Annotated in this window: 46 protein-coding genes (1 of these 46 cut by a window edge); 37 read left to right on the top strand and 9 right to left on the bottom strand. The window is 73.1% G+C overall.

Annotation, left to right across the window (positions count from 1 at the left end; translation table 11 throughout):
- Positions 1-814 (top strand): peptidoglycan-binding domain-containing protein (locus JNO54_RS12430; protein WP_204144175.1); only part of this gene is annotated, 814 nt, incomplete at its 5' end.
- A gap of 24 nt (positions 815-838) precedes the next feature.
- On the opposite strand, the gene JNO54_RS12425 is transcribed toward JNO54_RS12430, so the two are convergent.
- Positions 839-1,567 carry a TIGR03089 family protein gene (locus tag JNO54_RS12425; protein ID WP_204144174.1) on the bottom strand — a complete coding sequence of 243 codons (729 nt, stop codon included), beginning with the start codon at positions 1,565-1,567 and terminating at the stop codon, positions 839-841.
- 89 nt (positions 1,568-1,656) lie between these two features.
- Between JNO54_RS12425 and JNO54_RS12420 the strand changes: the two genes are divergently transcribed.
- The 6 genes from JNO54_RS12420 (at position 1,657) to JNO54_RS12395 (ending at position 9,818) form a co-directional block, all read left to right on the top strand.
- On the top strand, positions 1,657-3,774 hold the full coding sequence (locus tag JNO54_RS12420; protein WP_204144173.1) for a hypothetical protein: 2,118 nt from the start codon (positions 1,657-1,659) through the stop codon (positions 3,772-3,774).
- Positions 3,775-3,979: 205 nt separating this feature from the next.
- A complete protein-coding gene (locus JNO54_RS12415; RefSeq protein ID WP_233703241.1) occupies positions 3,980-5,068 on the top strand; it encodes a glycosyltransferase family 2 protein in 1,089 nt (362 codons plus the stop codon).
- Between the two features lie 5 nt (positions 5,069-5,073).
- Positions 5,074-7,017, top strand: coding sequence for a glycosyltransferase family 4 protein (locus JNO54_RS12410; RefSeq protein ID WP_204144172.1), 1,944 nt, complete (start codon positions 5,074-5,076; stop codon positions 7,015-7,017).
- Positions 7,014-8,006, top strand: coding sequence for a lysylphosphatidylglycerol synthase domain-containing protein (locus JNO54_RS12405; protein WP_204144171.1), 993 nt, complete (start codon positions 7,014-7,016; stop codon positions 8,004-8,006). The genes JNO54_RS12410 and JNO54_RS12405 overlap by 4 nt, the downstream gene beginning before the upstream one ends.
- A complete protein-coding gene (locus tag JNO54_RS12400) occupies positions 7,999-8,898 on the top strand; it encodes a class I SAM-dependent methyltransferase (protein ID WP_204144170.1) in 900 nt (299 codons plus the stop codon). The genes JNO54_RS12405 and JNO54_RS12400 overlap by 8 nt, the downstream gene beginning before the upstream one ends.
- A gap of 2 nt (positions 8,899-8,900) precedes the next feature.
- Complete coding sequence (locus JNO54_RS12395) at positions 8,901-9,818, top strand: DNA-3-methyladenine glycosylase family protein (RefSeq protein ID WP_204144169.1); 918 nt, start codon at positions 8,901-8,903, stop codon at positions 9,816-9,818.
- 57 nt (positions 9,819-9,875) lie between these two features.
- Here the strand turns inward: JNO54_RS12395 and JNO54_RS12390 are convergent, their stop codons facing one another.
- Positions 9,876-10,763 (bottom strand): 2-phospho-L-lactate transferase CofD family protein, encoded by an 888-nt coding sequence (locus JNO54_RS12390; protein WP_204144168.1) that lies wholly within the window; start codon positions 10,761-10,763, stop codon positions 9,876-9,878.
- 203 nt (positions 10,764-10,966) lie between these two features.
- Here JNO54_RS12390 and JNO54_RS12385 point away from each other — a divergent pair, with 203 nt between their 5' ends.
- Genes JNO54_RS12385 through JNO54_RS12375 form a run of 3 tightly spaced genes read left to right on the top strand, consistent with a single transcriptional unit; the run spans position 10,967 to position 15,751 of the window.
- Positions 10,967-11,233 (top strand): WhiB family transcriptional regulator, encoded by a 267-nt coding sequence (locus JNO54_RS12385; protein WP_204144167.1) that lies wholly within the window; start codon positions 10,967-10,969, stop codon positions 11,231-11,233.
- Between the two features lie 10 nt (positions 11,234-11,243).
- Positions 11,244-14,318 carry a glycosyltransferase gene (locus JNO54_RS12380; protein ID WP_204144166.1) on the top strand — a complete coding sequence of 1,025 codons (3,075 nt, stop codon included), beginning with the start codon at positions 11,244-11,246 and terminating at the stop codon, positions 14,316-14,318.
- Positions 14,315-15,751: a DUF5719 family protein gene (locus JNO54_RS12375; RefSeq protein ID WP_204144165.1), complete on the top strand. Its 1,437-nt coding sequence runs from the start codon at positions 14,315-14,317 to the stop codon at positions 15,749-15,751. Before JNO54_RS12380 ends, JNO54_RS12375 begins: the two co-directional genes overlap by 4 nt.
- 5 nt (positions 15,752-15,756) lie before the next feature.
- Here the strand turns inward: JNO54_RS12375 and JNO54_RS12370 are convergent, their stop codons facing one another.
- A complete protein-coding gene (locus tag JNO54_RS12370; RefSeq protein WP_204144164.1) occupies positions 15,757-16,089 on the bottom strand; it encodes a metallopeptidase family protein in 333 nt (110 codons plus the stop codon).
- A 136-nt stretch (positions 16,090-16,225) separates the two neighbouring features.
- On the opposite strand from JNO54_RS12370, the gene JNO54_RS12365 reads away from it, so the two are divergent.
- From JNO54_RS12365 to JNO54_RS12305, 13 genes are all read left to right on the top strand, one after another.
- On the top strand, positions 16,226-16,618 hold the full coding sequence (locus JNO54_RS12365; protein ID WP_307818207.1) for a DUF3499 domain-containing protein: 393 nt from the start codon (positions 16,226-16,228) through the stop codon (positions 16,616-16,618).
- 43 nt (positions 16,619-16,661) lie between these two features.
- Complete coding sequence (locus tag JNO54_RS12360) at positions 16,662-18,095, top strand: phosphomannomutase/phosphoglucomutase (RefSeq protein WP_204144163.1); 1,434 nt, start codon at positions 16,662-16,664, stop codon at positions 18,093-18,095.
- 32 nt (positions 18,096-18,127) lie between these two features.
- Entirely contained in the window at positions 18,128-18,322 is a 195-nt protein-coding gene (locus JNO54_RS12355) for a Trm112 family protein (RefSeq protein WP_204144162.1), read from the top strand.
- 4 nt (positions 18,323-18,326) lie between these two features.
- Positions 18,327-19,745 carry a mycothione reductase gene (locus JNO54_RS12350; protein WP_204144161.1) on the top strand — a complete coding sequence of 473 codons (1,419 nt, stop codon included), beginning with the start codon at positions 18,327-18,329 and terminating at the stop codon, positions 19,743-19,745.
- A 109-nt stretch (positions 19,746-19,854) separates the two neighbouring features.
- Entirely contained in the window at positions 19,855-20,874 is a 1,020-nt protein-coding gene (locus tag JNO54_RS12345) for a DUF808 domain-containing protein (protein ID WP_204144160.1), read from the top strand.
- A 119-nt stretch (positions 20,875-20,993) separates the two neighbouring features.
- Positions 20,994-22,436 (top strand): adenosylhomocysteinase, encoded by a 1,443-nt coding sequence (gene ahcY / locus JNO54_RS12340; RefSeq protein ID WP_204144159.1) that lies wholly within the window; start codon positions 20,994-20,996, stop codon positions 22,434-22,436.
- Positions 22,437-22,583: 147 nt separating this feature from the next.
- Complete coding sequence (gene mtrA / locus JNO54_RS12335) at positions 22,584-23,261, top strand: MtrAB system response regulator MtrA (RefSeq protein WP_204144158.1); 678 nt, start codon at positions 22,584-22,586, stop codon at positions 23,259-23,261.
- 2 nt (positions 23,262-23,263) lie between these two features.
- A complete protein-coding gene (mtrB, locus tag JNO54_RS12330; protein WP_204144157.1) occupies positions 23,264-24,952 on the top strand; it encodes an MtrAB system histidine kinase MtrB in 1,689 nt (562 codons plus the stop codon).
- Positions 24,949-26,733, top strand: a complete 1,785-nt coding sequence (locus tag JNO54_RS12325) for an LpqB family beta-propeller domain-containing protein (protein ID WP_204144156.1) — start codon at positions 24,949-24,951, stop codon at positions 26,731-26,733. The genes mtrB and JNO54_RS12325 overlap by 4 nt, the downstream gene beginning before the upstream one ends.
- A gap of 94 nt (positions 26,734-26,827) precedes the next feature.
- Positions 26,828-27,580: a ComF family protein gene (locus tag JNO54_RS12320; RefSeq protein WP_204144155.1), complete on the top strand. Its 753-nt coding sequence runs from the start codon at positions 26,828-26,830 to the stop codon at positions 27,578-27,580.
- A gap of 149 nt (positions 27,581-27,729) precedes the next feature.
- Positions 27,730-28,371, top strand: a complete 642-nt coding sequence (gene hpf / locus JNO54_RS12315; protein WP_204144154.1) for a ribosome hibernation-promoting factor, HPF/YfiA family — start codon at positions 27,730-27,732, stop codon at positions 28,369-28,371.
- Positions 28,372-28,434: 63 nt separating this feature from the next.
- Positions 28,435-28,971: a response regulator transcription factor gene (locus JNO54_RS15030; protein ID WP_307818206.1), complete on the top strand. Its 537-nt coding sequence runs from the start codon at positions 28,435-28,437 to the stop codon at positions 28,969-28,971.
- The gene (locus JNO54_RS12305) at positions 28,968-30,200 is read left to right on the top strand and encodes a winged helix-turn-helix domain-containing protein (protein WP_204144153.1); all 1,233 of its coding nucleotides are present in this window, start codon (positions 28,968-28,970) and stop codon (positions 30,198-30,200) included. The genes JNO54_RS15030 and JNO54_RS12305 overlap by 4 nt, the downstream gene beginning before the upstream one ends.
- On the opposite strand, the gene JNO54_RS12300 is transcribed toward JNO54_RS12305, so the two are convergent.
- Positions 30,173-31,309: a GNAT family N-acetyltransferase gene (locus JNO54_RS12300; protein ID WP_307818205.1), complete on the bottom strand. Its 1,137-nt coding sequence runs from the start codon at positions 31,307-31,309 to the stop codon at positions 30,173-30,175. The genes JNO54_RS12305 and JNO54_RS12300 overlap by 28 nt on opposite strands.
- Before the next feature lie 210 nt (positions 31,310-31,519).
- On the opposite strand from JNO54_RS12300, the gene secA reads away from it, so the two are divergent.
- Positions 31,520-34,300: a preprotein translocase subunit SecA gene (gene secA / locus JNO54_RS12295; RefSeq protein WP_204144152.1), complete on the top strand. Its 2,781-nt coding sequence runs from the start codon at positions 31,520-31,522 to the stop codon at positions 34,298-34,300.
- Between the two features lie 37 nt (positions 34,301-34,337).
- On the opposite strand, the gene JNO54_RS12290 is transcribed toward secA, so the two are convergent.
- The gene (locus JNO54_RS12290) at positions 34,338-34,895 is read right to left on the bottom strand and encodes an Rv3235 family protein (protein WP_307818204.1); all 558 of its coding nucleotides are present in this window, start codon (positions 34,893-34,895) and stop codon (positions 34,338-34,340) included.
- On the bottom strand, positions 34,892-35,707 hold the full coding sequence (locus JNO54_RS12285; protein WP_204144151.1) for a LysM peptidoglycan-binding domain-containing protein: 816 nt from the start codon (positions 35,705-35,707) through the stop codon (positions 34,892-34,894). Before JNO54_RS12285 ends, JNO54_RS12290 begins: the two co-directional genes overlap by 4 nt.
- A 126-nt stretch (positions 35,708-35,833) precedes the next feature.
- Between JNO54_RS12285 and JNO54_RS12280 the strand changes: the two genes are divergently transcribed.
- On the top strand, positions 35,834-36,376 hold the full coding sequence (locus JNO54_RS12280; protein ID WP_204144150.1) for a hypothetical protein: 543 nt from the start codon (positions 35,834-35,836) through the stop codon (positions 36,374-36,376).
- 40 nt (positions 36,377-36,416) lie between these two features.
- Here JNO54_RS12280 and JNO54_RS12275 read toward each other — a convergent pair whose 3' ends face one another.
- Complete coding sequence (locus JNO54_RS12275) at positions 36,417-36,629, bottom strand: helix-turn-helix domain-containing protein (protein ID WP_204144149.1); 213 nt, start codon at positions 36,627-36,629, stop codon at positions 36,417-36,419.
- Positions 36,630-36,805: 176 nt separating this feature from the next.
- Between JNO54_RS12275 and JNO54_RS12270 the strand changes: the two genes are divergently transcribed.
- The 9 genes from JNO54_RS12270 (at position 36,806) to JNO54_RS12230 (ending at position 48,352) form a co-directional block, all read left to right on the top strand.
- Positions 36,806-37,483: a hypothetical protein gene (locus tag JNO54_RS12270; protein WP_204144148.1), complete on the top strand. Its 678-nt coding sequence runs from the start codon at positions 36,806-36,808 to the stop codon at positions 37,481-37,483.
- On the top strand, positions 37,480-38,775 hold the full coding sequence (locus JNO54_RS12265; protein WP_204144147.1) for a CpaE/TadZ family protein: 1,296 nt from the start codon (positions 37,480-37,482) through the stop codon (positions 38,773-38,775). Before JNO54_RS12270 ends, JNO54_RS12265 begins: the two co-directional genes overlap by 4 nt.
- 50 nt (positions 38,776-38,825) lie before the next feature.
- Positions 38,826-40,250, top strand: coding sequence for a WS/DGAT/MGAT family O-acyltransferase (locus JNO54_RS12260; RefSeq protein WP_204144146.1), 1,425 nt, complete (start codon positions 38,826-38,828; stop codon positions 40,248-40,250).
- Positions 40,247-40,654: a DUF6912 family protein gene (locus JNO54_RS12255; RefSeq protein WP_204144145.1), complete on the top strand. Its 408-nt coding sequence runs from the start codon at positions 40,247-40,249 to the stop codon at positions 40,652-40,654. Before JNO54_RS12260 ends, JNO54_RS12255 begins: the two co-directional genes overlap by 4 nt.
- Before the next feature lie 69 nt (positions 40,655-40,723).
- A complete protein-coding gene (locus tag JNO54_RS12250) occupies positions 40,724-41,017 on the top strand; it encodes a hypothetical protein (RefSeq protein ID WP_204144144.1) in 294 nt (97 codons plus the stop codon).
- Positions 41,014-41,508 carry a hypothetical protein gene (locus JNO54_RS12245; RefSeq protein ID WP_204144143.1) on the top strand — a complete coding sequence of 165 codons (495 nt, stop codon included), beginning with the start codon at positions 41,014-41,016 and terminating at the stop codon, positions 41,506-41,508. The genes JNO54_RS12250 and JNO54_RS12245 overlap by 4 nt, the downstream gene beginning before the upstream one ends.
- A 4-nt stretch (positions 41,509-41,512) precedes the next feature.
- Positions 41,513-42,001, top strand: a complete 489-nt coding sequence (locus JNO54_RS12240) for a DUF2505 domain-containing protein (RefSeq protein ID WP_204144142.1) — start codon at positions 41,513-41,515, stop codon at positions 41,999-42,001.
- A 77-nt stretch (positions 42,002-42,078) separates the two neighbouring features.
- Complete coding sequence (locus JNO54_RS12235; protein ID WP_204144141.1) at positions 42,079-46,848, top strand: NAD-glutamate dehydrogenase; 4,770 nt, start codon at positions 42,079-42,081, stop codon at positions 46,846-46,848.
- Between the two features lie 49 nt (positions 46,849-46,897).
- Positions 46,898-48,352 (top strand): sensor histidine kinase, encoded by a 1,455-nt coding sequence (locus tag JNO54_RS12230; RefSeq protein ID WP_307818202.1) that lies wholly within the window; start codon positions 46,898-46,900, stop codon positions 48,350-48,352.
- A 9-nt stretch (positions 48,353-48,361) separates the two neighbouring features.
- Here the strand turns inward: JNO54_RS12230 and JNO54_RS12225 are convergent, their stop codons facing one another.
- Entirely contained in the window at positions 48,362-48,610 is a 249-nt protein-coding gene (locus tag JNO54_RS12225; RefSeq protein WP_204144140.1) for a WhiB family transcriptional regulator, read from the bottom strand.
- 298 nt (positions 48,611-48,908) lie between these two features.
- On the opposite strand from JNO54_RS12225, the gene JNO54_RS12220 reads away from it, so the two are divergent.
- The gene (locus JNO54_RS12220) at positions 48,909-49,322 is read left to right on the top strand and encodes a hypothetical protein (protein WP_204144139.1); all 414 of its coding nucleotides are present in this window, start codon (positions 48,909-48,911) and stop codon (positions 49,320-49,322) included.
- Between the two features lie 9 nt (positions 49,323-49,331).
- Here the strand turns inward: JNO54_RS12220 and JNO54_RS12215 are convergent, their stop codons facing one another.
- Complete coding sequence (locus JNO54_RS12215) at positions 49,332-53,435, bottom strand: FtsK/SpoIIIE domain-containing protein (RefSeq protein ID WP_204144138.1); 4,104 nt, start codon at positions 53,433-53,435, stop codon at positions 49,332-49,334.
- 188 nt (positions 53,436-53,623) lie between these two features.
- Between JNO54_RS12215 and JNO54_RS12210 the strand changes: the two genes are divergently transcribed.
- Positions 53,624-54,850 (top strand): TadA family conjugal transfer-associated ATPase, encoded by a 1,227-nt coding sequence (locus JNO54_RS12210; protein WP_204144137.1) that lies wholly within the window; start codon positions 53,624-53,626, stop codon positions 54,848-54,850.
- On the top strand, positions 54,847-55,501 hold the 5' portion of the coding sequence (locus JNO54_RS12205; protein ID WP_204144136.1) for a type II secretion system F family protein. It continues 206 nt past the right edge of the window; 655 of the gene's 861 nt are visible here — the first part of the coding sequence; it begins with the start codon at positions 54,847-54,849; its stop codon lies beyond the right edge, outside the window. The genes JNO54_RS12210 and JNO54_RS12205 overlap by 4 nt, the downstream gene beginning before the upstream one ends.

Here is a 55,501-nt window from a genome sequence, read left to right as displayed (position 1 = left end):
CCAGAAGTCCAAGACGCTCAAGGTCGACGGGATCGTCACGAGCAACGTGTGGCGGGCGCTCGCGGGTCTGTCGTACACGAAGACGGGGACGACGACCACGACGACGTCGAACCTGTTCACGCAGCACGGCACGACGACGCTGAAGGTGGGTTCGCGGGGCACTGCGGTGACGGCGCTGCAGAAGGCGTTGAAGGTCACCGCGGACGGGGTCTTCGGTCCGCAGACGGAGTCGGCGGTCAAGGCATACCAGAAGTCCAAGACGCTCAAGGTCGACGGGATCGTCACGAGCAACGTGTGGCGGGCGCTCGCGGGTCTGTCGTACACGAAGACGGGGACGACGACCACGAGCGGGACGACGACCACGACCACGACGACCGCGCTGTCGCGCTACAAGTCCACGGTGCTCGCGCTGGGTGCCCGTGGCGAGGCGGTCAAGGCGCTGCAGCGCGCCCTCGGCGGGCTCGCCGTGGACGGCGTCTTCGGGTCTCAGACCGAGCGGTCGGTCAAGGCCTTCCAGACGCGGAGCAGCCTGCGCGCCACCGGGATCGTCGACGGCAAGACCTGGGATGCCCTCGAGGCCAAGGCCAACCCCTTCCTCGCCTACCGGTCGACCGTGCTGCGTGTGGGCTCGCGTGGCGCGGCCGTCACCGTGCTCCAGCGGGCGCTCGCCATCCCCGCGGACGGGGTCTACGGATCGCAGACGGAGGGTGCCGTGAGGGCCTTCCAGAAGCGCTCGAGCCTCACCCAGACGGGGATCGTCACGACCGTGACGTGGGACGCCCTCGCGCGTCAGATCCAGGCCCGCGCAGCCTGACCCGCAGACGAAGGGGTGGGCCGCTCACAGCGAGCGGTCCACCCCTTCGTCGTGTGCACGGCGGGACCGGACGTCCGGGTCGGTGGCTCCGCCGACGTGCAGGACGACCGAGCCGGCCCCCGACCACGCGGCGACGACGGCGAGGAGGAGGTCGAGGGTCGTCGTCGGGGCGATATCGACCCGCGCCCCGTGAGGCACGTCGGGCCAGCGCCGCAGGGCTGCCGTGACGAGGTCGCCGTAGGTCAGCGTGGCGCCCTCGGCGACGAGCGCGGCGTCGGAGGGAGCGGCCGCGTCCCACGGGTCGAGGTGGTCGCCGAAGCTCGCGAGCTCGGCCGCCTCGTCGATGACTCCCACCGGCAGGGTCGCGTCCGCGCTGCGGGCGAGGGAGGCGCGGGTGAGGTAGACGACGACCTCGGCGTCCCGGGCCGGGAGGGTGTCGGTGACGAGGACGTCGAGGTCGTCCTCCGGGTCGAGGGACAGGGTCGCCCCGACGGTCCAGGTCGCGAGCGCCCAGCACAGCGCCCGCCAGTGGGGGAGGACGTGGAGGCCGACGCGGCTGCCGGGCGCGATGTCCCACTCTTCCTGGAGCGCGTTGCCGGCCTTGGCGACCCACTTCTCGAGCACCCGGGCGGAGAGCTCGATCCGCTCGCCCGCGGTCGGCCCGGGCAGGTCGTCGTAGCAGGTGACCCGCGGGCGGGCGGGGTCGTCGGCGAGCAGGGTGGCGAGGAGGTCTGCGGGCGTGGGGTCCGGCACGGTGGCTCCAGGAGGGGCGAAGGGGTGGTGGCCCCACCGTGCCATGGCGACCGCCGGGGCGTCCGTCGGGGCGGGATACCGTGTCGCGCGTGACCGAAGCACGCCCGGAGACGGCAGTCCTCACCCGCGTCGTTCTCGTCGTGGCCGGCTGGCTCGTCGCGCTCGGTTTCCTCGGGGCGGTCGTCGCCTACGTCGGTGCCTGGACCCCCGTCGTGGCGATCGTCGTCGCCGTCGTCGCGCTGGCGCTCGCGGTGCGGGCGACGCGCGGTCTGCCCGCCGTCTCCCTCGGGCGGGCCCCGGCTGCGCTGCTCGTCCTGGCCGTCATCGCGGTGAGCGTGTGGACCGGCGTGACCCGCAGCGAGCAGGTCCTGCCGCGCCGCGACTCGGCGAGCTACTTCCAGGCGACCGTCGAGCTGTCGGAGGAATCGCGGCGGCCTGTGCCCGTCGACCCAGCCGACGTCGGCGGTCCGGAGTCGCTCGAGGTGCGTGGCCTGACCCTGGAGTCCCCGGCCTTCTACGGGATCGGGTCGTCGGAGGCGCCGTCGGTGCAGCCGCAGTTCATGCCCGGCCCGGCGATCACCTACTCGCTGCCGTACCGGCTCGGCGGCGCGCAGGCGGCGATGTGGGCGCCCGCGGTGCTGGCCGGTGCCGCGCTGCTCGGCCTGGGCCTGCTCGTCGCGACCACCGTGCGCGGGCGCGTCGGCGCCTGGCTCGCGACCCCCGCCGTGCTCCTCGTCGGGGCCTGCTTCCCGTGGCTCCACACCTCGCGCAGCACGTACTCCGAGCCGTTGGCCGCGGTCACCCTCACGGGTGGTCTGCTGGCGCTGGCGCTCGCGACCGAGGTGGGCGAGGGGCGTCGACGCGGTGCCGATGGGGCTCCCCGGCGTGGCGGCGACCTCGCGCTGGCGGCCCGCACCGCTCTCGTCGCCGGCGTGCTCGTCGGCGGGACGAGCATCGTGCGCATCGATGCGCTGCGCGAGACGATGCTGCTCGTCCCGGTCGCGGCGCTCCTGCTGGCCCGCGGGCGCACATGGGCCCGGTCGTTGGTCGCCGGCTCCGTCGCCGCGACCCTCCTCGGCTTCGCCGTGGCGGGGGTGATGAGCTGGCGCTACCTCGGCGACATCGGGGGCTCGCTCGTCCCGCTCCTCGGTCTCGTCGTGCTCATGGGCCTGGCCTGCTGGGCCCTGCTGCGCCGTTCCGCGGCCGGGTGGTCCCTCCCGGCAGGGCTGACGCGGGCACTCCCGACGGCCCTGCCCGCGCTCGTCGTCGTCGTCGGCGTGGTCCTCGCCCTGCGTCCCCTCTTCATGACCGTCCGGCAGGACCCCAAGGACCCGGGGGCGATGTACGTGGCCCGCATGCAGGCCGCGCAGGGGCTGCCCATCGACGGGGGACGCACCTACGCGGAGCACTCGGTCGAGTGGCTCTCCTGGTGGGTGGGCGTCCTGCCGCTCGTCGTCGCGCTGCTCGCGCTGGCGGTCCTCGCGCGTCGGCTGGGTCATGTCTGGGCGAAGGGGGAGGAGGTCACCGTGCCGTCGTGGACCGGGCCGCTCCTCGTCGCGACCGGGTCGAGCCTGCTCACCCTGTGGCGTCCGGGCATCACACCGGACCACCCGTGGGCCGACCGGCGTCTGCTCGTCGTCCTCCCGCTCGTCCTGCTCCTCGTCGTCGCCGCGGCAGCGTGGCTGGTGCGTGCGCGGACCGGCCGGCGAGTCGTCGACCTCGCCGCCCCGGTCGCGGCGGTCGCGGTCCTCGCTGTCACCGTCGCCGGGGTCGCCTCGGCCACCTGGCCGCACCGCTCCGAGCGGATCGAGCAGGGGCAGCTCGCCGCCGTCGACACCTACTGCGACGCGGTCCACGAGCGTGGCGGCACCGTCGTCCTCGCCCTCGACGACTGGGCGGTCAACCAATGGGTCCAGCCGAGCCGCGGCCACTGCGACGTGGCGGCGCTGGCCACCCAGGGCCTGCTCCGCGACGACCCGCGAGCGCTCGCGGAGGCTGTCACCGCCCTCGACACCCGCGTCCGGGAGCGCGGGGGGCAGCTCGTCCTCGTCGCCTCCCGAGGGGCCGAGACGATGACCGACCTCGGCTACCCCGAGCCCGACCTCGCCGTCGACGTCACCCTCGAGGAGGACATGCGGATCCTCACCGAGCGGCCCGACGGCACCACCGCGCTGCCCGTCCAGGTCTGGCTCGGCACGGTGCGCTGACCATCCCCTCGCACGAGCCAAGGCTCCTGCGCTGACCATCCCCTCGCACGAGCCAAGGCTGCTGCTGGCCGCCCCCTCGCAAGAGCCAAGGCTCCTGCTGACCGCCCCCTCGCACGAGCCAAGGCTCCTGCGCTGACCGGCCCCTCGCCTCGGCGCCGCGGCGATGCGGTGCCTTCATGCCACGGGCGATACCCTCGCAAGCGAGATGAGCGAGCACACCGAGGGCGTCGAGACGCCGAGCGACCAGCCGATGTCCGACCCCACCGTGGTCGTCCCCCCGCCGGACGGCACCGCCCGACCCGACGGCGAGCACGTCGTGACCCCCGCCGTCGCCGGTCACCCGGGGCGCCGCAACCCGGTCATCGAGCACGTCGGGGTCGGCGAGCCGGTGCAGCGGGGCGCCGACGACCCGCTCGTGACGATCGTCCTGCCCTGCTTCAACGAGGGCGAGCACGTCATGCTCGAGATCGAGCGGATCAGCCGGGTCATGGACGCGAGCGGGTTCTCCTACGAGCTGCTGTGCATCGACGACGCCTCGACGGACAACACCCTCGAGGTGCTGAGCAACGCCGCGCAGGACTACCCGGCGATCCGCATCCTCGCCTTCCGCCGCAACGGCGGCTCCGGCACCGCCCGCCGGATCGGCACCCAGCAGGCCCGCGGCGAGCTCGTCGTGTGGACCGATGCCGACATGACCTACGAGAACGAGCGGATCCCCGAGCTCGTCCAGGTGCTGCTCGACGACCCGACCTACGACCAGGTCGTCGGGGCCCGGACCACCGAGGAGGGCACCCACAAGTGGGCGCGCGTCCCCGCGAAGTGGGTCATCCGCAAGATCGCCGAGTGGCTGAGCAGGCAGCGCATCCCCGACCTCAACTCCGGGCTGCGCGCCTTCCGCCGCTCCGTCGCCCTGCCCTACCTCCGGCTGCTGCCCCCCGGCTTCTCCTGCGTCACGACGATCACGCTGGCCTTCCTCATGAACCAGCACGACATCCGGTACGTCGAGACCCAGTACTTCAAGCGGGCCGGCACCTCGAAGTTCAAGTTCTTCAAGGACGCCTACCGCTACATCCTCCAGGTGCTCCGGATGGTCATGTACTTCGACCCGCTGCGGGTGCTCATGCCGCCGGCGCTCTGGCTCGTGCTCATCGGGACGGTGAAGTTCGTCGTCGACATGGTGCGCCACCCCTTCTACGTGCCGGCCGGCACGATCCTGCTGCTCGTGAGCGGCATCCTCATCGGCTCGCTCGCACTCATGGCCGACCTCCTCGTCCGGTCCCGCGACGCGGTCTAGCCGGCATGGCTCACGCGCAGCCGGACCCCGCGGCCGGTCTCCTCGGAGACACCGGGCTGCGGGTGGCCGTCGTCGGTCCGACCCACCCGTACAAGGGGGGCGTCGCCAGCCACACGACGACGCTCGCGCACGAGCTGAGCGCGGCCGGTCACGACGTCCGGCTCGTCTCGTGGAGGCACCTCTACCCGAGCTTCCTCTACCCGGGTGAGCAGTCCGTCCCCGCCGGGGGAGAGCCCGACGTCGAGCCCTTCGCCCGCACCGAGCGGACGTTGTCGTGGGCGCGGCCGGACACCCTCGTGCGGGCCGGGCGCGCGCTGCGTGACGTCGACGTCATCGTCGTCGTCCACGTCATCCCCCCGGTGGTGCCGCTGCACCTGCTGCTCCTGCGCGCCGCCGGCGCCGGGCGCACCTCGAGCACCGGGCGGGGCCCGCGCAGCGTCGTCATCTGCCACAACGTCCTCCCGCACGAGCCTCACCCCGGCGACTCCACGCTCATGCGCTCGATGTTCCGCCGGGCCGACGCCGTCGTCGTCCACTCCGCCGACCAGGCCCGGCTGGCCCGCGAGCACGACGCCCCGCACGTCGTCGTCTCCGAGCTGCCGCCGCACCTGCCCGGGGGGGAGCCCGTCGAGCGCCCCGAGCACGACGGCCCCGCCCGGATCCTCGCCCTCGGGCTCGTCCGTGGCTACAAGGGCATCGACATCCTCATGCGCGCCATGACCCGGGTCCCCGACGTCACCCTCACCGTCGCGGGGGAGATGTGGGGCGAGGCCGGCACGACCATCCGCGAGCTCGCCAAGGACAGCCGGCTCGCCGGCCGGGTCGACATCCACGGAGGCTACGTCCCCTCCGAGCGGATCGCGCCCCTCCTCGCCCAGCACGACGTCCTCGCCCTGACCTACCGCAGCGCCACCGCGTCGCAGAACGTCCTCCTCGCGCACCAGCACGGCCTGCCCGTCCTGGCCTCGCGGGTGGGCACCTTCGGCGAGCAGGTGCGCGACGGGGTCGACGGCCTCCTCGTGCCCCCCGGCGACGAGGACGCCATCGTCGCCGCGCTCGAGCACCTCGCCGACCCGGCCGAGGTCGCCCAGCTCCAGGCCGGTGTCCGGCCACCCGACCTCGCGGGGCCGTGGGCCCGCTACGTCGGCACCCTCGAGGCCGTCGCCGCCCACGGCGCCGTCGCCATCCCCGACGACGACGCCGACGCCGGCCCCGCCGAGCCGGCCCCGGGGCGCGTCGCCGCCACCCTCGGCGCGGCCCGCGACCTCGCCCGCTCGGTGGTGCGTCGCACCGAGCCCCGTGTCGACCTCGCCGCCGGCGACCTCCCGGGCTGGGTCCGACCGACCGACGTCCTCGGCATCGACGACGAGGCGACCGCGGCGCGCGACCTCGCCCGGACCCTCGGGCTGCCCGGACGCGCCGACCGGACCGCCGGATGGGCCGCGCTCGGCGCCCTCGTCTCCCTCGGCGACGACGCCGCCCGCAGGGCCACCGTCCTCGACTTCTCCGGGCCGGGATCCCCCTTCGCCCGGTGGGCCCGCAGCCTCGGCTACGCACCCGTCGAGATCGAGCTCTCCGGCGGTCGCTCACCGATCGACATCATCGACGTCGACACCGCCAGCCTCGACGTCATGACCGCGCTGCACCCCGGCGGCGCGACCGGCGAGGACATCGACGAGCTCATGACCCACGCGGCCTGGGCGCTGCGGGCCAAGGGCCTGCTCATCGTCAGCCTCGCCGTCGGCGGCTCGGGCGACGGGGCGGTGAGCCCGGCCGACCTGCGCGGGGTCCTCGCGCGCGCCGACAACGCCGGCCTCTCGCTCGTCGGTGACCTCGACGGTGACATCACCGCGCGGCTGCGTCGCGCCGCCGACGTCGCCGCGGCGTCCGAGGGGCGCGACCCCGCCGACGCCTTCGCCGTCGTCCGGCTGACCCTGCGGCGGCGATGACGACGTCCGCGCCCAGACCTGCGACCGCGCCCCCCTCGACCCGCAAGCGTGTCGTCGACGCCGTCCGGATCGGGTTCCTCGTCCTCGTGCTCGCCGCGGTGGGCTACGCGCTGGTGCGCAACTGGTCCGACGTGTCCGTGTCCTTCCGGCGCATCGGGCCCGGCTCCCTCGCGCTGGGTCTCCTCCTCGCCCTCGTCTCTCCGGTGCTCTCCATGCTCGGTTGGCGGGTGCTCCTCACGGACCTCGGGTCGCGGCTCCACCTCGCCCCGGCCTCCGGGGTCTTCTTCGTCGGTCAGCTCGGCAAGTACCTCCCCGGCTCGGTGTGGTCCGTGGTCGCGCAGGCCGACATGGCCCGCACCCTCGGCGTGCCCCGCCGTCGCACCGCCGTCGTCGGGCTCATCACGATCGCCCTCTCGGCGCTGTGCGGCATGGTCGCGGGGCTGCCGGCGCTGCCCGCCCTCGTGACCCGGGGCGAGGCGCAGCTGCCCTGGTGGTTCCTCGCCCTCGTCATCGGGGGTCTGCTCGTCGGGCTCTGGCCGCCGGTGCTCAACCGGGCGATCGCCACCCTCTTCCGTCTGCTGCGCCGCGAGCCCCTCGAGCACGATCTCTCCACGCCGGCCGTCGCGCTGTCGACGATGTGGTTCACGCTGTCCTGGCTCGCCGGTGGCGCCTCGATCTGGGTCATGGCGACCTCACTGGCGCGCGAGGGAGCCGATGCCCGTCACCTCGCGGTGGTGAGCATCTGCGGGTACCTGCTCGCCGCCGGGATCGGCATGTTCTCCTTCGTCGTCCCCGCCGGGGTCGGGGTCCGTGACGGGGTCCTCGTCCTCCTCCTCGCGACGTCCATGCCGCTCGCCGCCGCGACCGCCGTCGTCGTCGTGGCACGCTTCTACAGCGTCATCGCCGACGTGGCCTGGGCCGGCATCGGCTGGCTCTGGGCGCGCACCCACCACCTCCTGCCGGACCGTAAGGTTGAGCCTCATGTCTGACCCCACTCCCTCCGAGCCCGCGGCGCTCCCCCCTTCGTCCTCGACGGCGGGGCCGGCCGGCCAGGTGGCCGCGCCCCCCGGAGGGCGCCTCCTCGCGATCGCCAAGCGCGGTGCCGAGCACGCCCTGTGGGGCCGCGTCGCCGGCCAGCGCCGGGTCGAGGCCCGCACGGGACTCGGCGGCGGACGCCCCGCCCCGGTGTCGGTGCCGCCCACCGCGGTCCTCAAGGACAAGGCGACCTGGGAGCGGGCCACCGCCGAGGCCCGGAGCCTGCGGCTGCCGCTGCACCGCGACCTGCCGAAGAACTGGGACGCGCTCGGCGCCGTCGGCGCGATCCTCGACCTCGTCGACGACGGCACCCGCTCGGCCCGGGTCATGGACGCCGGCTCGGCCCGCTACTCGTCCGTCCTGCCGTGGCTGCGGCTCTACGGCTTCGGCGCGCGCCCCGAGTCGCTCATCGGGATCAACCTCGAGTTCGGCGACGTCGTGCGCCGCGACGGCGTGACCTTCCGCTACGGCGACGTCACCGCGACCGGCCTCGACGACGGCGCGCTCGACGCGATCACCTGCATGTCCGTCATCGAGCACGGCGTGCCGATCGAGGGGTTCGTCGCCGAGTCGGCCCGCGTGCTGCGCCCGGGCGGCGTGCTCGTCGTGTCCACCGACTACGACCAGAGCCCGCCCGACACGACGGGCAAGCACATCTACGGCGCGCAGGTGCACATCTTCTCTCCCGCGGAGATCCGTGACCTCGTCGCACTGGCCGAGCGGCACGGGCTCGAGCTCGTCGGCGAGCTCGACGACGCGGCGCTGGCCCACCCCGAGCGGCCCGTCCACTGGACCCGGGTCGACCTCGACTACACCTTCATCCTGCTGACCTTCCGCAAGCGCTGAGCATGGAGCGCACCCGACGGCACCAGCCGCCGGGTCTCGACGCCCCGGTCCGTCTCGACCGGGTGCTCGCCCCCTTCCACCGCGGCGCCGGCGACCCCACGTCGCAACGGGAGGGCGAGGCCTGGTGGCTGGCCTGGACCACGGCCGACGGTCCGGTGAGCGCGAGGCTGCGCCCCGGCGCCGACGTCGAGGCCACGGCGTGGGGGCCGGGTGCCGCGTGGTTCCTCGAGGCGCTGCCCGACCTGCTCGGGGGCCGCGACGACCCCACGGGCTTCGTCCCGCACCACGACCTCGTGGCCCGCAGCTGGCCCTCGTGGTCGACCTGGCGGGCACCCGCGTCGCGGCTCGTCCTGCAGGCCCTCGTCTGCGCCGTCATCGAGCAGCGGGTCACCGGCCGCGAGGCCTTCGCGTCCTACCGCCGGCTCGTCCGCCGCTTCGGGACCCCGGCGCCCGGGCCGGCGGGCGAGCGTGGGATGGTCTGCCCGCCGACGGCGAAGGGGTGGGCCGCGATCCCGTCGTGGGCGTGGCTGGAGTCGGGGGTCGAGCAGTCGCGCAGCCGGGTCGTCGTGTCCGCGGCGCGCGTCGCCGGCCGGCTCGAAGAGTGCGCCGACCTCCCGCGCGGCGAGGCGCGGCGCCGCCTGCTGGCCCTCCCGGGCGTCGGGCGCTGGACCGCCGCCGAGGTCGCCCACCGGGCTCTCGGGGACGCCGACGCCGTGAGCTTCGGCGACTACCACCTCGCCCGCGACGTCACGTACGCACTCACCGGCGAGATCGGTGACGACGACGACCTCGCCCGCCTGCTCGAGCCCTACGCCGGCCACCGCCACCGCGCGTGCGTCATCGTCGTGGGGACGGGCCCGGCGGTGCCCCGGAGAGGTCCCCGCCGGACCCTGCCGACCCACCTGCCGCGCCGCTTCTGAGCCGGCGGCACCACCCCCTTCGCGCCCCTCCTGCGCGCCGGGGGCGAGGGATGAGCCTCAGACCGCCCCGAGGACGGCTGCCGCGAGCTCGGCCGGGGTGGTGCCGGGGGAGCGGACCACCCGCAGCGAGGCGGGGTACCGCTCGTCCGGACCGGCGGCGGGGCCGGTGACCCAGACGTCCGCCATGTCGCGGAAGACCGTGGCGGCGCCCGGCCCGCTCTCCGGCAGGCCGGCCACGGCGAGCCCGGGCGCGCCCCCTTCGCCCGTCATGGGGTCGACGACGACCACCGACGCGTCGGTGCCTCGGAGCGCGTCGCTCACTCCGGCCACGCCGAGGAGCGCGCCTGTCTCGAGGACCGGGTCGGCGGGAGCCACGACGACGACCTCCGCCGACCGGATGGCGTCGAGGACCCCGGGGGCGGCGACGGCCCGGTCGAGCCCGGCGACGACGACCCGGCTGGGCAGCGGAGCACCCTCGAGCTGCTCGCGCCACTGGCGGACATGGACCGCCGACTGCGGGGCCTCGCCGTCCGGCAGGTCGAGGACCACATGGGTCTCGACAGGGAGGTCGGTGACCGGGCGCAGGGTCACGCCGGCGGGCAGCCCGCGGGCCGCTGCGAGACGTCCGAGAACCTCGCTGGGGCTTGCGCCCCGAGCCAGCCACGCGCTGCGGGCGAGGTGCGTCGCGAGGTCCTCGTCGTGCAGGACCGGCCAGCCGGGCACGCCGAGCCTCCCGAGCTGGTCCTGGACCTCGCGACCGCGGGGCGTGGGGCGACCTGCCAGCGCGTCGAGGACGGCGTCGGCCACCGGCCACTGCCGCAGGTCGAGAGCCGTGAGGTCCTCACCCGTGGCGACGACGACCTCGGCCGGTCCTGCCGCACGGGCGAGCAGGTCGGCGACGAAGGGGGCGGAGCGGGTCGAGGGGGCAAGGACCGTCAGGCGCATGGGCATAGTCTCGCGCAGCCTCCCCATACACCCTCGGGGAGGGCAACGGGGGGGGGGCGTCGCCGCATAGCGCTTCCGGCTTGACTAATCACGTATGACACGCGTGTAATTTCGGTGATGTTCTTTCTGCCCCGGGCAGGTCGTGACATCGCACACGCGAGATCTCTCGCGTGGGTCGAGTGCGAAACATCGAGGAGGGACCGATGCACGACCTGCTTCTGCTGACCCCGATCCAGGACGACGAGGCCGAGGAGATGTCCTGGCAGGAGCGCTCGCTCTGTGCCCAGACCGATCCCGAGGCCTTCTTCCCGGAGAAGGGCGGATCCACCCGTGAGGCCAAGAAGGTGTGCGTCGGCTGCGAGGTGCGCAAGGAGTGTCTCGAGTACGCGCTGGCCAACGACGAGCGCTTCGGCATCTGGGGCGGGCTCTCGGAGCGCGAGCGGCGCAAGCTGAAGAAGCGCGCCGTCTGACGCGCTCCTCGTGACTGACGCACCTCCCGAGCATCGCCCCCCGACCGCGGCGCCCTCACGCCGGGTCCCCGAGGACGAGCCGGCCGTCTCGGCCGTCCTCCTCGCCAGCACGTCCGACGACGCGGCCGCCGCGATCGCCGCCCTCCTCGCCCAGACCGCTGCCCATCCGGCCACGGACGCCGGCCCCCTCGTCTCGACACTCCTCCTCGTCGACTCGAGCCCGGACGGTCTCGGTGACCTCGAGGCGCTCGCGGCCCCCGCGCGCCAGGCCGGTGCCAGCGTGCTCGTCACCCGGCTGCCCGAGCGCAAGAGCGCGCGACGAGCGCTGCGCGACCTCGTCGCGAGCCTGCCCACCCACGACGGGCGCCGCGACCTGGTCTGGATCCTCACGAGCCGCTGCCGTCCGCAGCCGGAGGCGCTGACCCGCCTCGTCGGCGCGGTCGCCCGCGGGGTGGCGATAGCCACCCCGAAGCTCGTCGACGTCGCCGACCCGGGTGTCATCGTCCGGCAGGGGATCCAGGTCACCCGGGCCGGCCGTCTCGTCCCCACGCCCCGGTCTGGGGAGCGCGACCAGGGACAGCACGACGACGCCCTCGACGTCATCGCGGGACCGCTCGAGGGTCTGCTCGTGGACCGGCAGGCCTACCTCGACCTCGACGGGCACCACGCGTCGCTCGGCGAGCTGGGCGCGGACCTCGACCTCGGGTGGCGCGCGCACCGCAGGGGCCTGCGGGTCGTCGCCGTCCCCGACGCGCGGGTCGCCGTCGTCCCCCGGAGCGACGAGCGCCGCCCGGGCAGCGACCACCGGGCCCAGGCGCGCAGCGTCGCGCTCGCGCGCGGCACGGCCCTCTCGCTGCCGCTGCGGGCGCTCGGAGGCGCACTGGTCTCCGGCCTGCTCGCCCTCGGCCTGCTGCTCATCCGTCGGCCCGACCTCGCCACCGAGGAGCTCGCCCTCGTCAAGGGGTCGCTCAGCCCCAGGCTCCTCCCGGCGGTGCGCCGTCGGGGGTCGTCTGCCGAGGTCGGGCGTCGGGACCTCTCCACGCTCTTCGTCGCCGACGACCAGGCCCGCCGCCGACTCGTCGACGACATCCGGGGCGCCGACGAGCGCCTCGACGGCCGCACCGCCGGGGGAGACACCGGCAGCGTGCTCCGCAGCCCCCTCCCGTACCTGCTCCTCGCGGCGGTCGCCATGTCCGCCTGGGCGGGGCGCTTCATCACCGGTGAGCTCCGGGACGGCCCTGACGGTGGGCTCGTCGGCGGCGAGCTGCTCGGGGGCCGGGCCACGGCCCGCTCCCTCTTCGCGGCCTGGCGTGACGCCTGGAACGGCTCCGGGGTCGGCGCGGCGGGGGAGCAGAGTCCCGCCCTGCTGCTCCTCGCTGCGGCGAGCTGGGTCGTGGAGCGCCTGCCCGGGGGCGACCAGACCGGCTCGCCCGCCGGTGTCGTGCTCACCGTCTTCGTCCTTGCTGCCCTGCCGCTGGCTGCGCTGGTCGCCTACCGGGCCGCCCGGGTCGTCACCCCGGCGCGATGGGTCCGCGCCCTGCTGGGCCTGGGCTGGGTCGCCACCCCGGTTGCCGCCGCCGCAGCGGGCGAAGGGAGGGTGGGCGCCCTCGTGGCCATCGTCCTGCTACCGCGGGTGGGGGCAGGTGTCGTGCGTGCATCGCGCGCGGGACCGGGGTCGAGCGACGCCGTGCGGACAGCCCTGTGGGCCGCCGTCGTCGGGGTCTTCGTCCCCGCCCTCGGCCTGCTCGTCGTCCTCGTCGGGCTCGGGCTGCTGCTTCGCGGCGGGCCCGGTCGGAGAGGGCGGGGGATCGCCCTCGCTGCGGTCCCGCTCTTCCTCGCGGGGCCGTGGCTGCTCACGCTCCGGGCCGAGCCGCTGCGGCTGCTCGCCGGCTGGGGCACGACCTCGCACGGCGACCTGCCCGAGGGCTGGCGGCTCGCGGCGGCGGCTCCCGGTGGACCGGGAGAGATCCCGCTCTGGTGGTACCTGCCGGTCCTGCTGCTCGCCATCCTCGGCCTCGTCGTGGGACGCGCCGCCCTGAGCGTCGCGGCCGCGGTCGTCGCGGTCCTCGGAGCCGCAGGCGCCGTCGTGTCCCCCTTCGTCGTCCTCGGCACGGTGCCGGCCGGGACGCCCGGCGCGGGGCTCGACATCCATCCCTGGCCCGGTACCGGGGGGCTGCTCGTCACCGTCGGTCTCCTCGTGCTCGCCGGGCTCGGGGTCACCGGCCTGCCCGCCGCCACCGGCCGGGCGCGGCAGGTGGCCCGGGCACTCCCGGCTGTGACCCTCGCGGTCGGGGTCCTCGGGAGTGCCGCCCTCGTGGCCCTCACCAGCTTCGGCGACGGACTGACGACCTGGCGCGACGAGCGCCCGCGGATCGCGATCGAGGCGGCCGAGGGACCGCTCGCGTCAAGGACGCTCGTGCTCGCGCGCGCCGACGGTCGTCTCACCAGCCGGCTCGTCGGCCGGGAGGCCCCGCAGCTCGTCCGCGACCTCCCGCGGCCGATGACGGAGGAGGGGGTCAGCCGCGAGGTCGCGGCGCTGCTCGGCCTGGGGGCGAGCGGCCGCACGCCGGTCGACGTCGCGCTCGGGACGTGGGGGATCGGCTACGTGACGATGCACCACCCGACGAAGGAGGACGAGGTGGCCATCGACTCGACCCCCGGGCTTCGTCGGATGAGCGACGGGGAGGGGACGACCACCTGGTCGGTGCGGCCGGACGCCATGGGCGCGCGGACACCCTCGCGGGCACGGCTCGTCGGGGAGGACGGCTCGCTCACCCTCGACGGGCTGGCTGACCACAGCGCGAGCGTGCGGAGCCACCCGGTGCAGGGCCCGGGGCGGATCGTCGTCGGAGAGGCGGTGGGCTGGACCGAGCACGCCGTCGTCACGGGGGACCGCACCCCGCTGGTCCTCGACACCCGCAGCGCCGCCCCGACCTATGCCGTGCCCGAGGGAGTCTCCGAGGTGGAGATCGCGGTCGATGTCGGTCATGCCACCTGGAAGTGGGTCATGCTCGGGGCGCTCGTCGTCGCGCTCTACCTGGCACTCCCGACCGACCGGCGCACGCCGCGCGAGGAGGACCGATGAGGAGCCTGGGTGCCGGCCTCGCCATCGCAGCGGCAGCCGCCGTGGTCGCGACCGGGCAGCTCGTCGAGCGGCCTGACGGCGAGGTGACCCCGTCGACACCGACGGCCGCGACCGTCCCCGTGAGCGAGGCAGAGCTGGTCTGCCCCGGAGCGCCGCTCCGCGGGGTCGAGGGCGTCGATGACGTCGCCGCCCCGAGCGTCGTCGCCGGACAGGTGCCCCCGGACGACAGTTCGTCGCCGTCGACGCCGGGCGCGCCCGAGGCGGGCACGCTCACGGTGCACCCCGTGGGGGAGGACCCCCGCGAGGCGCCGGACGGTGCCCGACGGGTGGCGCACCGTGGCGTGGCCCCGGACGGATCGACCCTCGCCGGTGAGGGCGAGCTCGCCGCTGGTCTCGTCGGCGCCGAGCAGGTCGTCGTCGGCCGCGAGTCCGCGGCCGGCGGCAGCATCGCGCCGTGCGTGACGTCCCGGGCGGACCAGTGGCTCGTCGGCGGAGGCGCTGGAGCCGGTCGTCAGGAACGGCTGCTCCTCGTGAACCCGGGGGAGAACCCCGTCTCGGTCGACCTCACCGCACTCTCGCCGGAGGGGACCTCGCGACCGGCCGCGGGCCAGGACATCGTCGTCCCTCCGCGCTCGCGCACCGCGCTGCTCCTCGACGGGGTGACGGGGGGCGACGAGGCACAGGTGCTGCGGGTCACCGCCACCGGAGGTCCCGTCGGTGCCTGGCTCGTCGACCACTGGATGAGCGGCCTCACGCCGCGAGGGCTCGAGGTGGTCCCGGCCACCGCGGGCCCGGACCGGCAGCACGTCCTCGGGGCCGTGCCCGACGCCGGCACGGTCCGGGTCGTGCTCGCCGCCCCGGGCGGACGGGACGCCATCGTCACCGTGCGGGCCATGGACGAGCGGCGGGGGCACGCGGTCGGGGTCGTCACCGTGCCCGCCGGCGGGACCGCCGTGGTGAAGGTCGCCGCGAAGGACTCCGTCCAGGCGCTCTCGGTGACCGCGGACGAGCCCGTCGTGGCGGCGGCGGAGATCGTCGGGCGGCCCCCGAAGGGCGGCGACGCGGGGGACATCGCCTGGAGCGTGGCCGGCCCGCTGGTCGACGACCTCGTCGGCACCACCGTCCCGGCGCAGGTCGACGGCCTCGAGCGCCACCTGGCTCTCTCGTCGCCGGTCGCCGCCTCAGAGGTCGAGGTGATCACGGTGAGCGCCGGTCGGGAGAAGGTCGAGGAGATCGCCCTGGAGAAGGACCGTGCGCGGGTCCTCGCGCTGGGAGACGCCGAGGCCGTCTGGGTGCGTCGCGTCTCCGGCGACGAGGTCCGCGCGTCGGTGCTGACACGCGGCACGGCAGCGGGGGCGCCGGTGCTCAGCGTCACCCCGCTGCTCCGGGCGCGGACGAGCGACCCCGCCGTGGACGTCGTCCCCCTGCCCTGACGGGCTCAGGCCAGACCCGGGTCGATGTCCTCGACCTCGACCCCGAGGAGCTCGGCGACCTGCCGGGCGACGACCATGCCCACGACGGCGGGCAGGTCTCCCTCGCGTGCCGCGAGGGCCTCGACCGGCCGTCGGTAGATGACGATCCGTGGGGGGACCTGCCCGTCGCCCGGGAGGACGCGGGCCAGCGTCGGGCCGTCCTCCCAGGGAGCAGGGTCTGCGGGAGGCACGTCGTCGACGACGAGCTCCACCTGCCGGCCGCGCCGCTCGAGGTGGGACTGGTAGCGCTTCGCGGAGTCGAGCACGAGCTCGTCGAAGGCCTCCGCGCGGGTGAGCATCGCGGGCACCCGGGGCCAGGCGAGCGGTCCCCGACCGCCTCGCCCGCGCCGATCTCGTCCACCTGCCACGGAAGTCAGGGTAGGCGCTCCGGCGCGGCTCCCCGGGCAGGGACCCGCGTGCCCTACATTGTCGAGCGTGAGTGTGTCTCGGATGTGTTCTCGTGCGGCCTGCCCGCACCCGGCGTCAGCCACCCTCACCTACGTGTACTCGGACTCCACCGTCGTCCTCGGACCGCTCGCGACGTACGCCGAGCCGCACGCCTACGACCTCTGCGCCGAGCACGCCGCGCGCCTCACCGCACCCCGTGGCTGGGAGGTCGTGCGCCTGGACACCGGCGCACCGCCGCCCGAGTCGCACGACGACCTGGTCGCGCTGGCCGAGGTCGTCCGTCGTCGCCCGCAGCCCCGCCGGGACGAGACCGCCGGGGCCCGGGCCGTCACGCCGGTGCCCCGCTCGGTCGAGGCCGCGAGCAGCACCCGCGAGACCGGGCGACGCGGCCACCTGCGCGTCCTGCGCGACGAGTCCTGAGGTCCTCCGTCGCCGCTCGCAGGGTGCCGTCTACTCTGATCCGGTGACTCACGACCTCGCTCAGCTCGTCAAGGCGTACGACGTGCGTGGCACCGTGCCCGACCAGATCGACGTCGATGTCGTGTGGGCGCTGGGGGCCGCCTTCGCGGAGGTCGTCGCCGAGGCCGAGGGGGCTCGCGCGGTCGTCGTGGGCCACGACATGCGGCCGTCCTCCCCGGAGCTCGTCCGGGCCCTCGCGGCGGGTATCACCGCGCGGGGCATCGATGTCATCACCATCGGCCTGGCCAGCACCGACGGCCTCTACTACGCGAGCGGGGCTCTCGGGCTCCCGGGCGCGATGTTCACCGCCAGCCACAACCCGGCGCAGTACAACGGCATCAAGCTGTGCCGCGCGGGGGCCCGTCCGGTCGGACAGGACTCCGGCCTCGCGGCGATCCGCGAGCTGGCCCAGCGACACCTCGACGAGGGCCGGTCGGGCTTCGACCGCACCCCTGGCTCGGTGACCGAGCGAGATGTGCTCGCCGACTACGCCGGCTTCCTGCGCGGACTCGTCGACCTGTCGGCGATCCGCCCGCTGACCGTCGTCGTCGACGCGGCCAACGGCATGGGTGGCCTCACGGTGCCCGCCGTCCTCGGGACGGGGGCCGGGCTGCCCGCGCTCCCGCTGAGCATCGAGGAGATGTACTTCGAGCTCGACGGCACCTTCCCCAACCACGAGGCGAACCCGCTCGACCCGAGGAACCTTGTCGACCTCCAGGCCGCCGTCCGCGAGCACGGCGCCGACATCGGCATCGCCTTCGACGGTGACGCGGACCGCTGCTTCGTCGTCGACGAGCACGGTGACCCGGTGAGCCCGAGCGCGATCACCGCGATGATCGCCGCCCGCGAGGTCGCCAAGGAGGTCGCCGCCGGCAGCCCGGCCGGCGACATCGCGATCGTGCACAACGCGATCACCTCGGCGGCGGTGCCGGAGATCATCGCCGAGAGCGGGGCCCGGCCTGTCCGGACCAGGGTCGGGCACTCCTTCGTCAAGGCGACGATGAGCGAGCACGAGGCGGTCTTCGGCGGTGAGCACAGCGCCCACTACTACTTCCGGGACTTCTGGTTCGCCGACACCGGGATGCTCGCCGCGATGCACGTGCTCGCCGCGCTCGGGGAGACGGAGCAGCCGCTGAGCTCGGTCATGGCTCCCTACGACCGGTACCCGGCCTCGGGTGAGATCAACTCCACCGTCGACGACGCGGTCGCGGTCACCGACCGGGTGCGGGCCTGGGTCCAGGAGCGCACCCCTGGGGTCGAGATCGACGAGCTCGACGGGATGACGGTCACCCACGACGGCGACGCCGGTGAGCCCATGTGGTGGTTCAACCTCCGGCCGAGCAACACCGAGCCCCTCCTGCGCCTCAACGTCGAGGCAGCGGACGATGCGACCATGGCACGGGTCCGGGACGAGGTCCTCACCCAGGTCCGCGCCTGACCCACCACGACGACCGACGAAGGAAGGCCGCGATGAGCGCCCAGATCGAACCCTGGCTGCGAGAGATCCTGCGCTGCCCGGCATGCCGCAGCGAGCTGCGCGACGCGGAGGGGCCCTCTGGCCCTGAGCTCGTGTGCACCTCCGGAGAGTGCGGCCTCGCCTACCGGATCGACGACGGGATCCCCGTCCTGCTCGTCGACGAGGGCCGGCGTCCCGGCCCCGCGTAACCACGTGCCGCACCACGACCTCGTCATCATCGGCTCGGGCTCGGGCAACTCCCTCGTCACGCCCGACCTCGAGCACCTCGACATCGCGATCATCGAGGGAGGCCCGGTCTTCGGCGGGACCTGCCTCAACGTCGGCTGCATCCCGACGAAGATGTTCGTCCTGCCCGCCGACCGCGCGCGCGAGGCCGCCACAAGCGCCCACCTCGGCCTCCGGACCCGCTTCGACGGCGCGGACTGGCCGGCCATCCGCGACCGCATCTTCGGTCGGATCGACCCGATCGCCGCTGCAGGGGAGGCCTACCGGCGCGACGGGGAGCGCACGACGCTCTACCGCGGCCACGCCCGCCTCACCGGCGAGCGTCGCCTCGTCGTCGACCTCCCCGAGGGGCCGGTCGAGGTCACGGCCGACCGGGTCGTCATCGCCGCCGGCGCGCACCCGCTCATCCCCACGGCGATCGCCGAGAGCGGGGTGGCGGTCCACACCTCCGACACGATCATGCGGATCGACGACCTGCCGCAGCGGCTCCTCGTCGTCGGCGGAGGCTTCGTCGCGGCGGAGCTCGCCCACGTCTTCGCGTCCCTCGGCACCCGGGTGACGGTGGCCGTCCGGGGCGAAGGGATGCTCACCCACCTCGACGAGGCGATCCGCACCCCCTTCGCCCAGGCCGCGGCGGCCCAGTGGGACGTGCGGACGCGGACCACGGTCGCCACACTCGAGCAGGGGGAGGCCATCCGCGTCACCTTCACCGACGGCACCGAGCTCGAGGTCGACGAGGTCCTCGTCGCCACCGGGCGGGCGCCGAGCACGGAGCACCTCGGGTGCGAGGCCGCCGGCGTCGACCTCCACCCGGACGGCCGGGTCGTCGTCGACGTCCACGGCCGGACGAGCGCCGACGGGGTGTGGGCGCTCGGCGACGTCAGCTCGCCGTACATGCTCAAGCACGTCGCCAACCAGGAGGCCCGGGTCGTCGCGCACAACCTCGCGCACCCGGAGGACCTCCGGGCGTTCATGCACCGGGCGGTGCCGTCGGCGGTCTTCACCCACCCGCAGGTCGCCACGGTCGGCATGACGCAGTCCGAGGCGCGGGCCGCGGGCCACGACGTGTGCGTCCACGTCCAGGACTACGGCTCGACCGCCTACGGCTGGGCGCTCGACGACACGACGAGCCGGTGCGTCCTCGTCGGCGACGCCTCGACCGGCGAGCTGCTCGGGGCGCACCTCGTCGGACCCGAGGCCTCGACGCTCATCCAGCCGCTCATCCAGGCGATGTCGCTCGGGACCCCTCTCGCCGAGGTGGCGCGCGGCCAGTACTGGATCCACCCCGCCCTCACCGAGGTGGTGGAGAACGCGGTCATCGGGCTGCTGGACCTCATGCCCGATACCCCGCCCCACATCACCGAGTCCACGGACACTCCCGGCTGACCTTCCGCGGGTAACCTCTCCCCGTGCTCACCGACCGCGCCACCCGCCACGACGCCGGGGGATCCCCCCTTCGCCCCGCGCTCACCCTCCCCGTGACCGGGGGCCGGCGATGAGCGGCGGCCTCTTCGCGCTCCTCGACGACATCGCGGCGATGGCGCGCCTCGCCGCCGCGAGCGTCGACGACGTCGCGGCCGCCGCGGGGCGGGCCAGCGCGAAGTCGGCCGGTGTCGTCGTCGACGACACCGCGGTGACGCCGCAGTACCTCGAGGGCGTCGACCCGAGCCGAGAGCTCCCGATGATCAAGAAGATCGCCACGGGCTCGCTGCGCAACAAGCTGCTCTTCATCCTGCCGGCGGCGCTGCTGCTCAGCCAGTTCCTGCCGTGGATCGTCACCCCGATCCTCATGCTCGGCGGCTCGTACCTCTGCTACGAGGGCGCCCACAAGGTGTGGGGCAAGATCCTCGGCCACGAGGACCACCACGCACCGGTCGCCGCATCGGAGGGCGAGGACGCCGCCGCGCAGGAGGAGAAGGTCACCTCCAACGCGATCCGCACCGACTTCATCCTCTCCGCCGAGATCATGGTCATCGCGCTCAAGGAGGTCGCCGCCGAGGGCTTCGTCGCGCGCGCGGTCATCCTCACCGTCGTCGCGATCCTCATCACCCTCGTCGTCTACGGCGTCGTCGCGCTCATCGTCAAGATGGACGACATCGGCCTCAAGCTCGCCGAGAAGCCGAGGACCGAGGGCCTGGGCCGGGGTCTCGTCAAGGCGATGCCGAAGGTCCTCGCGGCCATCTCGGTCATCGGCACCGTCGCGATGATCTGGGTCGGCGGGCACATCATCCTCGTCGGTCTCGAGGAGACCCACTGGCTGCCGCAGCCCTACGAGTGGGTCCATCACGTCGAGGAGCAGGTCGCCGCCGCGACCGGCGCCGTCGGAGGCGCGCTCGGGTGGCTCACGAACACCTTCTTCTCCTTCGTCGCCGGCCTGCTCTGGGGCAGCGTCATCGTCGGGGTCGTCTCGCTCCTGCCCTTCGGGAAGAAGGGCGGCGGCCACGGCGAGGGCCACGGTGACGGTCCGGCGGACGGGCGCGGTGACGCGGCCGCCGCCCCGACCGCGGCGCACTGACCCGCACGCCTCGTACACTGGGGCTGCCGGCGTGGGTGATGACCCCGAGGGTCCAGAAGGACGACGCCGGGTCGCGAAACTTCGCCCACCTGTGAACCCCACTCTCTAGGAGCACACGCGTGTCCTTCGACTACAAGGTCGCCGACCTGGGCCTCGCCGAGGCCGGCCGCCACCAGATCCGTCTCGCCGAGCACGAGATGCCCGGTCTCATGTCCCTGCGCGAGGAGTACGGCGAGAGCCAGCCCCTCAAGGGCGCCCGGATCGCCGGCTCGCTGCACATGACCGTGCAGACCGCCGTCCTCATCGAGACCCTCACCGCGCTCGGCGCAGAGGTCCGCTGGGCCAGCTGCAACATCTACTCCACCCAGGACGAGGCGGCCGCCGCGATCGTCGTCGGTCAGGGCACCCCCGAGGACCCCCAGGGTGTCCCGGTCTTCGCCTGGAAGGGCGAGACCCTCGAGGAGTACTGGGACTGCACCGAGCAGATCCTCACCTGGCCCGAGTCCGGCGCCGAGAGTGGCCCGAACATGATCCTCGACGACGGCGGCGACGCGACGATGCTCGTCCTCAAGGGCCGTCAGTGGGAGGAGGCGGGCCAGGTCCCGCCGACGACCGAGGAGGACTCCGAGGAGCTCAGTGTCTTCAAGGCGCTCGTCCGCCGGACGATGGAGGCCGACCCGACGAGGTGGACCGAGGTGAGCAAGGGCATCAAGGGCGTCACCGAGGAGACCACCACGGGCGTCCACCGCCTCTACCAGCTCGCCGAGGCGGGCGAGCTGATCTTCCCGGCGATCAACGTCAACGACTCCGTCACCAAGTCCAAGTTCGACAACAAGTACGGCATCCGGCACAGCCTCGTCGACGGCCTGAACCGGGCCACCGACGTCCTCATCGGCGGCAAGGTCGCCGTGGTCTGCGGCTACGGCGACGTCGGCAAGGGCAGCGCCGAGAGCCTCCGCGGCCAGGGCGCCCGCGTCATCGTCACCGAGGTCGACCCCATCTGCGCGCTCCAGGCCGCGATGGACGGCTACCAGGTCGCGCGGCTCGACTCCGTCGCCGACCAGGCGGACATCTTCGTCACGACGACCGGCTGCTACGACGTCATCACCGCCGAGCACATGGCGGCGATGAAGGACAAGGCGATCGTCGCCAACGTCGGTCACTTCGACAACGAGATCGACATGGCCGGGCTGGCCCGGGTCGAGGGCATCACCAAGACCGAGATCAAGCCGCAGGTCCACGAGTGGACCTTTGCCGACGGGCACTCGATCATCGTGCTGTCCGAGGGCCGCCTCATGAACCTCGGCAACGCCACCGGCCACCCGAGCTTCGTCATGAGCAACTCCTTCGCGAACCAGACGATCGCGCAGATCGAGCTCTTCACGAAGACCAGCGAGTACGACAACGAGGTCTACACCCTGCCCAAGCACCTCGACGAGAAGGTCGCGCGCCTGCACCTCGACGCCCTCGGGGTCGAGCTCACCGAGCTGACCAAGGGCCAGGCCGAGTACCTCGGCGTCGACGTGGCGGGCCCGTACAAGCCGGAGCACTACCGGTACTGACGGACACCCGTCGTCGAGGGACGAAGGGGGATCCCCCCTTCGTCCCTCGCGGCACCTGTCGCACGCGGCGGGCCTGGAGGCCCAGACCGGCCGCATGTGCGACCATGGCGAGGCGCAGCGAGACGTACCACCCAGGAGGGACCGCACGTGAAGGGACGTGTCCTCGTCGTCGACGACGACCAGGCGCTGGCCGAGATGCTCGGGATCGTCCTCCAGAAGGAGGGTCTCGAGGTGAGCCACGTCGCCGACGGGTCGCGGGCGGTCGACGCCTTCCGCGAGACCCGGCCCGACCTCGTGCTCCTCGACGTCATGCTCCCGGGCATGGACGGCATCGAGATCTGCCGGCGCATCCGCCAGGAGTCCGGCGTCCCGATCGTCATGCTCACCGCGCGCACCGACACGGTCGACGTCGTCGTGGGTCTGGAGTCCGGCGCCGACGACTACGTCGTCAAGCCCTTCAAGCCGCAGGAGCTCATCGCCCGGCTGCGCGCCCGGCTGCGCCGCGGCGACGAGCCGGAGCCCGAGCGGCTGCAGATCGGTGACCTCACCATCGACGTCGCGGGCCACTCCGTGAAGCGCGGCGACACCCAGCTCTCGCTGACCCCCCTCGAGTTCGACCTCCTCGTCGCCCTGGCCCGCAAGCCCTGGCAGGTCTTCGCCCGCGAGGTCCTCCTCGAGCAGGTGTGGGGCTACCGGCACGCCGGCGACACCCGGCTCGTCAACGTGCACGTCCAGCGGCTGCGCAGCAAGATCGAGCTCGACCCCGAGAACCCGCAGATCGTCGTGACGGTCCGGGGCGTCGGGTACAAGGCCGGCCCGGCCTGAGGATGTCCGCCCGGCCGGACACCGTCGCGCCGGGTCCGCTCGCCCTGCCGACCCGGATCCTGCGCCAGCTCATCGGCAGGTGGCGCCGCAGCCTGCAGCTGAGGGTCGTGTCCATGACCCTGGTGCTCGGTCTCATCACCGTCTCGATCATCAGCGTGGCGATGTACCGCTCGATCGCTGAGGGTCTCGTCTCCGACCGGGTCACGACCTCGCAGACCGTCGCCCGACAGCTGACGAACGACGCCCAGGAGGCGCTCGACCAGACCGACCAGACCGAGACCCCGGCGAAGCTGTCGCAGGCGGTCAACGACATCGTGAACTCCACGCTGGCGCCCCCGGCCGACGACCGGTCGCGGTACTTCGTGCTCACGCGCTCGCAGGGCAACGAGGAGCCGGGACCGCCGCTGGAGACCCGCTTCATCAAGGGCAGCGGCATCGACCTCAGCGACATCCCGGCGGAGCTGCAGCAGGCGGTGGGGGCCGACCCCGAGCGCCAGCAGACGACGACCATCGAGGTGGTGCGCAACGGCACCGAGGCGCCCGACGTCACCGGTAGCGCCTCCGAGGAGACCGTCACCGCGGTCGTCGTCGGGTCGCAGATCACCGTCCCCACGGCCGGTGCCTACGACGTCTACCTCGTCTTCCCGATGGACCGGGAGGAGCGCACGCTCGGGACGATCTCGCGCTCCTTCATCCTCGGCGCGCTCTCGCTGCTCATCCTCGTCTCGGGCGTGGCCTTCGTCGTCACGAGGCAGGTGGTCACCCCGGTGCGTCGCGCGGCCGCGGTCGCCGAGCGACTGTCCTCCGGCCACCTCAACGAGCGCATGTCGGCCCGGGGCCACGACGACCTCGCCCAGCTCGGCAGGTCGTTCAACGACATGGCCGACAGCCTCCAGGCGCAGATCCGCCAGCTCGAAGGCCTCTCGCGGGTGCAGCAGCGCTTCGTCTCGGACGTCTCGCACGAGCTGCGGACCCCGCTGACGACGATCACCATGGCCGCCGACGTCCTCATGGCGAGCAAGGACGAGCTCGACCCCGTCGCGGCGCGCTCGGCGGAGCTGCTCGTCGCCGAGCTCGAGCGCTTCGAGGCCCTCCTCGCGGACCTCCTCGAGATCAGCCGGCACGACGCGGGAGCGGCGGTGCTCGACCTCGAGCCGACCGACCTCAACGCGGTCGTCGACCGGGCCATCGCCTCGGCCGAGCCCATCGCGCAGGTCCGTGGGTCGACGGTCTCGGTCGAGCGTACGAGCCTGACGGCCATCGCTGAGATCGACAGTCGGCGGATCGAGCGGATCCTGCGCAACCTCGTCGTCAACGCGATCGAGCACGGGGAGGGGAAACCGGTCGTCGTCCACGTCGGGGAGAACGCCGACGCGGTCTCCGTCGTCGTCGAGGACCACGGCGTCGGGCTCCGGTCCGGGGAGGCCTCGCTCGTCTTCAACCGCTTCTGGCGCGCGGACCCCGCGCGGGCCCGGACGACCGGGGGGACGGGCCTGGGCCTGGCGATCTCGCTCGAGGACGCCCGCCTGCACCACGGCTGGCTCCAGGCCTGGGGTGAGCCGGGAGAGGGGTCACGCTTCCGGCTCACCCTGCCCAAGAACCCCAACGGGCAGATCACGGCGGCCGCGCTGCCCCTCACCCCGACGGAGGTCCTCGAGGCCTCGCCCCGCGGGGCAGGGGAGGACGCATGAGCGGCGGCGGGCGCACCTGGTCGACATCGGCGGTCACGCGGCGCGCGGCCCTCGGCGTCATGAGCCTCGGGGTCCTCGGCGCCTGCGGCCTGACGGTCGACGAGACCGTCCGGCCCGGCCTGGATGTCGAGGTGCCCCAGGACGAGGGGATCCAGTACCAGCCCGAGGGTCCCCGTGCGGGCATGACCCCCGAGGACATCGTCCGGGGATTCCTCCGGGCCGGTGCGGCGACCGGCAACGGGCTGTCGGTGGCCCGCAGCTACCTCACCGACGAGGCGAGCCGCGCGTGGCGGCCCGACGACGCCCAGACGATCGTCCACTCGGACGAAGGGGTGGTCCTCCGGGACGAGGACGGGTCCCTGGAGGTCTCGGCGCGGGTCGTGGCCCGGATCGACACCGACGCCCGTCTCAGCCTCTCCCGCTCGACCGACGGGGCGAGCGTCGCGTTCGGCATGTCGCAGGTGGCCGGGGAGTGGCGCATCGCGGAGGTGCAGGAGGGCTTCGGCCGGCTCCTCCCGCTCTCTCGGGTCGACCAGATGTACCGCCGGTACCGGGTGCACTACACGGCGATCGGGTGGAACCGGCTCGTGCCGGACCTGCGTTGGATCCCCAGCGACCAGGAGGCCACCCGGCTCGTCCGGACCCAGCTCGGGCGGGTGCCCGACCATCTCGACGGTGCCGTGCAGACCGACGAGACCGCGGAGCTGCGCTTCGACGCCGTGCCGGTCATCTCCGGGGTCGCGCAGGTCGACCTCAAGCGTGGCCTGTCCGCCGACCCCACACTGCGGCGCAACCTCGCGGCTCAGCTCGTCGCCTCCCTCGTGCAGCTGCCGACGGTCTCCGAGGTGGCAATGAGCATCAACGGCTCGCGGGTGGACATCGAGGGCGTCGACCCGCCGTGGACGAGCCCCTCGCAGTTCGGGTTCATCGAGGCGCGCGCACCCGAGGAGCAGTCAGCCGTGGTCCGGGACGGCCGACGTCTCGTCCGCGTCTCGTTGGCCGACGTCACCTCGGTGACGCCAGAGGGCGTCGCTGCCCTGGACACCCCCTTCGCCGACGTCCCGGCCGACTGGAACCGGCTCGCCGTGAGCCTCGACGGCAAGGAGGTCGCGGGGGTGCGCTCCTCGGGGCTCGAGCTCGTGCGATGGCGCGACGACGGGCGGGCCATCCCCGTCGAGCAGTTCGGGAGGCAGATGACCAAGCCGGTCTACGACGCGTCGGGAGTGCTCTGGGTCGGGGGCGTGGGCTCCGAGGCCGGCGACCGGCTGTGGGCGATCAACTCCTCGCTCGACGCGGGGGACGCGGAGGCCGGCCCGACGAAGGTCCCCGCTCTCTGGCTCTCGGGTCGTCGGCCCCGATCGCTCTCGCTGAGCCCGGACAGCGCCTGCATCGCGGTGATCTCCTCCGAGGAGGACGGGAAGGACGTGCAGATCCAGGTGAGCGGTGTCGCCCGTCAGCCGAACGGGCTGCCGACCGGTACCGCCACCCGCGCCCTGCGCGTCGCTGCCGTCATCGAGGACGCGATCGACCTCGCCTGGATCACCCCGACGACGCTCGCCGTGCTCGGCCGCCGGCCCACCGACCAGGAGATCCGCCCGCTCGTCGTCGAGGTGGGCGGGCTCATCTCGGCGCTTGCGCCCGTCCGGGGCGCACGGTCCATCGCGACCACCGGCGGTGTGCGCGACCTCCTCGTGAGCGCGTCGGCGGGCGCCTACGTCCGCACCGGAGCCAGCTGGAGCAAGCTCTCCAGCCCCGGGGCGGTCGTCGTCCCGTCGGCCTGACCCTGGGCCCACAGCCCGGTCCCCAGCGGTCCCTCCGTCCACAGGACGGCTCGCTCACAGCTACCGGTGAGGGGGCGAGCGGGACGCTGCGGTCATGAGGGACCTGCTGCGCTCGGTGATCGATCTCGCCCTGCCCAGCACCTGCGGCGGGTGCCGCGAGCCCGGGACGTCGCTGTGCGCCGCGTGCTCCGGGGCCCTCGCCGGTGCCGCCCGGCCGGCGATCCCGTGCCCACTCCCTGCGGGGTGGCCGCAGTCCTGGGCCGGGGGTGCCTACGCGGGTCCGGCCGCTGCCCTCCTGCGGGCCTACAAGGACGCCGACCGTCGCGACCTCGCGCCCGCGCTGGGCGCCTGTCTGGCCCGGGCCGTCGACGCGACCCTCGGCGCAGATGCCCTCGCGGCCCGGGCGGCCGCGGCGGGGCACCTCGTCGTCGTCCCGGTGCCGAGCGGCCGCCGGACCACCCGGCGCCGCGGAGACCGCCCGGTGCATGCCCTGGCACGGTCCGCGCTCACCGGCCTGGACCCCCGAGAGGCACCTCTCGTCGACGCGCTGAGGCAGGTGCGGGTGGTGGCCGACCAGGCAGGTCTGGGGGCCGACGACCGACGCGCCAACCTCGCCTCCGCGATGGCGGTACCCCGCTCGGCCCGGCACCGGGTGAGCGGGGCGGTGTGCCTCGTCGTCGACGACGTCATCACCTCGGGCAGCACCGTGGTCGAGGCCTGCCGCGCCCTGCGCAGCGCCGGGGCGGTGCACGTCGTGGCCGCCAGCGCCCTGGTGACCCCTCGCCGAGGGGGCCGTGAGCGCCACCCCTACCCCGCGGGAGGATCTGCGACTAGGTTGTCGTCATGAGCCCCCAGGAGCGCGGAGTCCGCAGCCCACGGGGGCTTCCTGGGTTCTCCGGCAGGTGCGGCGTCGAGCCGCGCCGAGGGAGGTGGCCCGCGCACTCTCCGGCCTAGCGCGCCTCGTCCCGCATGCCCCCTTCGTCCCTAGGAGGATCGATGGAGATCGTCGTCACCGGACGGCACGTCACCGTTTCCGACCGTCTGCGCGAGTACGTCACCGACAAGCTGAGCAAGGTCAGTCAGCTCGAGCCGCGGATGCAGCGCGTGGAGGTGCTCGTGAGCCACGAGACCAACCCGCGGCAGGCCAAGACCTCGGAGCGGGTGGAGATCACCTGCCGCTCCAAGGGCCCGGTCATCCGGGCCGAGGCGCGGCACGACGACCGGCAGGCAGCGGTCGACCTCGCGACGGACAAGCTGCTCGAGCGGCTGCGTCGGGCGCACGACAAGCGCAAGGTCCACCGGGGCCGCAAGTCGCCGGTCTCCGTGGCCGAGGCGACCGCGGCGCTGCAGGCACCTCTCGTGGTCGAGACGGAGGCGAGCGACGACGACACGCCGGACCTCTTCGGTGCGGTGGGCAACAGCCCGATCGAGGTGCGGGAGAAGGTGCACCTCAGCGCGCCGATGACCCTCGAGGACGCGCTGCGTGAGATGGAGCTCGTCGGGCACGACTTCTACCTCTTCCACGACAGCGAGACCGACATGGCGAGCGTGGTCTACCGACGCCGCGGCTGGTCCTACGGCGTGCTCCGCCTCGAGAGCGAGGACGAGGCGCCGGCGGCGACCGGCAGCGAGGGCTGACCGCGACCGCGTGGAGGACCGGGGCGGGGCCCTTCGCCCGCCCCGGTCCTGCATGATGCGGGCATGACGAGCACGCCGACCGCCCGCCTCCTGCTGGCGTGCAGCGACCCGATCTACCGCCTCGGCATGCGCAGCGTGCTGGAGCGTGCCGGGTCTGTGATCGTCGCGGAGGCCGCCGGCCTCGCCGACGTCGTCCGGCTCGTCGGTGAGACGGCGCCCGACGCGGTCGTCTCCGCCCACCTCGAGGGTGTGGCGCCGGGGTCGCTCGTCGACACCCTGCGACGGGAGGGGACCGAGATCGCCGTGCTCTCGGTGCCCGACAGGTGCTCACCCGAGCAGCTGGTCGCCCTCGTCCCCGGTCCCCGCCGCCGGGGGCGGCACCCCCGCACCCGAGACCGGAGCCTGACGGCTCGGGAGCGCCAGGTGCTCGTCCTGCTGGCCCAGGGGCGCCGCAACCGCGAGATCGCCGAGGAGCTCTTCATCGCGGAGAACACGGTGAAGAACCACGTCCGGAGCATCCTCGACAAGCTCGTTGTCGGCTCGCGCGTCGAGGCGGCCACCTTCGCCCTGCGCCACGGGGTCGTCGAGGACGACCGATGAGCCCGGCGGTCCGCCGCATCGGGCGTCCGGCCGCCCGACGCATCGCGCTCGCCGCACAGGGCCTCGCCGCGCCGCGGCCTCACCGCCCGGTGACCGCCCGGGACCTGGGCCGGGTCCTCGACCAGGTCGCTCTCGTGCAGATCGACAGCGTCAACGTGCTCACCCGCAGCCACTACCTGCCCTTCTTCAGCCGGCTCGGCCCGTACGACACCGCACTGCTCGACCGCATGCGGGACCGGGCCCCACGTCGCATGGTCGAGTACTGGGCGCACGAGGCGAGCCTCATGCCACCGCAGACCTGGCCGCTCATGGAGCACCCGAGGATGCGGCGTGGCGAGGACGACGCCTGGGGAGGCATGCGGCGCGTCGCCCGCGAGCACCCGGCGCTCGTCGCGGCCGTGCTCGCCGAGGTCGAGGGGGGCGCGCCGCGCACGGCCCGCCAGATCGAGACCGCGATCGAGCATGACGCGCCTCGCACCTCGGAGCACTGGGGGTGGAACTGGTCGCTCGTGAAGAACGCCCTCGAGCACCTCTTCTGGACCGGGCAGGTCTCCAGCGCGGGCCGGACCTCGCAGTTCGAGCGCCGCTACGCCTCCCCCGCCCGGGTCGTCCCGCCGGCGCACGCCGGGCCGTGGCTGGACCGCGACGCCAGACCCTCGGCCGAGCAGGCGTACCTCGAGCTCGTGCGGATCTCGACACGCGCCCTCGGCGTGGCCGACGTCGCGAGCATCGCCGACTACTTCCGCATCAAGACCTCGCACACGCGGCGCGCCCTGGAGGAGCTCGTCGCCACCGGCGAGGTCGAGGTCGTCGAGGTCGAGGGCCTGCGCGCGCCGGCCTACCTCCATGCCGAGGCTCGGCGGCCCCGCAGCATCGGCGCGCGGGCCCTGCTGTCGCCCTTCGACTCCGCTGTCTGGCACCGTCCGCGGCTCGAGCAGCTCTTCGACTTCCGGTACCGGCTGGAGATCTACGTCCCCGCGCCGCAGCGGGTCCACGGCTACTACGTCCTGCCCTTCCTCCTCGATGACGAGCTGATCGGCCGGGTCGACCTCAAGGCCGACCGCGCCCCCGGCGTGCTGCGCGTGCAGCAGCTCACCTGGGAGCCGGGCCGCGGGGGCGCGCAGGACCGTGCCGAGCTCGACACGGAGCTCGACGCGATGGCTCGGTGGCTGGCTCTCGCGGACGTCACCGGACGGGCCGGTCAGGACCCGTCGACGAGCTCCCAGTAGAGGGCGTCGCCGTACGTGCCGTCGGGCAGGGCGTCCACGGCGTGCTCGCGGCCGTACTCGACGAAGCCCGCTCGTCGGAGGACGGCGTTGCTCGCCTCGTTGTCCGCGGCCGTCTCGGCGACGAGCCGACGCACGCCAAGTCCGCCCTCAGCGGCAGGCCTCAGGGCGTGCGCGACGGCCAGCCGGGCAGCCTCGCTGGCCATCCCTCGGCCACGCGCGCTCGGCGTGAGCTGATACCCGATCTCAGCGACATCGCTGCCGTCGAGCGTCCCACCGCGGACGAAGACGTCCAGGTCGCCGAGCGCTTGGTCAGTCTCGCGGTCGGCGATGCACCAGTCGACGGCGACGCCTGCGGCGACAGTGCTGCGTCGCCGCTCGAGCCACACAGGGAAGTCGGCCGACGTCATCGACGGAGCGCCGTCGTCGTCGCCCAGCCAGTGCGGCGGGTCGTTCCGTGGCAGCAGCGCCGCACCGTCGTCGTCACGCCACGGCCGCAGCCGCACCCGTTCGCCCTCGATGACCGGGGCGACGTGCCACGGGGTCTGCGGCTCCATGGGCTGCCCGGGCAGCAGTGACGCGACCCACGCATCCTCGGCACCGTCGCGACCCTTGACGAAGCGGGGGAGCGTGCCGTGGAACGTCATGCCCGTCTTCCACGCCACTCGCCGCGAGGCCCAGTTGCCGACGCCCGCGTACCAATACACGCTCGGGGCGCCCTGCTCGAACGCCCATGCGACCGCGAGCCGCAGCGCGGCGGTCATGACCCCGCGGCCCCGGGCGGCGGGGTGGGTCGCGAAGCCGACCTCCCACGACGAACCGCGCTGGGAGGGGCGGACATCGATGAGACCGGCGAAGGCGATCGGGCCGGGGTCGCCGGTGACCTCGATGACGAAGGTCTTTTCGCCGTCGTCCTCCCAGCCCGCCCGGATGACCCCGAAGAACTCGCGCGCGTCCTCGATGTCGTAGGGGGAGGGGACCGTCGTCCATCGCACCGTCTCGGGGTCGACGCTCTGCTCGACGGAGGCGGGCAGGTCGGCCTCGGTCATCGCGCGCAGGGTCACGGTGCCGTCGGTGAGCCGGGGGACGTCGTCGGGGTAGCGGGAGGTCACCGGACCACTGTCCTCGGTGGGGCAGGCCGGGTGCAAAGGGGTTTCGACGACGCGCGCCCCGACCGAGGGGACGAAGGGGGGAACGCCGGCGTCACTCCCTTCGTTGGGTGCCGTGGGTGGCGAGCGACTAGCCTGGCGGAGTTCTACGGATCCCCGCGGCCGGGCCAGCCTCGCCGCGGGCATCGTGCCGTCGTCAGGAGAGAAGTACCCGTGAAGATCGTCGAGAAGCTGCTGCGTGCCGGTGAGGGACGCGTCGTCAAGCGGCTGGAGGGCATCGCTGCTCAGGTCAACGCGATCGAGGAGGACTTCGAGAAGCTCACCGACGCGGAGCTGCGGGCCGAGACCGACGTCTTCCGCAAGCGCCTGGCGGACGGCGAGACGCTCGACGACATCCTCCCAGAGGCCTTCGCCGCCGTCCGTGAGGCGTCGCGGCGCACGCTCGGCAAGCGGCACTTCGACGTCCAGCTCATGGGTGGGGCGGCCCTGCACCTGGGCAATGTCGCCGAGATGAAGACCGGTGAGGGCAAGACCCTCGTCGCGACCCTGCCGAGCTACCTCAACGCGCTCGAGGGCAAGGGCGTGCACGTCATCACGGTCAACGACTACCTCGCCGAGTACCAGGCCGAGCTCATGGGCCGCGTGCACCGGGCGCTGGGCCTGGAGACCGGCTGCATCCTCGCGAGCATGACGCCGGAGCAGCGCCGGGCGGAGTACGCCAAGGACATCACCTACGGCACGAACAACGAGTTCGGCTTCGACTACCTGCGCGACAACATGGCGTGGAAGACCGACGACCTCGTCCAGCGCGGCCACAACTTCTGCATCGTCGACGAGGTCGACTCGATCCTCATCGACGAGGCGCGCACGCCGCTCATCATCTCGGGTCCGGCCGACCAGCCGACGAAGTGGTACGTGGAGTTCGCCAAGCTCGTGAAGCGTCTCGAGAAGGGCACCGCCGCGGACACCCTCAGGGGCATCGCGGCGACCGGTGACTACGAGGTCGACGAGAAGAAGCGCACCGTCGGCGTGCTCGAGCCGGGCATCGAGAAGATCGAGGACTTCCTCGGCATCGACAACCTCTACGAGAGCGTCAACACCCCGCTCATCGGCTACCTCAACAACGCGATCAAGGCCAAGGAGCTCTTCCAGCGCGACAAGGACTACGTCGTCATGGACGGCGAGGTCCTCATCGTCGACGAGCACACGGGCCGCATCCTCAAGGGCCGCCGCTACAACGAGGGCATGCACCAGGCGATCGAGGCCAAGGAGGGGGTGGAGATCAAGAACGAGAACCAGACGCTGGCGACGATCACCCTCCAGAACTACTTCCGCCTCTACGACAAGCTCTCGGGCATGACGGGTACGGCCCAGACCGAGGCGGCCGAGCTGCACTCGATCTACAAGCTCGGTGTGGTGCCGATCCGCACGAACCGGCCGATGATCCGCATCGACCAGCCGGACCTGGTCTACCGGACCGAGGAGGCGAAGTTCCGCGCCGTCGTCGAGGACATCGCCGAGCGGCACGAGCACGGCCAGCCGGTCCTCGTCGGCACGACGAGCGTGGAGAAGAGCGAGTACCTCTCGGACCTGCTGGGCAAGCGCGGCATCAAGCACGAGGTGCTCAACGCCAAGCACCACGAGCGGGAGGCGGCGATCGTCGCGGACGCGGGCCGCAAGGGCGCCGTGACCGTCGCGACGAACATGGCCGGTCGAGGCACCGACATCATGCTCGGCGGCAACCCCGAGTTCCGCGCCGTGGCGGAGCTGCGCCGTCGTGGGCTGGACCCGGAGGAGACCCCGGAGGAGTACGAGGCCGCGTGGGACGAGGCGCTCGCGCAGGCGGAGAAGGCGGTGGCGACCGAGCACGAGGAGGTCACCGCGCTCGGTGGCCTGTACGTCCTCGGCACGGAGCGGCACGAGTCGCGCCGCATCGACAACCAGCTGCGTGGACGCTCCGGTCGTCAGGGTGACCCGGGCGAGTCCCGCTTCTACCTCTCGCTGCAGGACACGCTCATGCGGCTCTTCAACGCCGGCTTCGTCGACCGGGTGATGTCGACGGCCAAGCTCGACGACGACACCCCGATCGAGGGCAAGCTGCTCTCGCGCTCGATCGAGTCGGCGCAGAGCCAGCTCGAGGGGCAGAACTTCGAGACCCGCAAGAACGTGCTCAAGTACGACGACGTGCTCAACCGCCAGCGCACCGTCGTCTACGACGAGCGGCGCCGGGTGCTCGAGGGGGAGAACCTCGAGGAGCAGGTGCGCCACTTCATGACCGATGTCGCGGGCGGCTACGTCGACGCGGAGACGAGTGCGGGCTTCAGCGAGGACTGGGACCTCGACCGGCTCTTCACGGCGCTCGGCGCGGTCTACCCGATCTCCTTCACCAAGGACGAGCTCGTCGCCCGGGCCGGTGGCCTGACCCAGCTCAACGCGACGAACCTGCGCGAGGAGGTCGTCACGGACATCCACGAGGCCTACGACCGTCGCGAGTCCGAGCTCGGCGAGCCGGTGGCCCGCGAGCTGGAGCGCCGGGTCGTGCTGTCGGTCCTGGACCGCAAGTGGCGCGAGCACCTCTACGAGATGGACTACCTCAAGGAGGGCATCGGCCTGCGGGCGATGGCCCAGCGCGACCCGCTCGTCGAGTACCAGCGCGAGGGATTCCAGCTCTTCGAGGCGATGAACGAGGCGATCAAGGAGGAGAGCGTCGGCTACCTCTTCAACACCGACGTCGAGGTTGAGGCGGCGCCGCAGTCGACGACGAGGCCGATGACGATGGACGAGCTGCTCGGCGGCGGGGCCGCCGGCGAGGAGTCGCGTCCGGCGATCCGGGCGAAGGGCCTCAAGGACGAGCCGGAGCAGCAGCGGCTGCACTACTCGGCACCGTCGGAGGACGGCGGCGTGGAGGAGCGGGACGAAGGGGGATCCGTCACGGCGCGGACGACCCGTCAGGAGCGTCGCGCGGCTGCCCGGAAGGCCAAGAAGAAGAAGTAGCCGTACCCCGGGGGAAGCACCTCGCTCCCTCGAGGGATCAGGCGACCTCGAGCGCCGTGACGACCCACCGGCCGTCCCTGCCCTCGAGACGCAGGGCCAGAGCGCGGATCCGTCGGCCGTCAAGGACGACGAGGCTGGCCTCGGCGACGTCGTCGCGGGGATGGCACACGCGTGCGGTGCGGACCCGGACCAGACGGTTGATGCCGTGGCCCTGCCGCATCTGGTGGCCGGCCCGTCGTGCGGCCAGGGCGCCCCGTCGGGCGACGGCGGTGTAGACCTCGTCCGAGGTCCAGCGCAGGACCTGAGCCGGTGGCCGCGCACCGTGCATGATCTCGACGAGCGCCTGTCCGAGCCGGGCCGCCCATGGGGCGGGGTCGGGGAGGTCGTCGTGGACCGTCGGCTGGACGCCGAACATCTCCTCGTCGGTCGCGGCCCGGAAGTCGACGGCGAGGACGTCCTGGACGTACGGCGCCGGGGCAGGGGTGCTCCAGCTGCCGTCGTGGTGCGTGGGCAGCGGGACCGCGACCGGCCGTGCGGACGGTGCCGGGGCGATGCGGATCGGCGGGGTGGCCACGGTGGTGCCCTCGCTGCTCACGGGTGCTCGCTCGGGGCGACAAGCGTGATACCGGGCTGGATGAGGTCGGGGTCACGACCGATGACGGCACGGTTGGCGTGATGCCAGGCGGGGATCGCGGCGGCGATGGTCGCAGGTGTCGCCTGGGCCCCGAGGTGTCGTCCGACGATGTCCCAGAGGCAGTCACCTCGCCGGACGACGTACCCGTCCTCAGCGGCGTACCGGGCGCGGCTGCCGATGACCTCGAGCGCGGGCCGGCGGACCGGCCGAGGTGCGGCGGGGACCCACCCTGGCGTGGGGGGCACCGGTGTCGCATGGGGAGTTCGCCCGCCGGACGCCGGTGACCAGACCGGGCTCGGCGGCGAGCCGCGGCCCGGCTCTGCCGCCGACGAGGTAGCCGTCGTCCTCCCCGCCGGCTCTCCGAAGCCAGGCTGCGGGGCTGCGCTGTCACCCGGCGTCCCCCGCTCCGGCGCCACCACGGCCGCGGTCGCGGTCGAGGCCCCGGGTAGGACGGTCGCCGCGCTCGCGGTGCTCACCGTGATCGTCAGGAGCTGACGCATCAGTGCGGGGGTCACGGCACCGGCCAGCCGGCCGAGAGCGGTGCCGGCGCGGCCGGGGAGGTGCGCGGCGAGGTGCAGCAGCGCCGAGATCGCGAGCCAGGCGGAGCACCCGGCAGCAGCCAGGGCCACGGCGGCGACGACTGCGGTGGCGGGGTCGCCGGTCTGTGCTGACAGGGCCCGGGCGGCAGCCCACCCGAGGGCCGCCGTCAGGAGCGTCGCGGTCAGACCGAGGGCGGCGGTGTCCCTGGCCTGCGTCGTCACCTGAGCGCTCATGTCCTTGCTCCCTAGGATGCGTATGATGCCGTTTGATGTCATTTGATGCTGGAAGACATCAAACAGCATCACACGACATCGGGCAACAGATCGGCGTCCGTGAGCGCCAGGGGCGAGGATGGCGCCATGAGATGGGACCGGCTCTTCGACGATCTCGAGGCGCAGCTCGCCGCGCAGGAGCGGCTCGAGCTTGATGCCGAGGTGTCCGAGCGCACGCGTCTCGAGCGGGCGAAGGTCGGCCTCCCCGAGCGGCTCGCGGGCGCTGTCGGCGAGCACGTCGCTGTGCATCTCGCGGGCGGCCGCCGCGTCGAGGGCGCGATCAGCGACGTGGGGTCAGGATGGTTCGTGGTCGACGAGCACAGCCGGGCGGTGCTCGTGCCGACGCACGCGGTGCTCTCCCTCACCGGGCTGTCGCAGCGTCCTCGCGGCGCTCCGGGGGCGCGGCGCCTGGAGCTGGGGTACGCGTTGCGGGCCATCAGTCGTGACCGGCGGGCCGTGCACGTCCACGACGTCTGTGGCGGACTGGTCATCGGGACCATCGACGCTGTCGGGGCTGACGTCTTCGACATCAGCGAGCATGCGTCCGACGAACCGCGACGCGCGGGCAACGTCCGCGCGCGGCGCACCGTCCCCTTCGTCGCGGTGTCGGCCGTCGCCTCGGCGAAGTGACCCGTCGGTCCGGGACCCGGCTCTCAGCGGGGGAACCAGGTCACCCGTCGCGCTGGGCCTGCACGAACGCCTGGGTCTGGGAGTACATGCGCGCGATGTAGTCGTCGAGCTCGGTCAGCTCGACCCGCCACTGGCCCCGACCGCCGACCTTGATGGCCGGCAGCTCGCCGCTCCGGACGAGGGCGTACGCCTGCGCCGCGGAGATACCGAGGATCTCGGAGACCTCGGTGAGGGGGATGAATCGTCTGGCCATGACCTCACGCATCGTCGTCGGGTGCACGCAGAGGTGCGCGTCGCACCAGTGTGCCAGCCGTCGGCGGCCGGACGACCGGCCTGTGGACGACCGACGGGCGGGCGCGGCCCTCCTGGGTGATGATGACCGCAGTGTCCAGACAGAGCACCGCTGTGCGGGGTACCAAGGGGGAGCACGTGACGACCGACCTGCCCAAGCCGACCGCCCGTCGCCTGACGGCACCCAGCTGGCGGGACAGCCGGCTGCTCGTCGGGGTCCTGCTCATCCTTGCGTCCGTCGTCCTCGGTGCCACCGCGATCGGTGCGGCCGACGACCGGGTGGGGGTGTGGGCCGCGGGTGGCGACATGACTCCGGGAGACCCGGTGCGAGAGGCCGACCTCGTCCGGGTGCAGGTCCAGCTGGGCGACCAGGCCGACGGATATCTCCTCGTCGGCCACGACCTCCCGCAGGACGCCACGCTCGACCGTCACGTCGGCGCGGGGGAGCTCGTCCCGCGTGCTGCCCTCGTGCCTCCCGGCGATCTGGAGGTCCGTCCGACGACCATCACCGTCGACCCGGGCGACCTCACGCACCTCGCGAAGGGGACCCGCGTCGCGATCTACGCAGCACCGGCGCTGACCTCTCAGCAGAAGCAGGAGGGCGAGGGGCCGACGTACGAGAAGGTCATGGACCACGTGACCGTGCACTCCGTGCCGACACGCGGCGGCAACGTCATCGGGGGCAGCCGTGCGACCGCCACGGTCACCGTCCTCGTGCCCGAGGCCGAGGTGGCGAGCATCCTCTCGCTCGACCGGGGAGAGGAGCCCCTGCGGGTCATACCGGCCGGCGGGGCCCTGGCCGGGGCGTCGGGATGACCGAGCTCCTCGTCGCCGTCGGGCACTCCTGGGAGTCAGCCATGGCCTCCCGGCTGGGGGAGGTGCCCGGACTGAGTGTCGTCCGGCGATGCCCTGATCTCGCCGACCTTCTCGGCGCTGCCGCCGCGGGGCACGGCGATGTCGCGATCATCGCGGCGGACGTCCGCGGGGTCGACAGGGAGGCCGTCCTGACCCTTGCCCGCACCGGGTTGAGGGTCGTCGGGGCGACCCCGGACGGGGCGGAGCACACCGAGCGGTCCCTGCGACAGATGGGCGTGGCCACCTTCGTCCACCCCGGCATGGACCCCGCCGAGCTGAGCAGCCGCATCGACGGGGAAGGAAGTCAGGACGACCCCGTGCAGCGTCTGCTCTCGGCGCAGGAGAGTGCCGCGAGCGATGCCTGCCCGGAGGTGCCGGACGAGAGCGCGACCCCCGGTGAGGGCGGGCCCGGGCGGGTCCTCGCAGTGTGGGGGCCGACGGGGGCTCCCGGACGCACCACGGTCGCGGTCAACCTGGCCGCCGAGATCGCGGCCCGGGGGACACCCGTCGTCCTCGTCGACCTCGACACGTACGGGGCGGCGGTCGCGCAGGTGCTCTCCATGCTCGACGAGGCACCGGGCATCGCGGCGGCAGCCCGGGCCTCCGAGCTGGGACGACTCGATCTCCATGCGCTCGCGGGGCTGGCACCCGAGGTCTCCCCAGGGCTGCGCGTCATCTCCGGCATCGGCAGCCCAGCGCGGTGGCCCGAGGTCCGGGCGGCCGCGGTCGAGCACGTCCTGGAGCTCTCTCGCCTCCTCGCACCGGTCGTCGTCCTCGACCTCGGCTTCTGCGTCGAGGACGACGAGGAGCTGTCCTACGACACGGCCGCGCCGCGACGCAACGCCGCGACGCTCACGGCACTGGAGCACTCCGACGAGCTGGTCGTCGTCGGGAGCGCCGACCCCGTGGGGCTGCAGCGTCTCGTGCGCGCGGTGCAGTCCTTGGCCGGCATCCCGAGCCCTGCGCCGCAGGTGGTCGTCAACCGGGTGCGCCCCGGTGCGGTCGGGCCCGACCCGCAGCGTCGGATCACCGAGTCCCTGCAGCGCTTCGCAGGCATCGATGTCGCGGCCTTCCTGCCCGACGACCCGGCGGCGCTCGATGCCGCGGTGCTCCGGGGGGCGACCCTGGCGGAGTCGGCGCCGCAGAGTCCGGTCCGCCAGGCACTCAGCCGGATGGCCGGAGTGATGACCGGCGATCCAGAGCCGACCGGGCACGCCTCGGCGCGCCGGCGTCGGCCCTTCGCCCGGACCTGAGATCGGGCCATGCGGCACTGTGAGCCGGGGCCTGATGAGAGCATGTCCGGGTGACTCAGCGCCTGTCCGCCCTCGACTCCTCCTTCCTCTACCTCGAGGACGCCAACCTGCCGATGCACGTCGGGTCGGTGATGATCTTCGAGCCTCCGGCCGACGGCTTCGACTACGACAGCCTCGTCGCGCTCATCGCCGACCGGATCGCGAGCTCGCCCCGCTACCGTCAGCGGGTGCAGAACGTGCCGATCCGGCTGGCAAACCCGGTCTGGGTCGACGACGAGGACTTCGACCTCAGCTACCACGTCCGGCGCTCGGCGCTGCCCCGTCCCGGGGATGACGACCAGCTCGAGGAGTTCGTCGCCCGGATCACCTCCCGGCCGCTCGACCGCGGCCGGCCGCTGTGGGAGGTCTACTTCGTCGAGGGGCTGACGGAGGGCCGCTTCGCCATCGTGACCAAGGCGCACCAGGCGCTCGTCGACGGCATCAACGCGGTCGACATCGGGCACCTCCTCATCGACCCCGACAGTGCGCCGACAGAGGGTTCCGCGGCGCCCGGGACCGGCTCCCCTTCGTCCGTGCGTCTCGTGACCGATGCGCTCCTCGACACTGTCCGACGCCCCGGGCAGGCCCTGGACAGCGTGCGCGGCGGCCTCAACGACGCGACCGAGGCCGGCCGTCGCATCGTCGACGTGGCTGGGGGCCTCGTGACGACGCTGGCCAAGGTCGGTGCCCGTCCGGCGCCCGAGTCGCCGCTCAAGGTCAACGTCTCCGCCGCCCGCCGCTGGCACATGGTGCGGACCGACCTCAAGGACTACCGGGCGATCCGGACGACGCTCACCCGGGGCCGCTACGTCGAGGACGTCACGATCAACGACGTCGTCCTCGCGACGATCACCGGAGCCCTGCGGACCTGGCTGCAGAGCCGCGGCGAGCACCTGTCCAGCGCGGCCACCGTCCGGGCGATGGTCCCGGTGAGCGTGTACGACGAGACGGGCGACCACTGGTCCGGGGCCCGGCTCACCGCCTGCTTCGTCGACCTGCCCGTCGGCGAGCCCAGCCCGTCCATGCGCCTGCACCAGATCGCCTTCTCCATGCGCCAGCAGATGGAGACCACGCAGGCCGTCGACGCCGCGTCGCTGTCGGCGCTCGGAGGGTTCGCGCCACCGACCCTGCACTCGCTCGGGGCACGCACGGGATCGGCGATGACCCGGCGTCTCTTCAACCTTGTCGTGACCAACGTCCCCGGCCCTCAGCAGCCCCTGTACGCCGGTGGCGCGCGACTCCTCGCGACCTACCCGGTCATGCCGCTCGGGCGGGGGCAGGCCATCGCCATCGGCCTGACCTCCTACGACGGCGGGGTCTACTTCGGCCTCAACGCCGACCGCAACGGCATGCCCGACGCGGACGTCCTCGCCCAGTCCATCGGGGAGGCGCTCGCCGAGCTGCGCAGCAGCCCGCGGGCCAAGGGCCGCCGATGAGCCGCCGCGTCTATCTCGGCCTCGTCGAGTCGGACCTCGCGGAGGTTGCCCGCTCCACGACCGTCCCGGCCGCGCTTGCCTTCGGTGTCACCGACGCCGAGCGCACGGCCCGACCGGCGGAGGACGAGGAGGATCTGGAGTTCGAGGCGATGTGCGAGGCGCTCGACGCGGCCGGGTCTCGCCGGCGCACGAAGTCGGAGCGCCGGGTGGTCGCCTCAGCCGACGTGCCATCGGCGCAGGACGGGCAGGGATGGTCGGTCGTCCTGCCTGGCACCGTGGCGCTCGAGGACGTCGTCTCCTTCCACGTGGAGGAGAGCGAGGGCACGTCGGCCGGCGAGGGCTACGACGACCTGCTCTGGTACGACGTGACGGAGCTGGCTGACCTCGTCACCCATCAGGGATGACCCAGCTGGTGCCGGGCCTGTGGGCGACGACCGGGACGAGCCGCGCGCCCTCGCTAGGCTGGCCGCACCATGGCACAGCACCCGCATCCCGATCGACTCGTCGACCTCGGCCGAGCGGCCGGTGACCTCGGTCGAGCCGCAGCCGCGACGGGCGACGAGCTGCTCGACGCGCTGACCATGGTCGGCGACCACGCGACGCAGCGGGCCGTGGACAACGCGGTGGACGTGCTGGTCGCGGCCCTGCGAGAGGTCTCCGCAGACATGGCCGAGATGGCGCTCGTCCTCGGGAGCCGCGGCTCGTCGAGCACGGTCCAGCAGCACCTCGGCGACGTGCTCCCGTCCCGGCCGCAGGGCCCGGCGTGAGCGTTCTCCAGGGCGACACCGCCTCCGTGGCGGCACTGGCATCCCTGCTCCGCCGCCGCGCGGCCGAGCTCTCGAGGATGGCAGCCCGCCTGGAGCTCGACCAGGAGCAGGCCCGGCACGGATGGGTCGGCCCCGTCGCGGTCGGCCACCGGCGCCGGCTCGACGCGGCGTACGAGGCCGCCCAGGGCTGCGCCCGCGAGATGGTGGGTCTGGCGGAGGCCCTCGACGCCTACGGCCAGGCGCTCTCGGAGGCACGCCTGCAGGTGCGCAGGGCCGAGGAAGAGGCTGCCTCGGTCGGCATGGTCCTCGAGGACGGGGCGCTCGTGCAGGGGTGGGGGATCGTCGGCGAGGCCTCGACCGCAGCCGATGAGGCGAGGCAGGAGGTGGCTCAGCGCCTCGCCCGGCGGCTGGCCCGCACCACGACGCTGCTCGAACGTCGACGCGGCGCCCTCGCCCAGCGCGCCGAAGAGGTCACCAGGTCATTACGGTGACCTCATGCGTTTTCACCGCGACTACCCCTTCAGGGCACCCTGCGACAGCGTGTACGCGCTGCTCACCGACGAGGACTTCCAGACCGAGCGCATCGAGGGGACCGGCATCGATCCCACGGCGTCCGTGACCGAGGGCCCCGACGGTGACGTCGTCACGATCACCCTCCATCTCTCGACGGCCGGAGCGCCAGGCACGATGAAGGCCTTCGTCGGCGACCGGATCACGGTGACCGACGAGCGGCACTGGGGTGCGGGAGAGTCCGACGGCAGCCGGCGCGGATCCCTCGCCGTCCGCGTCGACGGGGTGCCGGTGTCGCTGGACGGCACCGTCGCGCTGACCCCCCAGGGCGAGGGCTGCGTGCTCACCGTGGACGGTGACCTGCGGTGCTCCATCCCGATCGTCGGCCGCGCCGTCGAGACCCAGCTGGCCGAGGGTCTCGAGGGCGAGGTCGACGCCGAGGCGGCCGCGGTCGCGGCTCGCCTCGGAGAGTGACGCCGCGGGCGTAGGGTGACCGGAGGCCGACAGCGAGGTCGGCCGCACACCGAGACGCAGATCGAGGATGCCTGACCATGGTTCCGTCCTTTGTCGACTCTTCCTCCGAGCTCGTCGAGGAGGCCGTGACCGCGGCCGTCTCGGCCGGGGAGGACCCCACCTACGTGCGTCGCTACCTGCGGCACATCGAGCTGGCGCAGGTCGCCGGGCGATCGCCGGACGCGCTGGTGGCCCTCGCCGCGAGGCACCGTCGCGCCGCGCAGCGACGCGGGCCCGGTGAGTCGATCGTCCAGGCGGCCGACGGTGCGATCGACATCGTCACCGACGACCGGCCCTTCCTCGTCGACTCCGTCGTGGGACTGCTCGAGCGGACCGGGCACCGCGTGAGCCTCCTCATCCACCCCCAGCTCGCCGTCCGGCGTGACGCCGACGGCACGCTGACCGAGGTCCTCGACGCCGACGTCGTGTCTGAGCTCGAGGGCGACACGATCGCCGAGTCGTGGATGCACATCGAGTCGCCCGTGCAGGACGGCGACGAGGAGCTCGAGGCCGAGGTGCGCCAGGTCCTCGAGGACGTCCGGGCAGCGGTCGAGGACTGGTCCGCGATGGAGGAGCGCACCCTCCGGCTCGCGGACGAGATCGCCGACGGCGCCGACTCACCCGAGCTCGCCGAGGCCGCCGAGCTGCTGCGCTGGCTCACCGCGAACCACCTCACCTTCCTCGGGGTCCGTGACCACGCCGTGCGCGACGGCCGACTCGAGCCGGTCGCGGGCACGGGTCTGGGCATCCTTGCCGACGATGCCTGTCAGCTGAGCGAGCCGGAGGCACTCATCGCCGACGGGGTGCTCGGGGTGCGGGTCGGCAAGGGCACCGCCCGGTCCACCGTCCACCGGATGACCTACCCCGAGCACATCGCCGTCCGCTGGGAGGCTGACGGTGCCCTGCGCGAGACCCGGATCATCGGGTTGCTGACCTCGCGGGCCTACACCGACACGGTCATGAGCATCCCCGTCGTCCGGACCAAGGTCGACGCCATCCTCCAGTCCGCCGGCTGGAGCGCGGACTCGCACTCGGGCGCACGCGTCCTGCGGCTGCTCGAGACCTTCCCGCGGGACGAGCTCTTCCAGGCCCCCGTCGACGTGCTCGAGGAGACCGTCCACGAGGTGCTGCGGCTGGAGACGATGCGACGGGCCGCTGTCTTCCTCCGGGCGCACGACCACGCGCAGTCCGTGAGCGCCCTCGTCTACCTCCCGCGTGACCGCTACACCACGACGGTCCGTCGCCGGATCGAGGAGATCATCCAGGAGTGCGTCGGGGCCGACGAGACGAGCTTCACCGCCCATGTCAGCGAGGACTCCCTCGCACGGCTGTACTACGTCCTGCGCAGCTCCGACGGAGGACCGGTGCACGCACCGTCCCCCGAGGAGATGACCGCACTGGCCCGAGAGGTCACCCGGGCGTCCCGCACCTGGACCGAGGACCTCGAGCTCGCAGCCAAGCGGCTCGTTGGTGAGCGCGCCGAGGAGCTGCTCACCCCCTTCGCCGACGGCTTCCCCGTCGACTACCAGGACGACTTCGAGGTCAGCCAGGCCGTCGCCGACCTCAAGAACCTCGTCGAGATCGGCGAGGAGCGGCGCTTCACCGGCGTGCTGTACCACCCGCGGCACAGCTCCACCGGTGATGACATCTCGCGGATCCGGCGCTTCAAGCTCTTCAGCATCGACCGGGTGTCGCTGGCCCAGGCCATGCCGATCTTCCACGACCTCGGGCTCGAGGTCGTCGACGAGGAGCCCTACGTCCTCACCCGGACCGACGGTGAGCGGCTCGGCGTCTACGACTTCGGGCTCAAGGTGAGCGACGCGAAGGTCTGGGAGCAGCACACCCACGAGGAGCTCCGTTGCCTCGTCGAGGACGCCGTCGACGCCATGTGGTCCGGGCGAGCCGAGTCCGACCTCCTCAACACGCTGATCATCCGCGCCGGGCTCACCTGGCGCGAGGTCGCGCTGCTGCGGACGGTCGCGAAGTACCTGCGGCAGACCCGCTCGACGTGGAGCCTGCGCTCGCTCGCCGAGGCGCTCGTCGAGCACCCCGGGGTGGCGCGGGACATCGTGGCTCTCTTCGCGGCCCGGTTCGACCCGGACCGCGAGGTGGGGCCCGACGAGCGGCAGGAGCAGGAGGACGAGATCCGTGAGCGGATCAGCACGGCGCTCGACGACGTGTCCTCCCTCGCGCACGACCGGGTGCTCCGAGCCTTCGTCGGGGTCATCACCGCGACCCTCCGGACGAGCTACTACCAGCTCGACGACGAGGGCGCCCCGCTCGACCGGATCAGCCTCAAGCTCGTCCCCGGCGAGGTGCCGGGCATGCCCAAGCCCTGGCCCGCCTTCGAGATCTGGGTCTGCTCGCCCATGGTCGAGGGCGTGCACCTGCGCTTCGGGGCGGTCGCCCGTGGCGGGCTGCGCTGGAGCGACCGGCGCGACGACTTCCGCACCGAGGTCCTCGGCCTGGTCAAGGCCCAGATGGTCAAGAACGCCGTCATCGTCCCCACCGGCAGCAAGGGCGGGTTCTTCGCCAAGGACCTCCCCGACCCGGCCGAGGACCGGGACGCCTGGATGGAGGCGGGGCGAGTGGCCTACCGGCAGTTCATCTCCGGCCTGCTCGACATCACGGACAACCGTGACGGCGCGGAGATCGTGCCGCCCGAGCGGGTGGTACGGCACGACGGGGACGACCCGTACCTCGTCGTCGCCGCCGACAAGGGGACCGCCACCTTCTCGGACCTCGCGAACTCGATCTCGCAGGAGTACGGCTTCTGGCTCGGCGACGCCTTCGCCTCGGGAGGTTCGATCGGCTACGACCACAAGGGCATGGGCATCACCGCCCGGGGTGCCTGGGAGTCGGTCAAGCGGCACTTCCGGGAGATGGGCGTCGACACCCAGAGCGAGGACTTCACCGTCGTCGGCATCGGCGACATGTCGGGCGACGTCTTCGGCAACGGCATGCTGCTCTCCGAGCACATCCGGCTCGTGGCGGCCTTCGACCACCGGCACATCTTCATCGACCCCTCGCCCGACGCCGGTCCCTCGCACGCCGAGCGGCGCCGCCTCTTCGAGCTGCCCCGCAGCTCCTGGGAGGACTACGACAGCGAGCTGATCAGCGAGGGTGGCGGGGTGTGGCCGCGGACCGCGAAGTCGGTGCCGGTCAGCGCCGAGGCGGCCGAGGTGCTCGGCCTCGACGGGCCGACCGACATGGCGCCGAACGACCTCATCCACGCGATCCTGCTCGCGCCCGTCGACCTGCTGTGGAACGGCGGCATCGGCACCTACATCAAGGCATCTGACGAGAGCAACGGCGACGTCGGTGACCGCGCCGGTGACGCCTACCGCGTCGACGGCAAGGACCTGCGGACCAAGGTCGTCGGCGAGGGAGGCAACCTCGGGGCGACCCAGCGCGGCCGGATCGAGGCCGCGCAGCACGGGGTGCGCATCAACACCGACGCCATCGACAACTCCGCCGGCGTGGACACGAGCGACCACGAGGTCAACATCAAGATCCTCCTCGGCGAGGTCGTCCGGGAGGGCGGCCTGGACGAGGACGGACGGGTCGAGCTGCTCGCCTCGATGACCGACGAGGTCGCGGCGATGGTCCTGCGCGACAACTACGAGCAGAACGTCCTCCTCGGCAACGCCCGCGCCCAGAGGGGAGACATGCTCCCCGTCCACGAGGGGCTCATGCGCTCGCTCGAGCGGCGCGGTGACCTGGACCGCGAGCTCGAGTTCCTCCCCTCGGTCTCCGAGGTGGAGGAGCGGCTGGGCTCGGGGCACGGCCTCACCTCGCCCGAGCTGTCGGTCCTCATCGCCTACAGCAAGCTGGCGCTCAAGGAGGACCTCCTGGCCTCCGCGACGCCGGACGACGACGCGACAGAGGGCCTGCTCCGGTCGTACTTCCCCGAGCGGATCCGCGAGTCCTTCCCCGACGCCGTGGCGGGCCACCCCCTTCGTCGGCAGATCGTCACGACCGTCCTGGCCAACGACGTCGTCAACCGAGGCGGCATCACCTTCGTCCACCGGGCGGTCGACGAGACCGGCGCCAGCGCCGAGCAGGTCGCCCGTGCCTTCCTCGTCGCCCGCGAGGTCTTCCGGCTCAGCGACTTCGTGGCCGAGGTCGAGGCGCTGGACAACGTCGTCCCGACGCAGGTGCAGACCCGGCTCTACCTCGAGTTCCGGCGGCTCCTCGACCGCAGCGTCCGGTGGTTCCTCGCCGCACGCCCGGGACGCCTGGACATCCGCGGCGAGATCGAGCGCTTCGCGCCCGTGGTCGCCGAGCTCGGCCGGGAGGTCGGCGACCTCCTGCAGGGCACGGAGGCGCGGCGCCTTGCCGACGACACGGCCCGCCTCGTCGACGACGGGGTGCCCGAGGACCTGGCGGCCTGGACCAGCTCGCTGCTCGACTCGTACTCGCTGCTCGACATCACCGACATCGCCGCAGACAACGGCAGGTCACCGCGTGACGTCGCGGCGCTCTACTACCTCGTCTCGGAGAAGTTCGGGATCGACGACCTCCTCCACCGGGTCACCGCCCTGCCGCGTGCGGAGCGTTGGGACAGCCTGGCGAGGGGGGCGCTGCGGGATGACCTCTACGCGACCCTGCAGAGCCTGGCCCGGTCGGTCCTCGACGCCGGTGCCGACGACGCCATCCCGCAGGAGCGCCTCGAGGAGTGGCTCGAGGCCCACGGCGAGTCGTGGGAGCGGGTGGAGACCTCACTGCCGGGCATCCGCTCGCTTGCCACCCCCACCGTCGCGGCGCTCTCCGTGGCGCTGCGCGTGCTGCGCTCGGTCACCCGGTGAGCTGAGGGCGGGAGCCGGCCGCGCACGACGTGATCACTAGGATCGCGTCGTGCCCTCAACTCCCAAGGTCCTCGCCGCCGCCGACCTGGCGACGGCCGACGTCGAGCGGGCGCGCCTCATCCTGGAGGACTGGCAGCTGCTCGCCGACCTCGGGTTCTCCGACCTCGTGATGTGGGTGCTCGTCGGGGAGAGATGGGTCGCCGCCGCGCACGCCCGTCCGATGACCGGGCCGATGGCCTTCGTCGACGACCTCATCGGGACCGAGGCCGACGTCGACCTCGCGGCCGCCGTCTCGGCGGCGGCCGACTCGGGCCACGTCCTCGACGCCGCAGGGGTCGAGGGTGCGGTCCGGGTGTGGGCCGTGCCGGTGCGTGGCGCCGACGCGTGCGTCTGCGTCGTCACCCGTCACCAGCCCGCCGGCCGCGACCGTGGCAGCCCGCTCGAGGTGTCGTACGGCCGGATCGCCGAGGCGCTGAGCGAGATGCTGGCCGCGGGGGACTGGCCCTCGGCGTCGGCCCCGACGGGCCAGCGCCGGGGCGCGCCCCGGGTCGGTGACGGGGTGATCGAGCTCGACGAGCGCGGGGTCGTGCTCTACGCGAGCCCCAACGCCGTCAGCGCCCTGCGGCGGCTCGGCCACCACGGTCCGGTCATCGATGCGGTCCTGGCCCAGGCGGTCGGCAGCCTCGAGACCCTGGACGGCCCGCTGGACGAGGGCCTCGCCCTTGTCCTCATGGGCCGGGCCGCGTGGCGCGCCGAGGTGACCTCAGCCGGGGCGGCGGCGACGCTGCGGGCGGTGCCGATCATCGACGAGGGGAGGCGCACGGGCGCCGTGGTCCTCGTCCGGGACGTCTCCGACCTGCGGTACCGCGAGGGTGAGCTGCTCAGCAAGGACGAGACGATCCGCGAGGTGCACCACCGGGTGAAGAACAACCTCCAGACCGTGGCAGCGCTCCTGAGGATGCAGTCACGGCGGGTGGAGGACGGGGCGGGCAAGACCGCGCTTCTCGAGGCGGTCCGCCGGGTCGGCGTCATCGCGCTGGTCTACGAGACCCTGAGCACCGGCTTCCACGAGGAGGTCGACTTCGACGAGATCGGGGTGCGGGGTCTCCGCGCGGTCATCGAGGTGGCCCGGACCGAGTCGGTGATCGACTCCCGGGTCGAGGGGAGCTTCGGGTGGATGGGGCCGAACGAGGCGACGTCGGTCGCGCTCATCGTCTCGGAGCTCGTGCAGAACGCCGTGGAGCACGGGGTTGCCGAGGGTGGCGGAGGCAGGGTCGTCGTCACCGCGGAGCGGGTCCCGGCCGACGGCGAGGACATCCTGCGGGTCAGCATCACCGACGACGGCGCGGGCCTGCCGGCTGGGTTCCGCCCGAGCCGGGCAGGCCTGGGGACCCGGATCGTCACGTCGATGGTCCAGGACCTGCGGGGGACGATCCGGTGGGAGGACGCGGAGCCGAAGGGGACGCGCGTCACCTTTTCGGTGCGGCTGCGTCAGCGGAGCTGACGGGCCGGCTCAGCCCGCGCGGCGGGCCCGGGCGTTGCGGCGCTTGAGCGCGCGGCGCTCGTCCTCGGAGAGGCCGCCCCAGACCCCGGCGTCCTGGCCGGACTCGATGGCCCACTTGAGGCAGGTGTCGACGACCTCGCACCGGCGGCACACCTTCTTGGCCTCCTCGATCTGGGCGATCGCGGGTCCGGTGTTGCCGATCGGGAAGAACAGCTCGGGGTCTTCGTCGAGGCAGGCTGCGCGGTCGCGCCAGTCCATGTGGTCGTGCTCCTTGTCAGTCGGGTCCGGTCGGTGGTGCCGGTGCTGCTGCCCGCCCCTGGTCGGGACAGGCTTCGATCACCAGTCGATCGGCATTGACGGACGGTGCTCTGGCGAGAGATCCCGGGGGTGGTGGTGCCTCTCAGGTGCCAACGGTCGGGAGCTCTGCGGTGTTCCGGGGAGGGACTTTGGGCAGGACGAAACGCCGACCAGGGGCAGCCCATCACTCTACCGGCGCGGAGGCCTGACGGCTAGGGGTTGGCGGAAACTTCTCGGGCGGCCGATCTAGAGTGCGGGGGTGACCTCTGACACGCGCGACCGGGACGACCAGGCGGCCGGGAGGGCCGCGCCGCTCGTCGCCGGCCTGGTGACGGGCCTGCACTCGCTCGGGCTCGCGGTCGCCGGCGTGCTCTACGGGCGCGAGCTGCTCACCGGGACGGCCACGGAGCCGGTGGTGGCCGGCATGGCGCTGGTCCTCACGGTGATCTTCGCCATCCTCCTGGGCGTCCTCGCCCGAGGGTGGTTCGTCGGACGGCGCTGGCCCAAGACCCCGACGCTCGTCTGGTGCCTGCTGACCCTGCCGGCGATCTTGACCCTCAACACGACGAACGGCCCCGCAGCCGCGCTGCCGCTGGCGGCGCTCTCGGTCGCCGGGATCCTGGCCGCCTGGTCCGCGCCGAGCCAGGACCTGCCGGACGACACCGTCGTCTGACCGGTCCGGTCAGGGAGCTCGACCCGGGGCCGGGCCAGGGAGGGCCACCTGCACCTCAGTGACCGCACCGCGCTCGACGAGGTAGCCACGGCCGGGGACCTTCGCCGTCGGGGGGACCCGGACCCCGAGAGGATCGCCGTCGGTGCGGTTGTGGGGTTGGAGCAGCAGGCCGGTGCGTGAGCGACAGAGGAGTGGCCCGATGCCGCGGACAGCCGACGCCGTGTCCAGCGTCGTCGAGGCCAGGAGCAGGGCCTCCGAGCGTGAGCAGTGAGCCACGAGGTCGCGCAGCACCGGTTCGACAGCGGTGCCGGCAAGGTCTTCGACGTCGTCGAGGACGATCACCGGGTCCGCCCTGCCGCGGACCGCGGCGACCAGCCCGTCGATGTCGTCCGGGCCGAAGACCACTCCGAGCCCTTCGAGCACAGGGCGGCTGCCGGCCACGCGGATGAGGTCGCGACCTGATCGGGTCAGCTGATCTGCGAGGAGCCTCAGCGCCGTGCTGCGACCGGACCTCCGGGGGCCCACGACGCTCCACACCCCGCCGCCGGCGACCGGCATGCGTACGGGAGATCCCGGCTCTCCCGAGTGCCCCACGATCGGGTGCCCGTCCGACCCGGGTGGCCGCCCACCCCTCGTGAGGTCATCGATCGAGACGCTGGTCGGGAGCTCCACGATGCGCCAGGTGCTGCGACCAGCCGGTGCACGGGTCGGGGTCACGGGCACCGCCACCTGGGCCAGGGTCCGCTCGCGGAGGAGCACACCGCGTCCCGGCGTGCCCCGCTCCGGGACCTCTTCCGGCCGCAGGCCAGCGGCAAGGACGTCCGCGCGGTCGGGCAGGTCGAGGACGAGACGCCGCCCGGCGTGCGACGCCAGCCGGCTCGCGGCCAGCTCGCGTCCCCCGGCGATGACGAGAGCGATGCCGGCCGCTGCGCCGTCGCGGGCCAGGGCCTCCAGCTCGGTGAGGGCATCGAACCCGGACGCCTCGCCGCCCCGAGTCAGGTGTGACCACCCGTCGATCGCGAGGACGATGCTCGCCGGCGGCGTGAGGGAGCTGTCCTGGGTGCTGGCCGTCCACCACGCCTCGAAGCTGACGAACCCGGAGGCGCGGAGCTGACCCCTTCGGACCTCGACCTCGTGCCGGAGGCGGACGAGGAGGCGGCGCACCGCCGAGTGGTCTGCAGGGTCGAGGACAGAGTCGACCCCTGGCGTCGTCGCCAGACGGTCCGCAAGAGGACCGGGTGGGAGGAGGAGATGAGCCGAGACGTCGATGCCGAGGTCCCGGGCAGCCCTGGTGACGATCGAGGCGATGGCGGTGCTCCTGCCGCTGCCAGGACCGCCGAGGACGAGCAGGTGGTCATCCGCGGGTGCCCACGTCAGAGCGTCCCGACGCTGCTGGTCGGGCCGGTCCACAAGACCCCAGACGACCTGCAGGGGAGGAGCCCCCGGCAGGACGTCGTCCGTGACGACGGTCGGCAGAGGGGGCTGCCACGGGCGGTGCGGGGCACTGTCGCCGAAGCCCTCCCACGCGGCGGTGCCGGTCCGGATGACCCTCTCGATGGCGGTCTCTGCGGCCGTCGGAGACGGTGGCTGCTCGCTCACGGAGTGGCTGAGCAGCAGGCCCTGCGGGTCGCGCACCGCCAGGTGCGCACCCACCCCGACGACGGCGCCCGCATAGGCCGTCTGGAGAGCGGTGGCCGGCCCGCCGCCGGTCCGCAGCAGGGCGCGGCCGGGGGAGCACTCGGGGAGCGCCGCCGCGTCGGGGCACTCGATGATGTCCTCGCTGTCCAGGCGGTCGCGCACCCGCAGCGCGATCCGCAGGTTGACGTTCGCCCTGATCTCCGGCGTGATGACCCCGGAGGGGCGCTGGGTGGCGAGGACGAGGTGAAGCCCGAGGGAGCGGCCGACCGCCGCGAGGTGGACCAGACCGCGAAGGACCTCGGGTTGCTCCTGCGCCAGCGCACGGAACTCGTCGATGACGATGACGAGGCGTGGGAGGTGGCCACCGGCCGCGCGGAAGCCGTCGATGTCGCTGGCGCACCGTTCGGCGAGGAGCGACTCTCGGCGCCGGACCTCGGCCTCGAGGCTGAGCAACGCCCGCCGCGCGCCCGCGGTGTCGAGATCGGTGAGCAGCCCCACGGTGTGCGGCAGCCCGGCGCAGCCGGCGAAGGCGGCTCCTCCTTTGTAGTCGACCAGGACGAGGTTGAGCTTGTCCGGCCCGTGGGCGACGCTCAGCGCGACGATCCAGGACTGGAGCAGCTCCGACTTGCCGGAGCCGGTCGTGCCGCCCACCAGGGCGTGCGGTCCATCGGTCACGAGATCGATGCTGAGCGGCCCGCCCGTGGACACGCCGATCGTGGCGGGGAGTCCCGCCCCGGCCTCGAGCCATCGCGCTCGCTGCTCCTGCGCGTCCTGCGGCAGCGGGACCACCGCTGGGAGGGGCAGTACGTCAGGGAGCCCGCCTGCCTCTTGCCCTGGGGTCGCGTCCTGCAGGGGCGCGAGCGCGCGACCGACGGCTTCACCCCAGGACTCGTCGACCCCGTCCAGGGTGGCCGTGAGGCTCGAGCCGCCGGACCGGACCGTGGCGCACGCCCCGACGCAGTCGATGATGGTCCCGCACTCGTGGGGGAGGTCGTGATCGTCCTCGGCGGTCATGAGGACCCTTGCCCCTCGAGATGTCCCGTCCGTCAGGAGCTGCCGCCATCCCCTGTCGCCCCGCCAGCACGCCGGATGGTCGGCGACGACGATGCTCACGGGCCCCGGCACGCCGTTGCCGGCGCGCTGGGCGAGCATCTCGAGATTGGTCACCTCGACCCGGCGCACGTGGGGCGCATGGCGCAGCCCGCCGATCCAGGGCGGATCGCCGAGGACGAGCACCTCGACCTCGCCTGGTGGGTAGAGGGTCAGGACCTGCCCGAGCAGGGAGCGCGCCAGACGTGCGGTCGCCGAGGGTGTGCCCACCAGGCCGGTGACGGGATGCGCGTGGAGGTCGAGGACCACCGGGGCCTCGGTGAGGCGGGCGGGGACCGGGCTCCCGCTGCCCTGACGTGCCCGCGCGGCCGCCGGGACGTCCCCGAGGCCCACACGGAGGGTCATCGATGCGCCGGAGGCGTCCCGCCGCTCCCACAGGCGAGCGGAGGGGAGGGCCGCGATCCTCCGTACCGCGTAGGGACCAGGATGCTCGCGCAGGAGAGCCCGTCGCTCGTCCGCGAGCGCGGCGGCCATCCGGTCTCGGGCTGCTCGGGTGTCGGCGGTCCACCGGCTGAGCTGTCGACGCTCGTCCGCCCTGGCGCCCACCCGGTCGGAGAGCGCGGTGCCCAGGATCATGACCGGGGAGAAGAGCGCGAAGAGGAGCATCCGGGGTCCGAGGAGGAGGGCGAGGACCGCCGCGAGCGGGAGGGGTAGGAGGAGCATGACCCACGGGATCCGTCGGGATCTCGCGGCGGCCGGCCGGGACGGGAAGTCGATGACGACCTCGCGGGCGGCCGGGGCCGGACGAGGAACAGGACTGACGGCCAGGGTGCCGTCACCGCGAGCCGTGGTCGCCAAGGGCCGCAGCGACGGGGCGAGCAGCTCGAGCCGGTGACTGCCGACCGTCAGCGCCTCACCAGCCATGAGCGGCCTGCCCTCGTGGGGGACGCGCTCGCTCCCGACGCGGCTGGGGTTGGTGGCGCCTCGGTCACGGACGTGCACCCCGCGTGAGTCCGCGGTGACGTCAAGATGGCGGCGGGACAAGGACGGGTCGTCCAGCGACAGGTCGCTGCCCGACCCGCGGCCGACGGTGTACGACCCGTGACGGAGGCCGAGATCCCGCCCCGCGTCCGGCCCGGCCACCACGGCCAGGCGCAGCGGGCTGGGGTCGCGGTCGCCCGGCTGCTCCCGCTCGGGCGCCCCGACGCGCGCCACGAGGTCCGCTCCGCGAGTCAACGGAGGCATCCCCAGTCGGTGGGCGCACCCGATCTTGTCGCTCCCGACCCACAGCGACGAGCCAGGTCGCAGACCCACGGCCTCGGTGACGACTGCCGTCAGGGACGCACCGTCGTGCTCCCCCTGGGCGTCGACGACGATGTCCTGCTGGGCCCCCGACGTCGTGGTGACCGTCATCGTGATGCGCATCCGAACGACCGTAGACACCGCGGCGTCGGCGCGGCGCGAGTTGTCCACAGGGCCGGCGTGACCACCCCGACAAGCGCACCCTGTGGATTCTCGACGCGCCGTGATGGCCGAATCGGGCTAGTTTTTCGAGGGAGCACACGGCAGGCACCGGCTGGCTCCGCGCCACCGGCCGGGAGGGGAGGACGTCGATGGACGCGCACGCGCTGGTCGAGGCTGAGGTCAGGGAGCTGATCCGGCGGACCGGGGTGGACCCGGTGGGCGACCAGAGGTCGGTCGCCGAGCTGGTCCGCGAGGCGGTCAGCGACTACGACGAGCGGTCGATGACCGGGGCGATGCCGTTGCTCGGCAACTTCGAGGACGCCGTCAAGCGGGTCATGGACGCGGTCGCCGGATTCGGGCCGCTGCAGCAGTACCTCGACGATCCTGCGGTCGAAGAGATCTGGATCAACGCACCGAGCCAGGTTTTCGTGGCCCGCAACGGGGTTGCCGAGCTGACGAGCACGATCCTCACGGCCGACGGTGTGAGAGACCTCGTCGAGAAGATGCTCAAGTCCTCCGGTCGGCGGGTCGACCTGTCCTCGCCCTTCGTCGACGCGGTGCTGCCGGACGGGAGCCGGCTGCACGTGACCATCCCGGACATCAGCCGAGAGCACTGGCTGGTCAACATCAGGAAGTTCGTCGTCAAGGCCGAGCACCTCGACGACCTCGTGCGGCTCGGCACGCTCACGCAGCAGGCCTCGACCTTCCTCCAGGCCGCTGTCGCGTCGGGCCTCAACATCCTCGTCGCGGGGGGAACTCAGGCAGGCAAGACGACCTTGCTCAACTGCCTCGCGGCTGCCATCCCGGCGCGCGAGCGCGTGATCACGTGCGAGGAGGTCTTCGAGCTGAGGCTGCCGCTCCGGGACGTCGCGGCCATGCAGTGCCGTCAGCCCAGTCTCGAGGGGACAGGCGAGGTGCCCCTGCGCCGCCTGGTCAAGGAGGCCCTCCGGATGAGGCCGAGCCGGATCATCGTCGGCGAGGTCCGACAGTCCGAGAGCCTCGACCTGCTCATCGCCCTCAACTCAGGCCTGCCCGGCATGTGCACCATCCACGCGAACAGTGCCCGGGAAGCGGTGACGAAGATGTGCACCCTGCCGCTCCTGGCGGGGGAGAACGTCGGCTCCCGCTTCGTCGTCCCGACCGTGGCGTCATCCATCGACATCGTCGTCCACGCAGCGCTCGAGCGAGACGGGGTGCGTCGGGTCAGGGAAATCGTCGCGCTGCCCGGCAGGGTCGAGTCCGATGTCGTCGAGATCGCGGATATCTTCAGCCAACGGGCCGGCCAGCTGGTGCGCGCGGACGGATTCCCTCCGCACGTCGACCGCTTCGAGCGGGCTGGTTACGACGTCGTGGGCATCCTGGCGGGCGCGGCATGACGGGGCTCCTCGTGGGGCTCCTCCTGGGCTGCGGGCTCTTCTGCGTCTGGTGGTCGACGTGGCCCCGCGTGCCCCGGCAGGATCGCCCGCAGCGGCTCCTGCGGCGTCTTGGCGACGACCTGGCCCAGGCCGGTCACCACAACATCACGCCGAAGGTCCTCCTCGCGGCCTGCGGGATCGGCGCGTTGATGACCTTCCTCCTCCTCTTCGCCCTGACGACGGTCCTCACCGTGTCACTGTGCTTCGCCGTGATGGCTGCCTGGTTGCCGGTCACGGTGGTTCGGATGCGCGCCCGGGCCCGGCGGGCACTGCTGCGCGACCTCTGGCCCGACGTGGTGGACAACATCACCTCCGCGGTCCGGGCCGGCATGGCGTTGCCCGAGGCGCTGTCCCAGCTGTCGCACCGCGGCCCGGAGGAGCTGCGGCCGGCCTTCGCCGACTTCGCCAACGACTACCGGACCTCCGGACGCTTCGCCGACTCCCTCGACCGGCTCAAGGAACGGCTCGCCGACCCGGTCGGCGACCGGATCGTGGAGTCCCTCAGGATCGCTCGCGAGGTCGGCGGCAGCGATCTCGGCACGCTGCTGCGGACGCTGAGCACCTTCCTGCGGGAGGACGCACGCACCCGGGCCGAGCTCGAGGCCCGGCAGT

Origin of the sequence: Janibacter endophyticus, from assembly GCF_016888335.1 — a bacterium.
Taxonomy (GTDB): Bacteria; Actinomycetota; Actinomycetes; order Actinomycetales; family Dermatophilaceae; genus Marihabitans; species Marihabitans endophyticum.
Note: the sequence above shows the minus strand (reverse complement) of the source record. Positions and strands in the feature narration are given on the sequence as shown.

Bases quoted from the DNA above. Each gene is read 5' to 3' on its own strand.
- JNO54_RS12415 (WP_233703241.1), top strand. From the start codon at position 3,980: ATGAGCGAGCACACCGAGGGCGTCGAGACGCCGAGCGACCAGCCGATG.
- JNO54_RS12410 (WP_204144172.1), top strand. From the start codon at position 5,074: ATGGCTCACGCGCAGCCGGACCCCGCGGCCGGTCTCCTCGGAGACACC.
- JNO54_RS12405 (WP_204144171.1), top strand. From the start codon at position 7,014: ATGACGACGTCCGCGCCCAGACCTGCGACCGCGCCCCCCTCGACCCGC.
- JNO54_RS12400 (WP_204144170.1), top strand. From the start codon at position 7,999: ATGTCTGACCCCACTCCCTCCGAGCCCGCGGCGCTCCCCCCTTCGTCC.
- JNO54_RS12395 (WP_204144169.1), top strand. From the start codon at position 8,901: ATGGAGCGCACCCGACGGCACCAGCCGCCGGGTCTCGACGCCCCGGTC.
- JNO54_RS12390 (WP_204144168.1), bottom strand. From the start codon at position 10,763: ATGCGCCTGACGGTCCTTGCCCCCTCGACCCGCTCCGCCCCCTTCGTC.
- JNO54_RS12385 (WP_204144167.1), top strand. From the start codon at position 10,967: ATGCACGACCTGCTTCTGCTGACCCCGATCCAGGACGACGAGGCCGAG.
- JNO54_RS12375 (WP_204144165.1), top strand. From the start codon at position 14,315: ATGAGGAGCCTGGGTGCCGGCCTCGCCATCGCAGCGGCAGCCGCCGTG.
- JNO54_RS12370 (WP_204144164.1), bottom strand. From the start codon at position 16,089: ATGCTCACCCGCGCGGAGGCCTTCGACGAGCTCGTGCTCGACTCCGCG.
- JNO54_RS12355 (WP_204144162.1), top strand. From the start codon at position 18,128: ATGAGCGCCCAGATCGAACCCTGGCTGCGAGAGATCCTGCGCTGCCCG.
- JNO54_RS12345 (WP_204144160.1), top strand. From the start codon at position 19,855: ATGAGCGGCGGCCTCTTCGCGCTCCTCGACGACATCGCGGCGATGGCG.
- mtrB (WP_204144157.1), top strand. From the start codon at position 23,264: ATGTCCGCCCGGCCGGACACCGTCGCGCCGGGTCCGCTCGCCCTGCCG.
- JNO54_RS12325 (WP_204144156.1), top strand. From the start codon at position 24,949: ATGAGCGGCGGCGGGCGCACCTGGTCGACATCGGCGGTCACGCGGCGC.
- JNO54_RS12320 (WP_204144155.1), top strand. From the start codon at position 26,828: ATGAGGGACCTGCTGCGCTCGGTGATCGATCTCGCCCTGCCCAGCACC.
- hpf (WP_204144154.1), top strand. From the start codon at position 27,730: ATGGAGATCGTCGTCACCGGACGGCACGTCACCGTTTCCGACCGTCTG.
- JNO54_RS15030 (WP_307818206.1), top strand. From the start codon at position 28,435: ATGACGAGCACGCCGACCGCCCGCCTCCTGCTGGCGTGCAGCGACCCG.
- JNO54_RS12305 (WP_204144153.1), top strand. From the start codon at position 28,968: ATGAGCCCGGCGGTCCGCCGCATCGGGCGTCCGGCCGCCCGACGCATC.
- JNO54_RS12285 (WP_204144151.1), bottom strand. From the start codon at position 35,707: ATGAGCGCTCAGGTGACGACGCAGGCCAGGGACACCGCCGCCCTCGGT.
- JNO54_RS12280 (WP_204144150.1), top strand. From the start codon at position 35,834: ATGAGATGGGACCGGCTCTTCGACGATCTCGAGGCGCAGCTCGCCGCG.
- JNO54_RS12275 (WP_204144149.1), bottom strand. From the start codon at position 36,629: ATGGCCAGACGATTCATCCCCCTCACCGAGGTCTCCGAGATCCTCGGT.
- JNO54_RS12265 (WP_204144147.1), top strand. From the start codon at position 37,480: ATGACCGAGCTCCTCGTCGCCGTCGGGCACTCCTGGGAGTCAGCCATG.
- JNO54_RS12255 (WP_204144145.1), top strand. From the start codon at position 40,247: ATGAGCCGCCGCGTCTATCTCGGCCTCGTCGAGTCGGACCTCGCGGAG.
- JNO54_RS12250 (WP_204144144.1), top strand. From the start codon at position 40,724: ATGGCACAGCACCCGCATCCCGATCGACTCGTCGACCTCGGCCGAGCG.
- JNO54_RS12240 (WP_204144142.1), top strand. From the start codon at position 41,513: ATGCGTTTTCACCGCGACTACCCCTTCAGGGCACCCTGCGACAGCGTG.
- JNO54_RS12235 (WP_204144141.1), top strand. From the start codon at position 42,079: ATGGTTCCGTCCTTTGTCGACTCTTCCTCCGAGCTCGTCGAGGAGGCC.
- JNO54_RS12225 (WP_204144140.1), bottom strand. From the start codon at position 48,610: ATGGACTGGCGCGACCGCGCAGCCTGCCTCGACGAAGACCCCGAGCTG.
- JNO54_RS12215 (WP_204144138.1), bottom strand. From the start codon at position 53,435: ATGCGCATCACGATGACGGTCACCACGACGTCGGGGGCCCAGCAGGAC.
- JNO54_RS12210 (WP_204144137.1), top strand. From the start codon at position 53,624: ATGGACGCGCACGCGCTGGTCGAGGCTGAGGTCAGGGAGCTGATCCGG.